Consider the following 57,671-nt stretch of genomic DNA (forward strand, 5'->3'; position numbering starts at 1 on the left):
AAACTGCAGACAATGTTTTGTCTACAGCCTGAGGGTTCACCGCGGCGAACCCTTTTACATTTGTTCATATGATTTAATCCAAGCTTCAAGCTCCTCAATCGGGAGCGGACGCGAGAAGTAGTAGCCTTGCATCTCATCACACCCGAGCGCCTTCAGCGTCTGGCGCTGGCTCTCCGTCTCGATTCCTTCGCACACCGTTCGTAACTTCAACCCTTTGGCGAGCTCGATGATGGACTGGACGATGACGTTCCCGGTCGGGTCGCTCTCTGTCGCCTGGATGAACTGCCGGTCAAGCTTAATCTCGTGAATCGGATAGTGCTTCAAGTAGACGAACGCCGAGAAGCCGGTGCCGAAGTCGTCAATCGAGATGGAGAAGCCGACGTCCCGGAAGTCGATGAAGCGTTCGATGACGTGCAACTGGTTCTCCATGCCGACGCTCTCCGTGATCTCGAACGTCAAATACGTCGGACAGACGCCGATGTCGCGGACGATGTGCGCGAACTTGTCGACGACCCCGTCTGACAAGAAGTGACGGGCCGACAAGTTGAGCGCGAGCCGGTACTTGCGCCCCGCATCGTGCCACTCCTTCAACTGCCTGCAGGCGATGGTGAACATCTGTTCTTCGAGCGTGATGATGACGCCGGTCGATTCGGCGAGCGGGATGAAGTCGAGCGGTGGGACGAGTCCTTGCTCCGGATGTAGCCATCGCATGAGCCCTTCAAACCCGTTCAACCGCCCGGTCGCCGCATCGATTTTCGGTTGATAGAAGAGAGTGAACTCGTTCAAGGCGATGCCTTTACGAAGATTCATCTCGAGCGTCAGTTCGGCCGCCGCCTTCTCCCCCATCTCCGGCTCATAAAACGCGACGACGCCGCGTTGCACGTTGCCGCTCTCCGCGAGTCGCGTTGCATGAATCAATTCAATCGTCGAATACGTCTTGTCCTCGATTGCGATGAAAGCGCTCATCGTCAAGACGACATCGAGCGCGCCTACGGCATACGCCTCTTTCGTCACCGTCTCCGCGAGCATGTCGGCGACCCCGAACGCTTTGATGCGGTCCCCGTAAGGCGTCCAAACCATGAAGCCGGACTGCGAGATGCGCGCAAGCATCGTCGGGTCGACGATGTGGCGAAGCCGGGCCGCGACGTCTTTGACGAGCGCGTCGGCCTTCTCGAGCCCGAGCGCGTCCTCGATCGCCCGGAACTTGTCGACCTTCAAATAGATGAGCGAGCCGAGACGGCCGTCCGCCTCTTCCCGGACGCGGTCGACGTGTTCGACGAACGCGTTCTCGTTCATGAGTCCCGTCAGCGCGTCCGTGTAGGCGAGACGCGTGACGTGTTCCTCAATCGATTGACGCTCGAGTCGGAGGTAGAGGATGGCGATGAAGTCCGATAACGTGCTGACGATGAGTTCCTCCATATACGTCCACGTCCGCGGGGCGAACGTCTCACAACAGATGACGCCTTTCGCGTGATTGTTCGCATAAATCGGCGCGTCGAGCATGGAGTAGATGCGCTGTCCTTCGACGAAGTATTGTTGATACAAATCCTTCACCCACGGGTGGCTACGTACATCGTCGAACGGGAGCACCCGGTTCGTGCGGAGCGCATCGAAATAGACCGGCGCGGCATCCCGATCGACGATCAAGTCCGGTTGGGTGTGCCCGACCTCTTTCGAATACGCGACTTGGCAACGGATGGACGCGTACGTGTCATCGAAGTGCCAAATCGAGACGGTGTCGACGTCGAGCATATCCGAGACGACTTGACACATATAGCTGATCGCCTGATGGACCGTCGCTTCATTCACGTCCGGCATCCGTACGAGGTCGAACAGTTTCTCTTGATGTTTTCGATACGATTGTGCGGAAAAGTTCCCCTCGGTCATAAGTCCCCTACTCTCCTCATTAATCTTATCTTCATCATAGCATGAATACTTGGGAAGAATAGTTTCCAAAATTCAACAGAAAGTCAATTTCTGATTCACCCTTTTTACCCAATTCATCCCATTTATACCTGTCAAAAAATATTGACCTCCTTTTCAACGGAATTGGCCTGTTTGAGTCCTTCCCCCCATTGCCTGCCGATTTCGAAACACCTTACAATATAACTGTATTGATTTTATCGAACCGTTACCTACGCCATCTACGAAGGAAGTGACTCCATGGATCATAAGTCCGGCCTCATGTACTCATTCGCCGCCATCGCCGCCGTATCCGTCCTCGCTCAGGCCGACGACGCCGCTGCCGCTAGCACACACACCGTCCGTGCCGGAGATACGCTCTGGTCAATCAGCCAGCAGCACAATATCCCGCTCGCGACATTGAAATCTGTGAACAACTTGACGTCCGACCGAATCGCCATCGGACAGACACTGAGACTCTCTGGCGCCGTGACGCTCGCACCTGCGAACAATAACGCGACGCAAGCGACCGCGACCCGTACGACGACCGCGAACTTGAACCTCCGGAGCGGCGCCGGGACGACGCATAGCGTCCTTCTTACGATTCCGCGCGGCCAACGACTCACCCCGCTCAAGACGAGCGGAGTCTGGACGCAAGTGACGTATAACGGCCGCACAGGTTGGGTGCACAACGACTTTTTAAGCGCCGCACCTGCACAACCGGCAACGCCTGCCCCGGCACCGACTGCACCAATCGTCACCCCGAGCGCGACTGCATCAAAGACGACGGCGAACTTGAACCTCCGCGCCTCGAAGTCGACGACCGCACGCGTGTTGACGACGATTCCGAAAGGACAGAGCGTCACCGTCTTGAAAGTCGAAGGCACATGGTCGCACGTGAAATACGGAACGCAAACGGGCTTCGTCGCGAATACATATTTGACGAAGGCGGCGTCCACGCCGACACCGGCACCGGCCCAGCCGGCTACACCAGCTCCGACGCAACCGACGCAAATCAAAGAAGAGAGCATCAACACGTCGTACGTGACGACCGCGAACTTGAACGTGCGCCAAGGCGCAGGGACCGGCTTCGCCCTCGTCACGACCATCCCGAACGGCACGACCGTGACGGCGACGAAACAGAGCGGCTCGTGGGTGTACGTGACATATAACGGCAAGTCCGGTTACGTCAGCACTGGCTTCTTGAAACAGACGACGACCGCACCGAGCGCACCGGTCGCCCCGAACCTCGGGGATGCTGGCGCCGGCAACACGGACGTCGATTACGTTGTCAACACGCCGTCATTGAACGTACGCGCCTCGGCGACGACGAGCTCGGCCATCATCGGCAGCGTTACAGCCGGCCAGACGCTCCGCGTCGTGCAGACGTCAAACGGATGGCACCAAATCTATATCGGCAACACGACGGGCTTCGTCTCGGCTTCGTTCGTGAAACAAGTGCCGAAAGGGACAGCGGCGAACCCGACGTGGGTCTCAGGCTCGTATGACGCCCACACGTTCTTCACGGCAAGCCCGGCCGCCATCCGAGCCCAAGCGAGCGACACGAGCGCGATCGTCGGTTCGACGCTTCGCGGTGGCCTGTTGAACGTCATCGGTGAGACGGCGACCCATTACCGCGTCGCCGAAGGGTTCATCGCCAAATCGTTCGTGACGCACGTGAACGGACAGTCTGCCCAGGCGACCCGCCTCGCGACGATCGCCGTCGCCCAGCGCTTCGTTGGCACACCTTACGTCTGGGCCTCGTCAAGCCCGGTCAATGGCGGTTTCGACTGCTCCGGCCTCATCTTCTATGCGTTCAACCAAGCAGGCGTCAACATCCCGCGCACGAACGTCGCCAACTATTGGAGCGGCGCCTACTTCGGCCCGCAGTTGCCGAAATCGTTCACGCCGCAAGCGGGTGACCTCGTCTTCTTCGAGAACACGTACACGGCCGGGCCGTCCCACATGGGCATCATGATCAACGCGGACACGTTCATCCACGCCGGCACGTCCGGCCTCGGCTACAACCAAATCAGCAAAGAACCGTACTGGCAATCGCGCCTCATCGGTTACAAGCGTCCGTGACTTTCGTCGCACCTTGAAAACCCGACCTTAGTCGGGTTTTCTTTTCGATATGCAGGATTCCGTACCGAAGATGCGAAATGCGAGATAAGATAAGAAGAAAACAGGAGGTGTCCGATGGGCCAAGATCGCTTCGCCAAAATCCCGTATCGGATTTATACGATGGGACTCGCCATCGCCTGCCTCATCGGCGTGCTCTCGTTCGGGCTTGGACTCAGCTATTATTGGAAAGAAAAACATACCGCCGTCGACCAAACGGTGACGAACTTGAACCACGCCGCCGACCTAGCGGGCGTCGAGGCCTATCTCGTCCTCCATCAGACGGCAAGGCTGTATGAGACGAACTCGGACCAACCGACGAACCTTCTCTCGGCCCCGTACCGGGAACGGGCGCTCCAATACAACATCCAGCTCCGTGACGACTTCGAGACGGGCGTGAACGAACGGGAACGCGAGGCGCTCCTCGCCTTCTCGGAACGCCTCGAGGAGACGCTTGACGAAGCCCGCTTCGACATCGTCCCGTTCGATGTCATCGAATCGATCGACCGGCGTTGGCTCTATCAGGGGCTCGAACGTACGGCGCAGGAGAACACCGCATACGAACTCGCGGACGCCGTCATGCGCATGCAGATGACGTTCGTCCAAAACGTGCCGAACTTGCTCGCCGAGACACCGGACGCCGAGGCGCTTGAGATCGAGGTCGCCCCGCTCGCGAACGAGGCCCGCTTGATTGAAGACATCGTCGCGACCGATCCGTCACTACGGACCCGCGCCGTCTCTGATTTGATTGAGAGCGCCCTCGCCCTCGGCCGGCTCGCGACGTCCGAGTCGACGCTCGAGGCCCGTTACGTCAACAGCACGAGTTTCTATGAAGACACGCATGACGTCCTGCGCTCGCTTCGCTCCTCGTCCGAGACGACGCTCGCCTCGGAAGGGAATCGCTACGGGGCGCTCGCCATCGCCGCGCTCCTGTTGACGATTCTCTTGTCGTTCGGCCTCCTCGCCGCCCTCTGCCTCACCCGGAAAGCGTACGCCCATGACCTCGACCATTTGAAGGCGCGGGCGCTCGCCATCGACCCGAGCACGGAGCCGGTCGAGGCGACGTTCCCGGTGAGCCATGATTTCCGCGGCATCGAGGACGAGCTCCGAGAGATTGCCGTGAGCGTCCATTCGACCGTCCACACGCTCGAGACGCAGTCGACGGACTTGTTGCGCTATCACGAGCGCTGGTCGTCGCTCTTCTCCGAGACCGGTCTGGCCATCGCCCTCGTCGATGACGCGTACGATTTCCTCGAACGAAACGATGTGTTCCGTCAGTTCTTCGGCGACCGCAACTTGTACGAAATCAACCAACTGTTCACCGAGACGGGACGTCGCTTGTTCCGCGAAGCGCTCGACGGTGTGACCGAGCACGGGACGAGCGCCCAGTTCATCCTGCATTTGAAAGGCGAGCACGTCCGCTTTTTGAACATGAAGATTATCCCGCTCAAACGCGGTGAGGCGTTGACGTATTACCTCATCCTTGAAGATGAGACCGAGCGCGTCGAACGGGAGCGGAAAGTCGACCGGCTCGTCCGGTTCGACATGGCGACGAACCTGTATAACGAGTACGGCTTCGTCCAGGCTTGGGCGAAACAAGACATCGATGGGGCGTTCGTCGTCATCAAGCTGAACGATTTCCACCATCTCGTCGACTGGTACGATGCGACGTATGCGGACCTGCTCATGACCGAGTTCGCGCGCCACGTCGAGGACCGGCTCGCGAAGTACGCCCAGCACTTGTTCGGGCGCTATCGGGACGACACGCTCATGCTGTACGTCAAAGGCTTCGCCGCGGCAGACGAGCATGAACTGATGGAGCTGTTCCCGACCGAGCTTTTAATCAACGGCAAACGCCAGACCGTCCACGTCCAAATCGGGGCGACGCACACGACGCCGAACTATACGGACTGTCTGTTCGAGGCGACGAAGGCGCTCCAACACGCCAAAGAGACGCGAACCCCGTTCGTCTGGTACGACGCGAGCATCCTCGCCCAGCTCCAATGGGCCGCATTGATTGAACAGGCGCTGCCGGATGCGATCTCAAAAGGTCAAATCACCGTCGCCTATCAGCCGCAAGTCGAGCTGAAGACGGGCAAGGTCGTCGGGGCCGAGGCGCTCGCGAGGTGGCATCACCCTGAGATTGGCCACGTCCCGCCGAACGAGTTCATCCGCATCGCCGAGCGGTCCGATCAAATCCTATGGCTGTCGCACTCGATCCTTGACCAGGTTATCGACCAGCTCGTCACGTGGCGACAGACACCGTTCGCCGAGATCTCGCTGTCGTACAACTTGTCCGCCCACTCGGTCGACCCGTCGATCGTCGCGAAACTGCGCGACCAAATCGAGGCGTACCCGTGGCTGCCGGACCGATTGAAAATCGAGTTGACCGAGTCGGCCGACATCATGTCGCACACGGGCGAACTCGACCGTCTCGAGGATATCGCCGACCTCGGCTACTGCCTGTCAATCGACGACTTCGGGACGGGATACGCCTCGTTCGAAGCGATTTGGCATTTGCCGATTCAAGAAGTGAAGATTGATCGCATGTACGTCAGCGGTAAGGCGAAAGACAGCACCTCGTTCCTCCGCGCCGTCTCGCGGTTCGCGAGCGAACAAAAACTCACCTCGCTCGCCGAGGGCATCGAGACCGAGGAGGACTTGAACCGCATCCTCGCCGAAGGCGTCGAGCTCGGACAAGGCTATTACTACGCCCCGGCGCTCCAAGCGGACGCGTTCGAGTCGTGGGTCCATGAAAAAACAGGCCACCGTGAGTGACCTGTCGCTAGACCGGCTGACGATTTGTCAGCCGGTCTTTCGTTTGATTCCATTAAGGAGTAGCTTCAACGCGATCAAGCTGAAGATGATCGGCAAGACGATCGGGAGCGACCCGCGCGGCAACAGCCCGAAGACGATGAACACCGTCATCCCGACCGTGAAGAATAGCTTGATACCCCTGTCCGTCGTGAACTTGTCCCAGCGCCAGACGAGCAAGAGCAGCGCGAGCGGCGGGAAGAAGAACGTCAGGAAAAAGAAGGGCATGTTGCGTGTGTACCATGGACTCATCGATTCACCACCTCCTCATACAACGCCCTCGTCGCCTGTTCCGTCTCGAGGTTCAAGTAAATCGGTTTACCGCTCCAATCGATGCGGATGACCGGGGCGACGTCCCGATTGATGAAGAGGAGCACGTCTTCTTTATAAATCGTGCGGAAGTTGCCGGTGAGGCGTGATGATGTCGCCGACCCGTTCTGCCGACGTTCGATGCCCGGGAACGACGTCAGCGTGATGGCCGTCATGTCGGCATACGGCACGGCCTGACCGTACGCACCTTCGATGACGAGCGCCGACTCGGTGAGCGTCACCTCGGTCGGTTGCGAGAACCAAAACATGAGCCCCGGGATGACCGTCAACAGCAACACGCTGACAATCGCGAGCGGGATGAGGCGTTTCTTCCCGCCCGGACGAAGCCGGCCCGACTCGTCGAAGATGTTCCCGTCATACTTCTGGGCGCGCCAAAGTGTGACGACGACGAACAAGAGCAGCGCGATGAAGAGCGGTTCGAGCGGGATATTCAATCGGAGCACTTCGATGGCGGCGATGAGAAGAAAGATGACCCCGATCCCGTACGCCATGATGCCGATGAGCCGGGCGACCGATTTGATGTCGACGCGGGCCTTTCGTTCCTGATTCATTGTGTTGTAGCCGGAAATGAGGAAATGCCAGCCGAGTCGATGGACGGCAAAGCCGAGGAAGAACATGAGCAGTGCCGCGAGTACTAAAATCCACATAGATGAGACCTCCTGTCTTCTCTATTCTACGTGAAAACATACGTTTCGTTCCAACAATCGTCAGATGCACGCGAAACAGCGGTTCTCCCGTATACTGGTGGTAGAAACACAGAAGGAGGAATTCGATGTATCGCACGAAACAAGATTTCATCACGGATTGGACGAAATCATCGGCCGGCACGCTCGACGTGCTCCGCACTGTCACCGACGAGACGATCACGCAATCGATCGTCCCGGGGCACAACTCGCTCGGTTGGATCGGGTGGCACGTGACGACGGCACTCGGCTACTTCACGAACTTGCTCGGCTTCCGGTTGTCGGCACTGAAGTCGTTGACCCAACCGACCACGGCGGGTGTGATCGCCGCTCAGTACGAACGCTATGCAAACGAAATCGCCGAGGCGGCCGAATCGTTCACCGAATCATATCTTCTCGAAGAAGTGAACGTGCACGGCACGATGACCCCGCGCGGCGCCGTCCTCCGGATGATGCTCGACCATCAGACGCATCACCGCGGCCAGATGACGGTGTTGCTCCGGCAAGCCGGCCTCCCGGTCCCAGGCGTCATGGGGCCGACGAAAGAACAGATGAACGCGTGACGACCCGCCCTCGGCGGGTCGTTGTCGTTTCACGAAAACAGGCTCAGCTTTTCCATCACGTTGTCGTTTTCCGTTCCCTCGAATCAGGAAAAGAAAGAAAGCGTTATGTGATTCGAAAGGAGGTCCGATATGCGCCGCTCCCCGTTCGCCGATGTCCCGTTCCGCACCGTCCTCACCGTCTTGTTTGCGCTCTCGTTCGTCGCCGTCGTGTTGCTCACGTTTTGGAGCGGCTATTATTGGAAAGAAAAAGCCGAGACGTCGCGCCAAGCGATCACGAACATGACGTACGCGAAAGACGTGTCCGGCGTCGAGAGCCATTTGATCCTTTATTATGTCGCCCGGCAGTATGAAATCGAGCGTGCCGAGACGTTCACGCTCGTCTCGGACCAATATCGGGATCAAGCCCTCGCCTTTAATCGCTCGCTCATCAACGACGTCCACGCCGGTCTCTCCGACCGGGAACGTGACGCCGTGCTCGCCTTCTCCGACAATATCGAGGCGGCGACGACGAGCATCAACACGGATTGGTTCCGGATCGTGCCGTTCGATTTATTGAAGTCGCTCGACCGCCGTTGGATTTATGACGGGCTGCGCCAGACGAATCAAGACAGCTCGCTCTACGAGGCGACCGACGCCTTGCTCCGGCTCCAGATGGCGTACACGCGAAACATCGACCGCGTCTTCGTCGCCGACCCGGACAAAGACCAACTCGCGGAGTTCGAAGCGTCACTCCTCCCGGAACAAGCCTTGTTGCAAAATCTCGTGCTCGATCGCCCGATTTTGTCAGATACGGTCGACAATCGCATCAATCAGGCGTTCACCGCACTCGACCAACTGTCGAACCCCGACGTCCCGTACGAGGCGCGCTACGTGAGCGCCATCGCCTTTTACGACCAGACCCAGCGTATGCTCGACGCCATCAGCGACAAGGCGCTCGCGGCGCTCGAGACGGAACGACGTCAAGAACAGTCATTTTATGTGTTCACCTTGATTTTTGGCATGTTGACGCTCGCCTTGCTGTCGTACGGGTTCGTCCGCTATTATTACCGCTATCGGTTCGACTTGGTCCATCTGCAGGAACGCGCCCTCGCCATCGACCCGATGCTTGAACCCCCGGCGAACTCGTTCCCGGACCGGCACGATTTCGCACCGGTCGAACAGGAGTTAAAACGCATCGCTCGCGACATGTCGCTCACCGTCCGTCATCTCGAAGCAAAATCGTTCGAGCTCGCCGAAGTGCATGAACGTTGGGCGTCTCTTTTCACGGAGACCGGGCTCGCTATCGCATTGATTGATGACAAGTTCGAGATTATCGAACGCAACGACGTGTTCGAACGACTGCTCGGCAATCGGAACTTGTACGAGTTCACCCAGCTACTGACAGCGACCGGGCGCAAAATTTGGGAAGACGGTCTCGCCCACGTCAAACGGGAGCAGCGGCCAAGCGAGTTCATCCTCTTCTTTGAAGAGACGCCGCGGCGCTACATGAGCGTCAAGCTATTGCCGCTCGAGGTCGGCAATCACCGGCATTACTACATCATCTTAGAGGATGTGACCGAACGAATCGTCCGCGAGCAAGAAGTCGACCGGCTCGTCCGTTACGATGACGCGACCGGCCTGTTGAACGCGTATGGTTTCGCCCAGACGTATCGAAAACGAGGACTCGCGGCGACACATGGCGTGTTCCTCGTCTTCAAAGTGAACGACTATCAACACTTGTCCGACTGGTACGGAACGGCTTACGCGGAAGCGGCGCTCAAACGGCTCGTCTCCCGGCTCGAGGCCCGTCTGAAGAAATATGCGACGAGCCTGCTCGGACGTTACCGTGACAACACCCTCCTCCTCTACATTCAAGACTTGGACGCCGAAGACAAAGACGAGGTCGAGGACTTGTTCCCCCGTGACTGGGATGAGCGGACGCGACGCCAAGCGCTCGACAGCCAATGCGGGATGACGGTCGTCCGGATGCAGTCGTATGACGAGGCGTTGAAACAAGCGATGAACGCGCTGCAACTCGCCATCGAGCAACGGACCCGCTTTGTCTGGTACGACGCGGACGTGCTCCGGCAAGTCGAGCGGCTCGCCTTGATTGAGCGGACTCTGCCTGACGCCATAAAGAAACGCGCGATTCACGTCGCCTACCATCCGCAAATCGAGTTGAAGACGGGCGCCATCGTCGGGGCAGAGGCACTCGCCCGCTGGGACAGCGACACGCACGGGAAAATCAGTCCCGACGAGTTCATCCGCATCGCCGAGAAGTCGGATCAGATTTTATGGCTGTCGCTCAGCGTGTTGGAACAAGTGATTGAACAGTTGCTCCGTTGGCATGACACGTCGCTGTCGGCGCTCACCGTCTCCTACAACTTGTCCCCCCGTTGTCTCGACGCAGCGATCGTCGACTTGTTGACGGAGACGGCCGAGACGCATCCGTGGATCACCGACCGGCTCGTCATCGAGTTGACCGAGTCGAGCGACTTGTTGACGTACCCGACCGATTTGAGCCAGCTCGAGACGATTGCCCGAAACGGCTATCGCCTCTCCATCGACGACTTCGGGACCGGCTACGCGTCGTTCGAGGCGATTTGGCATCTTCCGATTCATGAAGTGAAAATCGACCGTATGTACGTCAGCGGCAAGGCGAAAGACTCGTTGTCGTTCCTGCGCGCCGTCGCCCGCTTCACACGGGAACAACGGCTCGTCCTCGTCGCCGAGGGAATCGAGACGAAACTTGAGTTGAAGCGGATGATTGAGGAAGGGGTCGAGATTGGGCAAGGGTATTACTTCACCGAACCGCTCGACGCCATGACGTTCACGGCGTGGGCAGAAGCACGCATACAAAAAGACGAGACCAGTTGAGGTCTCGTCTTTGTTCATTTCGACGTCGAAGGATTCACCTTCTGTTGCATCCGACCAACGCCCTCGTATTGAACGTCACGCGGGTCGCGGGCGAACTTCCATGCGTTGCGGGCGTCAATGAAGCGCGGTTGACGCATGCCGGCGAACGCTTCCGGTTTCAAGTTGACGAGTTCTTCCCACTCGGTGACGAGGATGGCGTAGTCTGCTCCGTCGAGCGCCTCTTCCACCGTGTCGGCTTGGCGGTAGTCCCACGTCGCGAGCGGGTCGTAGCCGATGACTTCGACTTCTTGCAGGAGCAGCTGCTGGGCGAGCGCGATGGACGGGGCGTCACGCATATCGTCCGTCCCCGGTTTGAAGGCGAGCCCGAGGAAGGCGACGCGCATGCCGCGGGTCACGTCGAGCTTCGACAACAAGTAACGGATTTGGGCGTCATTCGTCTCCGCAGCCGCCCGGATGACCGGTAAGTCGAGACCGTTCTCCTGCGCGACGTGAAGCAGCGCGGCCATATCTTTCGGGAAACACGAGCCGCCATACCCGAGCCCAGCGTTCAAGAACGAACGCCCGATGCGGGGGTCGAGCCCCATGCCGTCGGCGATCGTCGTGATGTCTGCCCCGGCCTTGTCGGCGAGACGGGACAAGTCGTTGATGAAGCTGATTTTCGTCGCGAGGAACGCGTTCGAGGCGTACTTGATGAACTCGGCGTTAATCGGTGATGTGCAGACGAGCGGGACGCCGAGGCGGCCGTAAATGCCCGCGAGTTCTTCACACATCTCGAGGTCATCGCTGCCGATGACGACGCGATGTGGTTTCAATACGTCCGCCAAGGCGCGTCCTTCCTGTAAGAATTCCGGCACGATGGCGAACGTGTGCGCCGGATACATCACCTTCAAGACGTTCGTCGTCCCCGGCGGCACCGTGCTCCGGATGATGATCTTTTGCGGTGTCTTGAACGCGGCGAGCGCCGCTTCGATGTATGACAAGTCACAGCTGCCATCTTCGCGGCTCGGCGTCCCGACGGCGAGAATGACGTAGTCGGCACCTGACGCGAGCCCGACATCGTCCGTCCACGTGATCGCGTCTTGATATTCGGAGAGCACTTCGGCCATACCCGGTTCGTGGAACGGGACCGTGCCGCCTTTCAACTGCTCGAGTTTTGGTATGTGTTTCTCGACGCCGATGACCTCGTGCCCCGCTTTCGCGAGTCCGCACAACGTGGCCAATCCGACGTAGCCTAAACCAATGATTCCAAATTTCACGCTAGTTCCTCCTTCGGTATGCTCCCTTCAACAGTAGCGAAAAGCCGGGATGAAGGGAAGGCGATAACGCGCTCGAATGTTCTTTCGGGACTGACTTTTTTCATTTGGTAGGGTGACGGGTCGGCTCGGAAGTGCGCGCTGGCGCGGGGAAGTGCTATAATGGGTCAAAATGACGCTAGAAAGGACTAACCGCATGGGCTTACTCGCTTTCTTTTTGGTTACACTCTTCATCTATTATTGGTTTCCGGTCCGGGGGGGACTGAAAACCTTCCTTCTCATCTTGATTATGGTGAGCGGTTGGCTCTCCATCTTCGAAATCGTCTCCATTTTGGAAGCCCGTCCATGGGTGGCCGCCCCATTACTTCTCATCATCGGTCTCATCGTTTGGAAGTGGCGCAGAGATCGCAATCGGCAAGAGAAGAGCGTTTGACGACCGTCAAATGCTTTTTTTGATGTATTCTCTTTCTTTACCAAAATTCCCTTGCAAAAAGACGTATTCATTCTAGTATCGTGACGTCTTTCACAAGTTTTTAAAACATATGGGAATCAGTTTAAACGGTGCTATCATACAAGCATCTTTCATTTTTATTCCGTACGAAGGGGACCTTTTTATGCAATTTTATTTGCTCGACTTGGCACCATGGATTGAACCGCTCGCACAGTTCGTCTTCTGGTACCCGTTTTTCATGGCGCTGTTTTGGATTTCTGGCGCCGTCTTGTTCAGCTTGACGCGTGAACAAGAGAAACCGCTCGATTTGAACGAGCGCGAATGGCCGCTCATCAGCATCCTCGTCCCATGTTACAACGAGGAAGAGACGATTGAAGAGACGATTACATATCTCGATCGCCTGACGTATCCAAACCTTGAAATCATCGCCGTCAATGACGGCAGCTCGGACCGAACCGGCGACCTCTTGATCGGGCTCGCCGACAAGCACGATCGGCTCCGGGTCATCGACTGCCATGAGAACCGCGGCAAGGCGAACGCCCTCCACATGGCCGCCCATGCCGCCCACTCCGAATACTTGCTCTGTGTCGATTCGGACGCGTTCCTCGACGAAGAAGCCCCGTACCAGCTCGTCCGCCACTTCCTAGAAGGCGGCGAACGGGTCGGTGCCGTCACCGGCAACCCGCGCATCCGTAACCGCGACACGCTTCTCAGCCGAATGCAAATCGTCGAGTACGCCTCGATTATCGGATCGATTAAGCGCACGCAGCGCGTCATGGGGAAAATCATGACCGTCTCTGGCGTCATCGTCATGTTCCGCAAAAAAGCGCTCCTCACGGTCGGGCTGTGGGACCGGGACATGATCACCGAAGACATCGCCGTCTCGTGGAAGCTCCAAAAGAAATTTTGGGACATCCGCTACGAGCCGCGCGCCATCTGCTGGATGCTCGTCCCGGAATCACTGTCGGGCATTTGGAAGCAGCGGGTCCGTTGGTCGCAAGGCGGGCAAGAAGTCGTCTTGCGTCACTTCGACATCTTCAAAGACTGGCGCCAACGCCGCATCTGGCCCGTCTATATCGAACAAGTCATCAGCGTCCTCTGGGCGTATGCGTGGCTCGTCGTCACGATTTACTTGTTCGTGACGGCCGACACGGTACAACAGATGCTCGTCTGGTTCACGTACAACTCGTTCGCGCTCGTCTTGATTAGCCACATCCAGTTGCTCATCTCGCTTTGGAACGACGCGCGGTACGATAACGTCTTCCGCTATTACGTCTGGGCCGCCTGGTACCCGGTCATCTATTGGATGCTCAACACGTTCGTCGTCATCGCGGCGACGCCGCGGGCCATCCGCTCGACAGTGAAAGGAGGCTATGCGACATGGAACTCTCCAGATCGCGGCACGAGACGGAGCAGCTTATAGGTCAAGACGTCCTCGTCAAGACGAAGCGCTCCTTCATCCGAAAAAGTATCGAAGTTTTCTTGACGCTCGTATTTTGGGCGTATACGTTCGTCGTCAGCTGGTTCTTCCTCAGTGCGGCGCTCGGTCAAAACGACCGCTACATCGCCACGCTCAAGACCGCGTTGAACGTCACGAACGCCGACATCCGTGGGTTGCTCGCCTTCGGTGTCCTGTCACTCCTCGCCTCGGCGCTCATCTTGTTCGTCTGGCGCACGTACAATAAGAAACGCTATGGCTCACTCAGACGCCGTAAGCCCCCGACCCCGACGACGACGGAAGAATTCGTAGCGCTCGGATTGATTGATGAGTCGGAAATCGTGCGCCTACAGACCGAGAAAGTCATCGTCTTCACCGATAACCCGGTAAAGGAGTTGACGAAGTGAGCAAAGTCTTTAAACTCCTCCTCGCCCTTGTCATCATCGCCGGGGTGACGTGGAAAGTGAACGACGTCACCTCGAAGCGGCCGGATACGCCGGACCCGATGCTCGTCGCGAAAGACGGCGTCTGCCTCGGGCTCAACTATCACCGTGTCAAAAAGCCACACGCATGGAACAAGACCGTCGAGACGTTGACCGGGTCGGACGACTTGAAACGGTATAACGTTTACGCCGACGAGTTCCAAGACCAGATTCGTTGGATGAAGCAAGCCGGCGTCCATTTCGCGACGCTCGGTGAAATCGAAGGATACGTGCGCGGCGAAGCGATTCCTGAGAAGTGCGTCTGGCTCTCGTTCGATGACGTCGACCATACCGTCTACGAGAACGCCTTCCCCGTCCTCCGTGAAGAAGGCGTCCCGTTCACGTTGTTCGTCATCACCGGCCACGTCGGCGAGACGTTCCAAAACTTGAACCTCGCTCCGTGGCATGAGTTAAAAGCGATGAAAGACAGCGGACTCGCCGATTTCGGATCGCACACGAACGATATGCATTACATCGAGGACGGGATGGCCGTCTTCCTCGACCCGGCGAACCACGACGCGTTCAAACGCGACCTCGAGGCGAGCCGGGCCGCCTTGAACGAACAGCTCGGGATTGACGCGACCGCCATCGCCTATCCGTTCGGGGAGACGGACGACGCCGTCACCGCCATCGCCGAGTCGGCCGGGTTCACCGATGCGTTCATCTTGAGCCCGAACCCGATCACGAACGACAACGCCCCGTACTTCATCGACCGTTACTTACTCGACAAACACGTCTTCGACGAGTTCGTCAAACCGTACCTGTCACGCTAAACACGCCATGCCGGCGTGTTTTTTTCATGAGCTCGTTCGTTCCCTTTCATTTTGAATCGAACGTGGAAAAGACGAGTAGACTATGGAAGCGAGGGATACGGATGACCGTCATGACATGGATCATCGCCGCCTGTGTCGCGGCCACGCTGAGCGTGATCTTCATTTGGCTCGCCGAAGAGCCCGTCGAACGCATCAAACTGCAAGTGTTCGCCACCGTCCTCTGTCTCCTCCTCATCGGCTTGAGCACGTATACGTTCGAACTTGAACGGGAGTCGCGCGACGCCTCGAACGCGCGCGTGATGACGGAGACGGACTACGCGGAACGGCTGCTCGCCTTAGAGGAAGAACATGCCGACGACTTGGCGTGGCAAGCGATTCAAATCGAGCGCGACGTGACCGAGAAGCTCGAGGCCCGCTACGCCGCCCGCGAGGACACGATGAAAGACAACCTGTTCTTGAAGGTGATTGATTTAGAAGACGTCATCAAGGCGCAGCGCGGTGAGATTTATGCCCTCGAGGACCGGCTCCGTGAGGCCGAGGCGATGAACGAGGCGCTCACGCTCGCCCTCGCGGACGCCGAGCGCTTGATGGACACAACGCCCGACGAAACGGAAGACATCGTCTTTTTTGAGACGTACGGCTCGTGCGAGGACTTGAACGCGATTTATCCGGAAGGCGTCCCGCTCGAACACGACGCCTATCTCCTCACGTTCGACACCGACCTCGACGGCATCGCCTGTGGACAAAACGACACCCGCTGAGCAATCAGCGGGTGTCGTTCACTCAGCCGGCACGTCGACGACGTCACCCGCTTGGATGTCTTTGTTCAAGACGCGCTCCATCTCATCGAGGCTGAACGCATCGAGCAACTTGATGCCGTTCACGTAAACGGTCGGGACATATTCGACGCCGAGGTCACGTGTGTAGAGCCGCGCGTTTTGGATGCTTTCGTCAATCTGCGGCGCGAGGAGCAGCTCAGCGTCCACGTCGAACAAGGCAGCGAGCCGATGGACGTACGCCTCGGTCCCGAAGTCGTCCGTTCCCGAGTCCATCCCGATTTGGCGCTGAAGCGCGTAATAGCGGTCCGGCATCAACCGTTCGGCGTTCGCGTCGACGCTCGCGAGCCGTTGCGACCGTTCGTTCAACAAGGCGAGCGCCTGTCCTTTGAACGACACCTTCCCCGTCTCAATCCACCGCGCCTCGATCTCCGGCAAGACGCTCTCCATCCACTTCTTGCACCACGGGCAACTGTAGTCGAAGACGAAGACGATCTCGTCGGCCCCGTCCCCGAGCTTCACTTTCTCGTCGAGAGGGAGCGCGTACTCGACGTACGTGAACGTCTCGGTCGCATCACCCGCCTCGCTCGTCGTACAGGCGGAAAGTAGAAATATCAGTCCAATCATAAGAAATCCTAGCCGTTTCATAAAAAACCTCCTCTTGTTCAATATTTCACATAAGTAGTTATACCATGCCCCCGCCCAAACCTCGAGTGACGTTCTTGCGACAATTGTCCGGTCAGACGAAAAGAAGCGTCCCGACGCGTGTCAGGCCCGCTCCATGATGACGTCTCGATTCAGCCGTCCGATCTCGATGAATCCGTGCCGTTCATAAAATGCAATCGCCCGGGCGTTATCGGCCTCGACGTGAAGCCGGACGACATGTTTCGCGGTCCGCCTCATCTCATCAAACAAGGCGTTCAACAGCGTGTGCCCGCTCCCTCGCGGAGCCTCCGGCAACACGCAAACATGGCTGATGAACGCGACGTCCGCGTCCATGTACGCCGACAATAAGCCGACGAGCCGGCCGTCTTCCCATAGCTCGAACGACGTCGCCCGGTCGTGCAGTTTCGCGGCGTACGCCTTTAAGTCGACCCGCTCGGACAGTTTTGTCGGGAACAAGCCGTCACAAGCCTCGAGATGGGCCACGTAGTCGGCGACCGACCCGCGACCGAGCGTGATCATACGTCCTCCAATACGGCGACACCGAACCCGTCCCGGCCGAACGCGTTGCCGTTATAGAGCAGATAGTGGCGCCCCTTCATCGTGAACACGTGCGGATAGCATTCCATGTCGGCGTCCCAACCGTCTTCGCTCCGCTCGAAGCCGAGCGCCGCATCGTCCCGCGTCCAGTCGACGAGGTCGTCGGAGTAGGCATAGCCGAGCCGATAGCCGCGCGTCGGATCGGTCCGGAAACCGAACGTGTCGCGGAAACAAAACACCATATGATAGCGACCGCCCGCCTCGAACACGGTCGGGAGCGCCTGGCTCTCGTCGGAGATCGCGTCCGGCACGACCCGCCCGTGCCGCGTGAACGTCTGGCCGTCCGTGGACGTGGCGAGGGCGATTTTATACGTCCGCTCTGCCACCCCGTCCGGACCTTCTTTCCACGTCGTCCCGTAAATGTAATACATGTAGTGTCGTTCCCGGCTGAAGACGAACGGGTCGCCGACGAGGAACGGTTCATCCACGCTCGCCGACAAGATCGGTCCGTCTCCGAGCCGCTCGAACGTGACACCGTCGTCATGGCTGACCGAGAGGCCAATTCCCGTCTCGACCGACACCGACTCACGCCGGCTCCAGCCGCTCGTGTAGCCGTACAAGGCGTCCTCTGTCCGGGTGACGTGAAACGGAAAGATCCCGTCCTCGTCGAACGTGCCGAGCTTGCCGAGCGGGATGACCGGCTCCCTCGAGACGTGAATCACGTCGAAGTCGGGCGTCATGTCGACGTAGCGGACGTGGCTCTTGAATAGGTTCCCATCTCGCTCGCGGGTCGAGAAGTAGATGCGGACGAAGTCGTCAAACACGAGCGCCTGCGGCGACTGCGCGAACGCCGAATAGTCCCCGAAAAAGCCGTACGGCTCCGGGTCGAAGATGTGTCTGAGCTTCTTCCATCTCATGTCGTCCCCTCCTTCCGTTCGGCGATGCCGAAACCGGCCCGTCCGACCTCGTTGCCGAGGTAGAGCAGATAGCGTTTCCCATTCACAGTGAACGTATGCGGATAGGCGACCATCTCGTCGTCGAACCCTGCTTCGGCGCGCGTGAACTTCATGACCGCGTCATCCCGCGTCCAGTGGAGGAGGTCCGGCGACGAGGCATACCCGAGCCGATACGTCCGCTCCGGGTTCTTCCGATAGTCGGTCGCGTCCCGGTAACAGAAGAACATGTGATAGCGCCCGTCCTCAAAAAACACGTCCGGGCTCGCCTGTGCCTCGTCCGGGAGCACGCTGTCGATCAAGTCGCGGTGCTGCTTCTCCCACGTCACGCCGTCGGTCGACGTGGCGAGCCGAATCTTATACACCGGCTCCGGGCGGGCTCCATCGAGAATCCATTCGCGCCCGGCGATATAGAACAAATACCAAACGTCACCGAAGCGCCGAATCTTCGGCCCGCTCAAGATGAACGGCTCGTCGAGCGTATAGGAGAGGATCGGGCCCGGCCCGACGCGTTCGAACGTCTGACCGCCGTCCCGGCTGACGGCTTTGCCGATATTGACGTTGAACGGCACGGACACGGTACGCGTCCAACCCCCGTAATAGGCGTGCACCTCGTCCCCGACGTCAATCGCCGAGAACGGATAGACGCCGAACTCGTCGAACGTCCCACGCGCCCCGAGCTCGAGCACCGGACGCTCGCTCACCCGGAGGATGCGGAAGTCCTGCTTGTCGACGTCGACGTACCCGCTATAGCTGACGTAACGCCCGTCAACCGGCTTCGGCCGACAGCTGAAATAGATGCGCACATACGTGTCGCGCTCGAGGACGGACGGCGCCTGTGCGAACGCATCCATCCAATCGAGGGCGGCGTCACGCGCCGGGCTGAACAACAGCCGGCGCTTTTCCCATTCGAACGTCTTCACCGTCTCCATGTCGGTCACCCTTTCGCGTACATCGTCTCATAGTACGATGCGTATTCGCCCGAGACGATCCGGTCGACCCAGTCGGGATGGGTGACGTACCAGTCGATCGTCTCATGCAAGCCTTGCTCGAACGTGTAACGCGGACGCCAGCCGAGCTCGGTCGTGATTTTCGTGTTGTCGATCGCGTAGCGGCGGTCGTGCCCCGGCCGGTCAGCGACGAACGTGATTTGCGAATCGTCACGCCCGAGCTGTGCCAAGATGAGCCGGACGATCGTCAAATTCGTCATCTCGTTGTTGCCGCCGATGTTATACACCTCGCCGTCCCGCCCCTTCTCGGCGACCGTCCAGATGGCGTGGCAATGGTCGCGCACGTGGAGCCAGTCGCGAATCTGTTGCCCGTCCCCGTATACCGGGAGCGACTCGCCGCGCTCGGCGCGATGAATCATGAGCGGGATGAGCTTCTCCGGGAACTGATACGGGCCGTAGTTGTTGCTACAGCGCGTGATGTTGACCGGCAGGCCGTACGTCTCGTGATAGGCGCGCACGATCAAGTCCGAGCTCGCCTTCGACGCCGAGTATGGGCTGTTCGGGGCGAGCGGCGTCGCCTCGGTGAAATAGCCTTCCGCCCCGAGCGTGCCGTACACCTCATCCGTCGAGACGTGGATGAACTTCACCCCTTCCGAATAGTCGCGGGAATGCTTGTCGTCCGGGGCGAGGTTCCAGTACCGTTTCGCCGCCTCGAGCAACACTTGCGTCCCGAGCACGTTCGTCGTCAAGAACACGTCCGGCTCGAGGATGCTCCGGTCGACGTGCGACTCGGCCGCGAAGTGGACGACCCGGGTGACGTCATAGTCGCGGAACACCGCCTCGACCGTCGCCTTGTCCCGAATGTCACCTTTGACGAAGACGTAGCGGGGGTCGTCAATCCCGTGGAGCGTCTCGAGGTTCCCGGCGTACGTGAGGGCGTCAAGGTTGATGATGCGCCACGACGCGTCGGCCAGAAGCATCTTTATGAAGTTTGATCCGATGAACCCGGCTCCGCCAGTTACGAGTAAAGTCTTCATGTTCTTCACGCTCCTCTTCTAAAAGGGATAGGATGTACTGTCCATAGTCGGTCATCTTCAACGTCTGTCCGATATCGCGCAACTGGCCCGATGTGATGAAGCCGCGGCGCCAGGCGATCTCCTCGAGGCAGGCGATGTAGTAGCCTTGCCGCTCCTGTACCGTCTGGACGAACACGGACGCCTTGATCATCCCTTCCGGCGTCCCCGTATCGAGCCACGCCATGCCGCGTCCGAACAAGACGACGTTCAAGTCGCCCGCCTCGAGATACATCTGATTGATCGATGTGATTTCGAGCTCGCCGCGCGGCGACGGCTCGACCCGTTTCGCATATTCGACGACGCGGTTGTCGTAGAAGTAGAGGCCCGGGACGGCGTAGTTCGACTTCGGCTGGGCCGGCTTCTCCTCGATTGACAAGACGCGGCGGTTCGCGTCGAACTCGACGACACCGAACGCGCGGGGGTCTTTCACCGGGTAGCCGAACACGGTCGCCCCTTGCGTGCGCCCTTTCGCGTCCCTGAGGAAGCTCGTCAAGTCGGGCCCGTAAAAGACGTTATCGCCGAGGATGAGACAGACCGAGTCGTCGCCGATGAAGTCCTCCCCGAGCAGGAAGGCGTCGGCGAGCCCGACCGGCTTCTCTTGTACCTTGTACGTGATCGACACGCCGAGCTGGTGGCCGTCGCCGAACAAACGCTCATAGCCGGCGATGTCTTTCGGGGTCGAGATGAGCAGGATGTCTTGGATGCCGGCGAGCATCAACACCGACATCGGGTAGTAGATGAGCGGCTTGTCGTAAATCGGGAGCAGCTGTTTCGATACGGCTTTCGTCATCGGGTAGAGCCGGGTGCCGTTGCCGCCGGCCAAAATGATGCCTTTCATAATCGATTCCCTCCTTCGATGATCACGTCACAAATCCGGTCGACCATCTCGAGCGTCAAGTCCGGATAGAGCGGCAGCGTCAAGACGCGGTCCGACACGTACTTCGCGTTCGGGACGTGCGCCGTGAACGCGTAACAGGCAAAGTCGGTGACGAGCGGATAGAAGTATTTCCGGGCGAAGATGCCGTTGTCGGCGAGCCAAGCCATCATCTCGTCCCGGCGGCGCCGGTCGCCTTTGAACAGCACCGGGTAATACGCGTAGTTCGATTCCGTCTCGTCAACACGCCGGTTCAACCGGAGCGTCGGGACGTCCTTGAGCCGCTCGTCATAACGTTCGACGATGGCGCGGCGCTTGGCGATGTCGTCCTCGAGACGGGGAAGATTGCAGCGGCCCATCGCCGCCTGAAACTCGTTCATCTTGGCGTTCCCGCCGACCGCCTCGACCGACTCGGGACCGGTGATGCCGAAGTTGACGGCGAGGTCGATGTCCGCCTTGAGCGAATCGTCGCGATAGGCGAGCGCGCCGCCTTCAATCGTATGGAACACTTTCGTGGCGTGGAAACTGAACATGTTCATGTCCCCATATGTGGCGATGCCGCGGCCCTCATGGACGACGCCGAACGCATGGGCCGCGTCATAGAGCACTTTCAGCCCGTGTCGCTTGGCGATGCGGTCAATCGCCTCGACGTGGCAGACGTTGCCGTACACATGGACCGGGAGAATCGCGGTCGTCTTGTCGGTGATGAGCGCCTCGAGCTTCGTGACGTCAATCGTATAGTCAATCGGGTTGATGTCACAGAACACCGGCGTGATGCCTTTTCGGACGAGCGCGTGCGTCGTCGAGGCGAACGTGAACGGGGTCGTGATGACCTCGCCTGAGAGGCCGAGCACGTCAATCGCCGTCTCGAGCGCCAAGTGCCCGTTCGTGAGCAACGAGACGTGCGGGACGTCGAGGACGTCCGTCAGCTCCGACTCAAGCGCTCGCACGTGCTCGCCGTTGTTGCTGAGCCAGCGCGACTCCCAGAGCGGCCGAATCATGTCGACGTACGCCTCGAACTCGGGCATCGACGGCCGCGTCACTTGAATCGGTGGGGCCAGGTCATGTTTAGGTAGATTCATCTCATTTCCCTCCTTTGTCAGACGAGCGTATAAGCGTCGAGCAACTGACGGACGTCCTGTTTCGCGTTGTACATGAGAACGTCGATGATTGATAAGTTCGGGACGAACGGATGGCCTGCTTGTCGGTACGTCACGGGCTGCATCTCGATAAAGTCGAACTGGACACCTTCCGAAGCGAAGCGTTCCTTGTTGTAGAGGCCACGCCCACCAATCGCGTTGATGTAATGGTTGGCTCCGAGGTGATGGCACAGGTCGAGGACGAGGTCGCCGCATCGTTTCGACTTGTCGTTTTCGAGCGACGAGGCGTAAAGGAGTGGCGTGTCGAGCCCGAGGAAGTTGCGCATCTCGGTCAGCTGTTTGCCGAGGTAGACGGCGACGTTTCGTTCGTCGTCGCGGATGAGGCGGCTCACGAGCGGCATGACGTCGGCGTACGACGGGGCTTTCTTGTACGCATGTTCGAGCAGCCGGAGCTGATAACGCTCATTTTGCACGTCGATCCGTCGCTCGTGCGCCCGAATCGTGCGGTGTTGCGACATGTGATCAATCGTCATATGAATCGGCTTCGCCTTCCCGTCGAGGAGAATCTGATTCTTGTGAATCCAGCCGTGCTTGATGAACTGGACGTCGTCGAGGATGACGAACGCGTCGACGGCCGCCATGAGCTGAAAGTAGCCGAGGTATGGAAAGTAGTACGGTTGCATGATGGCCAATCTCATCCGTCTCACCCCTTACGCGAATTGACGTTCCCGGAGGCGGATGAGCCATTCGGTCACGAGCGGTTGCTTGACCATGAGATAGGGACGGATGCGGTCCTTCCCGACGAAGCGGTCGAGGTAGCGGTCATAGCGTGGCGACTTCAACGCGGCATGGTCGCGTCTCAGGCGGTGCAGCCCGACCTCGAACGAGATGCGCGACAGCTCGAGCTCCTCGTGGAATTTCCCTTCCGTATAGGTGTCGAACGTGTCGAGGAAACGGATGAACGCCTCGTGGCGCTTGATGTCACGCTCGCGGTTCCCTTCGTTCCAAATCGTCGTCGCCGATCCGGCGACCCCGTAGCGATAGACGCTCATCGCTTCCGGCATATAGTAGGCGTATCCTTTGCTCGCCACGTACAGCTTCATCGAGCCGTCACTCGCCGGCGTGTCTTTCAACCAGTCCGGTGCGTTCGCGATTAAGCCGTTCGGATACAGCATCGACATCGTCGGGATGAAGCCGAGCAGCTGCAACTCGCCGGCCGTATAAGTCCGCGCCTTTGTCGAGGCGAGCAACTTATTCTCAGGGAGCCACGGGATGACGCGCCAGTCGGCGTGCACGTGGCCGTCCATCTCGACGTACGCGTCGTGGAAGCAGAGCGTGCAGTCCGGGTGCGCCTCCATGTAGTCGACTTGTTTTTGCAGCTTGTGCGGGTCGGTCCAATAGTCGTCCCCGTCACAGAGGGCGACGTATTTGCCGCGGGCACGCTCCTCGTTCAACCGGTTGATGAACACGCCTTTCGAATATTGGTTCTCCGTCTGATAGATGACGCGGATTTTGTCCGGATGCTTCGCCTCGTACGACCGGACGATGTCGGCCGTCCGGTCCGTCGACGCGTCCTCGTGGATGAGAATCTCGAAGTCGAAGTTCGTCCGTTGCGCGAGGAAGCTCTCGATCGTCTTACCGATATACGCCTCGTGGTTGTACGTGATGCAGTTGATGCTCACCATCATCATCGTGTTTCCCCTCCTTCCATTACCTCTCGCATGTCTACCGTCTCTGCGTACGTGTCGGGATGAACCGGGTCGAACGGTTCGTTCACCCACATGACCGTGACGAGGTCGGTCGTCCCGACGTTCTCGATGTTGTGGACGTAACCGGCCGGGATGGCGACGACCTCGAGCGTCTCCCCGCTCACATGAAACGTCATGACCTCGCCCCCGCCGACCGGGCGGAGCCGGATGACACCCTCGCCGCTGACGACGAGGAACTGTTCATGTTTCGTGTCGTGCCAATGCTCGCCTTTCGTGATGCCGGGACGGGCGACGTTGATTGATACTTGGCCCCGGTCCGGCGTCTTCAAGAACTCGGTGAACGAGCCGCGGGCGTCGCGGTGCATGACGAGCGGTGTCAAGATGCGTTCACGCGGCAAGTAGCTCGTGTACGTGCTATACAGCTGTTTCGTGAACGGGTCCGATAAGTCCGGCACCCCGCGCGACGTGCGCATCGCCTCGAACGCCTCGAGCGTCCGGACGACGTCCAATAGCCCGATCGTGTGGGTCGGGACGCTTGGATAGAGCCCGACGTCGGTCGAGAGCGCGTCGAGGAACGACGCGACGACGTCATCGACGTGGGCGAGCGTGAGGACGCGCTCCGGGTCGTGGACGGTGACCGTCTCGCCCCGTGCGATTTGATGACAGAACGTGGCGACGGCGCTGTTATAAAATGGACGACCCCACTTCCCGAACAGGTTCGGCAACCGGTACAAGTGGACGCGGGACTCGGCCCGCTCCCCGTAGACGGCGAGCACGTCTTCAGCGGCCCGTTTGCTCATACCGTACGGATTCGCCTCGACGGCCTGAGTTGAGGAGGCGAAGACGACCGGCACCGGGTTGTATGACAACAGCTCGGTCGCGATCAGCTCCGTTAAGTCGACGTTTCCTACCGTGAACTCGGCCGGGTCGTCGGGCCGGTTCACACCGGCGAGATGGAAGACGAAATCGGCCCGGCGAAGCCGAACACTCCGTTCGGCAGGGCTCGTCTCTCTCGTGACGGATAAAACGGCATGCCCTGCCGTCTCGAGCGCGTGCGTCACATGTCTCCCTAGAAAGCCTGTGGCGCCGGTGACGACGATATCCATAGTTTCTCCTCCTTTTTTCGGATCGGCTGGACGTGCACGTTCACCCAACTGTCCGGCGCGTCGAGCAGGCGCAGCATCGTCTCCGTGTCCGTGAAGCGGAGGACGAGACTGCCGAGCGACTTGTTCGCCCCTTCGAACCGCGGCACGTGCGTCCCGACCACGTAACATAAGTTCGACTTGATGATTTCATAGTCGTCCGGTGTGAAACTGAGCCCGACGAAACGTCCGGCGATTTGGCTGCCGAGGATGAAGTACGACGACGGCACTGTCACCGGCTTCATCTCGAGCGTGACCGGACGGCCGAGCGCGAGGTCGATCGTCGCGCTGACCATGTCGACGCCTGTCGCCTGTTCAATCACTTGCGGGATGTAGTTGCCGCCGTTGCGCGGCCCGATGTCCATCAAGTAGATGTCGTCCCCACTGACGAAAATATCGAAATTGAGCGGTCCGTTCTTCAGCCCGACGAGCGTAATCATACGCTGGAGCGTCGCATGGACGTCCGTCAAGACGTCCGGCGGCTGGACGCTCGGGAAGCTGGCGGCGACGGGCGCAAACGGGTTGACGCCGCGCGTATTGAAGTGGCTGTTGCCGAAGCAGCGGAAGACGAGCTCCCCGTCGAGGACGAACCCGTCCCCGGCGACTTGATAGCCGTCCCGTTTGACGAACTGCTCGACGACGATTTCACCGCCCGGGGAGACGGCGAAGGCGGCCGCGAGTTTCTCACGGATTTTCCTGGGCGGATCGCTCGCGAGCAACTTGCTGATGCCCTTGCTCCCGGACGAGTCCGCTGGTTTGACGACGTGATTGCCCCGCATCGTCGCCAGCGCCGAGACGGCCGTCTCGAGCTCCGTGAACGCGTACGCCTCGGGCGTCGGGAAACCGTTCGCCTTCAAAAAGGCCCGGAACTTCGCTTTGTTCGTCAACGTCTCGACCGTCTGGAACGGATTCGTGATGAGGCCGAGCGCCTCACCGACGTAGGCGGCTGTTCGGGCCGCGGGGTCCGACGCGTAGGCGAGGATGCCGTCAATTTTTTCCTCGCGCGCCACCTCAAGGACGGCGTCACGGTCGAGCGAGCTCACACAGTAGTACCGATCGGCGACGTGACGACCCGGATTGTCGGGTAGGTAGTCGCAAAGAATCGTGAAAATCCCTTTCTCCTTCGCCTTCAAGATGACGGGTACTTGATGCATCGCTCCTCCGAGCAGCATGAGCTTGACCATGATCGTGTTCTCCTTTTGTGTCAGATGGTAGAATCGTTTGAATCAAAGCACGGTACGTCGTCGCCGTCACGCGGTTTTGGCGGTGGGCGACGTGTTGCTTGGACATAGCCCCGTGAATCCAGAGGAGTTGCGGGTCGTCTAAGTATCGTTTCAGAGCCGATGCGAGCGACGCGGCGGTCGGTTCGCACTTAAAGCAGTTCTCGCCTTCGTGCAGATGTCTCGTCACGTTGTCGACGTGATGGCTGACGATGACGCCCATGCCGGAGGCGCACGCCTCGACGATCGTCAAGTTTCCGTTTGAATACGTCGCCGGCAAGACGAGGATGTCGGACGATTGATAGACGAGATGCAACGCGTCCCAAGACTCGATTTGGTCGAGGAACGTCACGTCCTCGAGTCCGTGCGTCGCGATGAACGTGCGACACGCCTCGTACAAATGACCGTCCCGGTTCAGGGCGAGCGACACGTGCGGGTAATCCACTTTCAACTGTCGATACGCCTCGAGGGCGACGAGCGGCTGATAGCGGTCGACCAACCGGTTCGCGAACAAGATGCGGATTGGGTCGCACGGTCGTTTCAAACGGAGTGGATGGTCGAAGTGCGCGTCAATGTCGATTGGGTACGGGGCGTTCACGACTTGGTCGGCCCGGAAGCCGAACTCGTCGACGAACTGGTCGCGGGCGACCTGCCCCATCGCAAACAACAAATCGGTATCTTGAAACAACGTGTGGAACAGCTCCGTCTTCCTCGGCGCGCTCGCCCGGGTGAGCAGTTTGTCCGATCCCGCGTCCTCGTCGTCGACGTCGCGGATTGGTTCGCTCAAGACGATGACCTTGATGCCGAGCCACCGGGCGTAACGGAGCAGGAGCGCATGGAACGGGGTGAAGCCGCCGAGGAGCAAGACGTCCGGTTTGAAACGATGGATTTGCTTGAACACGTCGAGCGAGACGTAATTAAGCCGGCGCGTATAGACCGAACCGCCGAGCACTTTACAGCGTTCGCCGAGCGGGACGCGCCACCAGGCGGGCCGCCGGTCGGTCAGCTGCTCATAAAACCAAAACTCCGTCTCGAAATGCGTCTGAAGCGCGTCACAAAATTTGACTTGATACGGGGCGGCGATGTTTGAGAGAAAGACGAGACGCTGTCTCACGGCGTTCACCCGATCCGTTTCACGGAAGCAGGGACTTCCCAAGCGGCGAGCTCGGCTTGGATATAAGGGAGTGTCAACAAGAGCTGTTTCACTTCCTCGACGTCGAGCTGTTCAGTATTGTTCGAGTTGTACTCGCCTTGGACGGTCAGCTCTTTGCTGCCCTCGCTGAAATACTTGTCGTAGTTCAGGTCCCGGTTGTCGGCCGGGACGCGGAAGAAGCCACCCATGTCTTCGGCGACGACGTGCTCTTCGCGGGTCATGAGCGTCTCGAACGCCTTCTCCCCGTGCCGGGTGCCGATGACTTTGATCGGGTTGTCCGCGTGGAACAGCTCTTTGAGCGCCTGGGCGAGCACGCCGATTGTCGAGGCCGGTGATTTTTGGACCATGATGTCGCCGGCGTGGGCGTGGTTGAACGCGAACACGACGAGCTCGACCGCGTCACTGAGACTCATAAGGAAGCGGGTCATGAGCGGGTCGGTGACGGTGAGCGGCTCTCCGCTCTTGATCTGTTCGACGAAGAGCGGGATGACCGAACCGCGCGACGCCATGACGTTGCCGTAGCGCGTGCCGCAGATGAGCGTCTGCTCGGGACCGACGGCTCGGGCCTTGGCGACGAACACTTTCTCCATCATCGCCTTCGAGATGCCCATCGCGTTGATCGGGTACGCCGCCTTGTCGGTCGACAGGCAGATTACTTTCGCCACACCCGCCTCGACGGCCGCGTTCAACACGTTCTCGGTGCCGAGGATGTTCGTCTTCACCGCCTCGACGGGAAAGAACTCGCACGACGGCACTTGTTTGAGCGCCGCGGCGTGGAACACGTAGTCGACGCCGTACATGGCGTTCTTCACGCTGTTCGGGTCGCGGACGTCACCGATATAAAACTTGAGCTTGTCGTCGTTGTAGCGCTTGCGGATGTCTTCTTGTTTTTTCTCGTCACGCGAGAAGATGCGGATTTCTTTGATGTCGGTATGGAGGAAACGCTCCATGACGGCGTTGCCGAAAGAGCCGGTCCCGCCCGTGATGAGGAGTGTTTTGTTCGAGAACATGAGGAGTCTCCTTTCTAGGTGTGTGATCAAGGATGTCAGGAGTTGGTGTATGGAGTCTTTTACCCGTCAAATTTGAAATGAATTGGTAATAGGAGGGAAGCCGTTATCATTTTTTCGCAACATGTGTCATCTCTTTTTCTTTCAACGGGACGACCGGCGGTTCGACGCGTCCTTCGATAATCCCTTCCCGCAACAAGACGTTGCGGACGGTGAGGACGAGGCAGAGAAGGTCCATTCGGTGACTCATGTGCCGGACGTAATCCCCGTCGAGCTTCGCCTTCACGTCAATCGGTAGTTCGTCGCGCCCTTTCACTTGCGCCCAGCCGGTCAAACCCGGCAACACGTGCGCAGCGCCCGCGTGCCGTCTCGCCTCGATCAAGTCGTCCTGATTCCAAAGCGCCGGGCGCGGCCCGACGAGCGACATGTCGCCTTGCAGGATGTTAATCAACTGCGGCAACTCGTCAAGGCTCGTCTTCCGGAGAAAACCGCCGATCGGCGTGATGTGTTTTGTCGATTCGTTGAACAGGTGCGTCGGCACGTCGTTTGGCGTGTCGTCGCGCATCGTCCGGAACTTGTAAATCCAAAACAGCGTCTCGTCCCGCCCGACCCGTTGCTGTTTGAAGAAAACCGGTCCGCGCGAGTCGAGCTTGATGAGGACGGCGAGCATCAAAAACAAAGGGGCGAGCACGACGAGGGCGGTCGCGCTCACGAGTACGTCAAAGCGGCGCTTCTGGTTCAAGTAGCGCATGGCTCACACCTCCTCGGTCATCGAACGGACCGGCTCTTGCTTCCACACTTCGCGCATGACGTAGTCGGTGTATGACAGCAAGATGCGGAGCACCTTGTCTGACACGTTCGGCATCGCGTAATCGGAGACGAGGCGCATCGGTGTCGCCGTCTCTTCGAGCACGCGGAGCGCCTGGAGCACCCGGTCGCGCTTCAACCCGACCATCATCGCCGCCCCTTCCTCCATCGCCTCCGGACGCTCGTGCGCTTGACGGATATTCAGCCCTTTCAGCCCGAGGATTGAACTCTCTTCGCTGATCGTGCCGCTGTCGCTCAGCACCGCCTTCGCATGGAGTTGCAGTTTGACGTAGTCGCTGAAGCCGAGCGGTTTGAGCGTCCGGATGTGCGGATGGAGCGGCACGCCCGTCTCCTTGAACCGTTTTGCCGTGCGCGGGTGCGTGCTGACGATGAGCGGGACGTCGTAGCGTGTCGCGACGGCGTTCAGCGTCTCGACGAGGTCGAAGAAGTTTTCGTCCGACGAGATGTTCTCGTCCCGGTGCGCCGAGACGACAAAGTAGCGGCCTTCATCTAAGTCGAGCCGGTCGAGCACGTCCGAGCGGTCAATCTTGTCACGGTGCCGCGTCAGCACCTCGTACATCGGGCTGCCCGTCTTGATGACGCGGTCGGCCGGGAGCCCTTCTTTCAACAAGTACTCGCGGGCGATGTCGCTATACGTCAAGTTGATGTCGGCGATATGGTCGACGATGCGGCGGTTCGTCTCTTCCGGCACGCGCTCGTCGAAGCAGCGGTTGCCCGCCTCCATGTGGAAAATTGGAATCTTGTGACGCTTCGCGGCGATGGCGGCGAGACAGCTGTTCGTGTCCCCGAGGAGGAGGACGGCGTCGGGCTTCTCGGTGGCGAGCACCGGGTCGACGGCGATCAAGATGTTGCCAATCGTCGCCATCGGACCGTCGGCCGAGGCGTCAAGGATATAGTCCGGCGTCCGTAGCCCGAAGTCCTCGAAGAAAATCTCGTTCAGCTCATAGTCGTAATTTTGCCCCGTGTGGACGAGGACGTGCTCAATCGCCTCGGACGTCTCGAGCTTATCCATCACGGCGGACAAACGGATAATCTCGGGCCGTGTCCCGACGATGGTCATCACTTTCAGTCGCTTCATGGTATTCCCTCCTAAGATGTGTGATGGGTGGACAGGATGCGAATCTTCACTTGGGCGAACACTTGCCGGATGAGCCCTTTCTCACTGTCGTCGAACGCGAGCAGCCACATGATGGCGGTATAAAGGAGAACGAAGCCAATCCCTTTGACGGCGAGCCCGAACAAGTTCGTCGCCGGGAACAGCTGTTGGATGCCCCAGCCGAGCGCGGTGTAGAGGACGAGCCCAGGCAGTAGCTTCAAGTGGCACGCCCGGAAGAAACCGAAGACGTCGAGCCGGAGCACACGATGGTAGATGACGTTCATATAGAGGACGAGTCCGACGGTGTTGCCGATACAGATGGCGACGGCCGCCCCGATCGGTCCATACATCGGGATGAGGAGCGGCGACAGCGTCATGCTAATCGTCGCGACGATCATCGAGGCGTACGCCCGATACTTCACTTTGTTCTCGGCGATGAGCGTCGTGTTGCCGATGTCTTGCGTCAGCGTCACGAGACTCGGGACGACGAGGAGGAGCGCGATATAGTAGGAGTCGTTGAACGCCTCCCCGACCCACAGGTGCATGAACTCACGGCCGAGGATGAAGAACGACGTGACGATGAGACCGACGATATAGAGCTGGATGCGGCCGATCCGGACGAACAAATCGGCGATGGCGCCGCGGTCGTCGCGCGAGATCATCCGGCTCACTTTCGGGAGGAACAAGAAGCCGAGCGCCGAGGCAATCGTCCAGACGTACCCTTCGATGACCATCCCGACCGAGAACAAGGCGATTGAGGCGCTGCCGGCGAGCATCCCGAGCAGGCTCGGGGTGATGTTCAGGACGAAGCGTTGGGCGACGAGCGTCACCGTGCTCCACGACGTGAAGCTGAAGATGTCTTTGTAGATGCCTGAATCCCGTTCGGTGAAGTTGGCCCGGACGCTCGTCTTCCGGCGGATGAAGACGTACTCGATCACGAGGACGAGCGTCCCGACGAGCGCGTTGACGAGGACGAGGGCGTACAGCCCGTAGCCGAGGAGGAGCGCCGTGACCATGAGGGCGACGGTCGCGACCTTTTCGCCGAGGTGGAGCGCGCTCGCAAACAGAAATTGCTCATGCGAGACGAGGATGCCCGAGAACGGCTTCGTCGGGAACGAGATGACGATGAACAGGCCAGCGACGAGATAGAGTACTTTGAGCGACTCGAGCTCGCCCGGCGTCAGGCCGGCATAAATCGAGTCGAGGAAGAAGTAGACGATCGCCAAGATGACGAACAAGAGGGCGGCGAGCCCGATGAACAGCTTGTAGGCGACGCCGAGGAACCGGGCCGCCTTGTCCTGCGCCCCTTCGGCGAGATACTTGCTCATAAAGCGTGACACGGCGGCGTCGAGCCCGAAGTCCATCGCGAACATGCTGATGAGCGAGATGGTGAGCATGTACAGTCCATAGCTCGCCTGACCGATTTCTTGAATCATCCACGGGGTGTAGATGAGCCCGGACAGGATACCGAAGAAGATTTGTGTGTACGACATGGCGGCCCCGTATTTGATTTTTCGCGTGCTTGCGGCCTCATCGGGCTCGACGCGTGTCGACATGTAGGTTCACCTCTCTTTCTATTGCCAGAAGAACGTGTACACCGGCGCGTCCTGTAGGAACAGGAGCAACAGGAGCGTCACGGCCGCGTAATAGACGACGACACGTTCGCGTCGTTCGAACGTCTTGATAATCTCCGGGATCATGAGGAGCAAGAACAGTGTGAAGTATTGGACGAGTCGCATCATCGACGGGTTGATGAACGTGAGGGGCAAGAAGCACGCGGCGAGGAACAAGGCGTTGAAGTAATGGATCGCCTGCGGGTTGTTCTGTAAAATCTCATCCCGGCGCCAAAGCGCGACGAGCAGCACCGTCATGAGCATGACGCTAAAGTTGATCGCCCCCGCCCCGTCGAGCGCCGAGTACGTGTCGTAACCCGACAGCGAGACGAGCAAATTGAAGAACGGACCACGGAAGGCGAACAAGGCAGCGATGACGCCGAGCATCCCGAGGATGTAGGGCTTCGTCAGCCGCTTGTCGGCGAGGAAATAAAACGGCAAGAAGATGAGCGCCGACTTATGGATCGTCAAGGCGACGAACAAGATGGCGAGGAAGGCGACGATCCGCTTCGCCCGGATGAAGTGATAGCCAATCAAGACGACGAGCGCCGTCGCCACCGTCTGCCTTAGCCCCGTGACGGCGAAGAACTCGTAGAACAGCACCGAGAACAACAGGAAGCTGATGAGCGGCTCGGTCGAGTACTTGTAGATGAAGTAGCCGAGCGGGATCATGAAGATGAGCGCGATTAAGACCAAGTACACTTGATAGTCGGTGATGACGAACTGGACGAGCCGTTGGAACAAGTAATAGCCCGGGTCCTCGCTCTCGGTGAAGACGATCTTGAAGAAGTCGTTCGTGAGCGCCGACACCGGCAACCCTTCCGTCCCGAGGAAGAGCGCCTTGTACTGCGCCGTGTCGTCCCCGACCGTGATATGTCGGAAGCCGGACAGCACGATCCATTGAATCGTCGCGAACGTGACGAACCAGCCGCGTTTGTAGGAGGCGTCGCTTCGCATGAGGAGCATCGCCCACATGACGAGGAGCGCGAGATTGACGAGATAGATGGTCATGGGTTCTCCCCTTTTCTACCGATAGATGAGGTTCGTGACGCCCCGGTACAGCGTCAACAGGTTCGACACGGCCCAGCCTTTCATCCGGTGCGTGCCATACTCGAGCGGGCTGAAGTAGTCGCGCACATTCCGAGTCGCTAAATATTCATCGCGCACGTCGGTCGCGTCTTCTTTGAACGTGTGGCGCAAAATAATCGGGACGAGCTCTCTCGAATCCCCTCTTCGTTCGACGCGCAAGAGGAGCGTCCGCAAGTAGCGGTTCGACTCGAGCTCGGCGCGATGCGCGATCTTTTTCGTCTGTTGCGCCCCGTGGAGGCGCGAGTAGACGAGCGGCTCGTCCGTCAAGTAGTAGTCGAAGCCGTCGAGCGCGAACTCGACCCAGCACATCCAGTCTTGGATGAACTTGTCCTCGAGCGAGAAGCGGTGCGCGCGGAACGCATCACGCGGGATGAGGAGCGCACAACCGTTCAGCGACGCCGTCAGCATCAAGTGCCGGAACATGTCGTTCGAGGCGTAAAACCCGTTGAACTTGCGTCGGTAGCGATGAATCGGGGCCCCTTGTTCGTCGATGAACGCCGTCCCCGTGACGAGGATCGTCCGTCTCGCGTCGAGCCGTTCCCGTTCGAGCGTCTCGATTTGGGACTCGATTTTACGCGGGGCGTACAAGTCGTCGTGGCTGAGCCAAGAGAAGAAGTCGCCTTCCATCTCATCGATGCCGCGGTTGAGCGCGCTCGAGACGCCGCCGTTCTCTTTCTCGATATAGCGGATCTTGTCGCCGTAGCGCCGCGCGACGTCGGCCGTCTTGCCGCCGTCGGTCGACCCGTCGTTGACGACGATGACCTCGACGTGTTCATACGTCTGGGCGAGCGCGCTGTCGATGCACGCCGCCAAATAGTTGCTCCCGTTATACACCGGGATGATGATGGAGACGAGTGGTCTCATAGCGCATTCCTCACTTTCTCGTAACGGAGCGTCTCATAGACGTCCAAGTAGTCGCGCGCCCGCTCGTGCAGGGCGAAGTTCGTCCGGGCGTGGGTGACGCATGCGTCACGGTAGGCCGCCTTGCCACGGGTGAGGAGGCGGTCAATCCCGTAGGCGAGGTCCTCGAGGCGTCGCGTCGAGACGATGACGCCGGTATCGTCGGTGACGAGTTCCGGGCTAGCCGTCGCGTCGATGACGAGAACCGGGGTACCGCACGCCATCGCCTCGACGGTGACGTTGCCGAACGACTCTTCTTCCGATAAGTTGAGGAACACATCGGCGAGCGCGTAGTAACGGGCGAGCTCGCGGGCGTCGTTCGTCTCCGGAATGTGGAGGACGTTATCTGGGAGTTGCATATCATCAAGCTGGCCGATCAAGAGGAACGTGTCATCGGGCCGGGATCTGGCCAAATCGAGGAAGGCCGTAAGCCCCTTCGCCTCGCCCCACGTGCTCGCCACGCCGAGGAGCACGGTCTTGTCGGTGAGTCCGAGACGTTCCCGGAGCGTTGCCGTCTCGGTCGGACGGAACACGTCGAGGTCGACCCAGTTATGGATGCGCCGGATGACGTTCGCCTGTCCGAGAAACGAGAAGCGCGCCTCGGTCGTGATCCAATCGGAGACGCCGACGACACCGAGACGCGGGATCGCCGTCAACCATCGTCGTTTGTCCGCGAGCATCTCGCTCGTCCGGTCGAACAGCCAGCTCGGGATGTCGGACTTTAACAGCGGACAGCCGCCGCAGCCGTGCTGCCACTTGTCGCATCCGACGGCCGCGTAGTGCGTGCACTTCCCGGTGAAGAACCAGCAGTCGTGGAGCGTCAACACGGTCGGGATGTCGCGGACGGCGAGGAAATCGAATAGCGTCTTCAGATGGAGATAGTTCGCGTGCAAGTTATGGAGATGGACGACGTCCGGGCCGTAGCGCTCGATCTCGCGCACCAAGTTCTCGGTCGCGAGGCGTGAGGCGTACCCTTGTCGCCCGGTGATACGGGCGTGGAGCGCGTGCAGTTTCACATCGACCGCATCCCCGATGACGTAGCTGCCTTCGGTGACCGGGCCCGTCGAATGGGCGACGCGCGTCTCGTGCCCGTATTCGCGATGGACGGCCGCGAGTTCCTTACAGATCCGTCCGGTGCTCTTCACGTCATTGATCGCGTTGATGTGGAGGATCTTCATCGCCGTCACCTCACTCGTACGCGTAATACGTACGGCGTCCGCTCGATGGCCGCTTGTTGAGGACGAGGCCGAGCATGTGCGTCCCGGTCCGCTCGAGCTGTTCTTTCGCCTTCAACACGAGCTGACGGTCCGAGTTCTCACAACCGATGACGAGGATCGTCCCGTCCGACACGTTCGCGAGCAACCGCGCGTCGGCCACTTGCATCATCGGCGGGGCGTCTAAGATGACGATGTCATAGTCGCGACGCACGTCTTCGAGTAGCTCCGTCATCCGTTCGGAGGCGACGAGCTCGGTCGGGTTCGGCGGGACGGGGCCGGCCGCGAGAATCGACAGCCGCGCGACGTCCGTCTTTTGGATGGCCCGGTCGAGCGGGATGCGGCCAACGAGGATCGTCGACAGGCCGGCGTGTGCCGACGTCTTGAACGTGAAGTGTGCCGTCGGTTTGCGGAGGTCGCAGTCAATCAACAGCACGCGCTTGCCGAGCTGGGCGTAGACGACGGCGAGGTTCGCCGCGGTCGTCGACTTGCCCTCGCCGTTTGAGGCCGAGGTGACGGTGATCATCTGCAGCTTCTGACCGATCGATGTGAACTCGAGGTTCGTCCGGATGGTCCGGTACTGCTCCGAGATCGGCGACTTCGGATTGACGAGCGTGATCAACTCACGCTGTGAATAATCAGGAAGATTGGCGTTCTTTTTTCGAAGGAACATGAGGAATGTCTCCTTTCACGTTAGGCAGTTTCGGCTTCTTCACTTTCATATCGCGACGCTCGATGACCGGCACCGAGCCGATGACCGGCAAGTCGAGGAGGCGTTCGGCTTCTTGCTCGGTCTGGATGCGTTTGTCGAACAAGTAGCGCATTAAACCGATGAACGCACCGAAGAACAAGCCGACAAAGATGCCGATTGCCGTGTTCATGAGCAAGTTCGGTGAGACCGGGTCCGTCGGCACTTCGGCCGGCGACAAGATGCGGACGTTATCGATGTTCATGAGGTCCGGAATCTCGGCGGCGAACACTTCGCTGATGACGTTCGCCGTCTCCGCTGCGCCCGCTGCGTCCGTATGGGTCACGACGACGTTGATGACTTGCGAGTCCTCCTCGCTCTCGACGGTGATGGCGTCGGCGATTGGGTCCGGCGCGTTCGGGACGCGCTCTCTCACTTCGCTCAAGATGGCCGGGCTCTTCATGATGACCCGGTACGTGTTGACGAGCGAGAGCGACGACAACACTTCCGAGCTGTCGACACGGTCGTCTTCTTGTTTCGTGACGAGGAGCACTTGGGTCGACGCCTCGTACGTCGGCTCGATGAAGTTCGCGCTCAAGTAATAGGCGGCGAATCCGCCGATGAGCATGAAGGGCACGAGCAGCCACTTGCTTTTCTTCAGCACCTCGACGAGATCGCCGACGATCGTCGTTTGATCGTTCATGGATTTTTCCTCCCTACAGACAGAATGGACGACAGAAATAAGGCACAAGTCTACCGTAGTACGTTCTTACCCCGTTCATCTTGACAATCCGAGAGATAGATTTATCATTTTTTCGCAACATCATGTCATGTTGCCGTTCCGTTTCGTTCTTCGTCTTTTTAGGAAGTTGGACCTAAAAAAAGACCGCCTCATGAGGAGACGGTCGTTCACTTCAGTTCGCGATGCAATTCGCGGTCGGTGATGTAGTCGGGTTCGAGTTTCAAGATGACCCGGTCGAACGCGTATTGAAGACCGAGCACGGTGAGGACGAGAACGGCGATTGGGATGAGGAACGTGATGCCCGGTGTGGCCGTATCAAACCACCAGAGCAAGCCGAGAAATCCGATGAACCCGACGGTCGTAAGCCAAAACGGGAGACGGACGAGCCGTCGATACGTTTTGTCGTCGTTAAACGAACGGCGGATTGTGCCGAGCTTCCACTCACGGACGAGCAGCGGTACGACGCCTAGAAAGCCAATCGAGGCGAGGAGAGGCTGCGACAGCTCGACCGTTCGAATCAACGTTCCGGTGATGATGAGCGAGGCCATCCCGAGGATGAACGTCTTCGCCTTGCCTTTTCGCGCGTACTCGACGAGTTGGCGGATGTGTTGTTCGCGTCTCATGAGAGTCCCTCCTTTGGATTACATGTTCATGTACGTAAAAAGCTCGGCACAAGTTTCGAAATAAGAAACTCGCCCCAGCTTTTCTTAAAAATCTTCCAGTTCAAACAAATAAGGTTTTTGAACCGAGAATTGATGGGAAGATTTTAAAATCAATGCGTCTTGATTTACATTGAGTTTAATTTGTTTGCCATCCTCCGTTTCGATGACTAATACCCCATCCGCGTAAGACGCATTCTTCACTTCAGAGTTAAGCTGAAACTTAACTACTGACGTCTGTTCTGCATTCACTGAAAAAGAAAGCATGAGCTCATTCACCTCTATTCTAAGCTTTAAAATTGTGTTGTTTAATGCAAGCTTCGGTGAGACATTTTTAGTCTATCATAGAAAAAAATTGCTTCGATTCGGCTCCTTTGATGGAGTGTAAGTTAGTGTAGGTCGATAATGCATTTTTGGTTTGGAAGAAGAGTATATTAAATCACCACATGGTGAAATGAAATAGTGGAGCGTGAAAAATATTACAAGTTTGTTACAAATAAGTTTCTGGTTTTGCTAGAATTTAAAATTTCAAATCTTAATTCATTCAAATGTATTCGTTCCGATGAATCCATTCTCATGAGGCAACTGACTATTGTATAAAGACGGTCTGCGTCTGTTTCACATACCCTGTCTTTTGTTGCGTCACGAGCAATCTCTTCCCTTTTGGTTGCGTCGGGATGCTCACCCGGTACGTCCCTTTGGCGTCCACTTTGACGGTCTTCCCAATCATCTTGTTATTGGAGAACACACGGACGAGCGATCCCGGTTCACCTTTTCCTGTGACGACGCGTGAAGATGCCGTAGCGGTGAGTGGCGCCTGCACCCCGAGGACGGTGCGCTGTAGGATGGGTGACGTATTCCCTGCCTCATCCATCGCCTGCACCGTGACGACCTCACCAATTCGTAACTTTGGCAGATTGAGCGAATAGACGCCGGCTGTCGTGGTCTTCGTCGTCAATCGCTTCTTGTCGTGGCGAACGACGATGGTCGAACCGGCTTCCGCACGTCCGAACACACGGGTCAATCGGTCGGTGAGCGTTGACATCGTCGCGAGTGTCGGTGGTGTCGTATCGAGCGGTTGAATCGTTTGCGTCGTCTCACTTCCGTCCGCGTGGATCAAAACAATCGTGAGCGGTTTAGTTTGCGGCTTAAAATCGAGCCGGAAGAAGAACGTCGTCTCGTCTTTCGCAAGCACGGTCTTTCCTTGACGAAGTTCTACCCGCACCGGTGTGAACGCCATCCGTTCGAGGTGTCCGGTCAGACGGGTCGATGCATCGGTCAACGTGTCCATCAGCCTCAATGAGACGCTCTCGCCTTCCTGCACATACGTCTGTGCCCCGTCGCTCATCGTCCCGCCTTGTAGTTGGACGACACGGACGCCAATCCCTTGAGGCAGCTTCCGTTCAAGCGGGATGCGGAACGAACCATCTGTATTGACCGTCGCCTCGCCGAGACGGAACCCGAACTCGTTCCACGCCTTCACGACGAGCCCGGGTGTCCCAGAACCGGTGAGACCGAGCGCGTCACTCGTCACCGGCTGAAGGATCGGGGCGCCTGGTTTCACTTCAGAAGGAGGCACGATCACGATGGGCGGGGTTGGTTCGTTAAACGTTTGAGAGACCGTCGCGACAGTCGGGTCGCTTGGATAATAACCGTCTGCCGACTGTATGATGTAGACGGTAGTACCTGCCAGGAGCAATTCTTTCAGTTGGCAACTGAACGTGCGGTCAAAATTGACGTGGGTTTCGCATAATTTGTTTTGACGGTTGTCGTAAACGTACACGGTTTGGTCGTCAATTTGATCTGCCGCAACGTTGATTTTTCTTTCAACTGTCCATCATGAGCATGACGGCCATTGGGATGAATGCGTCATCCCGGTGTCGGAGACGAACCCGGACGTCTGTGCCCCGATGGAATGTGGATGCAACCACGATGAGGACTGTGGCCACGAGCTCGTGCCGCACGGTGATCACATGGATTACCTCGTCAACGGTCGCCTGCACCACGTCCATAACGGGCATTGCGACGACCAGGGTCCGGTCGAACTTGTGAAGGCAGAGTGAGGAAACAAAGAAAAGCAGCTTCGGCCGAAATTCGGCCGAGGCTGCTTTTTCTCATCGGACGACTTTACTCGTCTTCTTCATTCCTTCGTATCCCGTTTGGGTCATGTTCACCGTGAGGACGGTCCCCGTCTTTTGTTTCGGGATCGTCAATCGGTAATTCCCTTTCGCATCGACTTTCACCGGTTTGCTGATCGCTTTCGTCCCGACAAACGCCTGAACGGTCGCGTTCCGGTTCCCTTTCCCGGTCACGACCGTTTGCGTCGATTTGACCGCATTGATCGTGAACGATGGGAACGTGTTGAGCACTTTCACCGAGGTCAAACTCGATGCGTTCCCGGCCGCATCGCGCGCGCGGACAGAGACGATCGCGCCTGGTTTCGTCGTCTTCACGTTATAGGCATAGACCCCGGTCGAACTCGCCTTCGTCGTGTACGTCCGTCCGTCATACGTGATCAGTACGGTCGCCCCCGCTTCCGTCTTCCCGGTCACCCGTGTCGACTTGTTCGTCAGCTTGAGAATGGTCGGCTTCGTCGGTCCGACCTTGTCAATCGTGAAGGAAATCGAACTATAGTTGCCGGCTGCATCCGTCACGCGAAGCGCGTATTTACCGGATGCGCTCACTTGTGTGTTCGTACGGAACGCCTTGCCGTTCAACGTCGCCGTTCCTTCGTTGAAACGGATTGTGACGCTTTGATTCGTCAACTGGTTCGCAGTGACACCTGTCACGACAGGTCGCGTCCGGTCAATCGTGAACGTCTCGACCGTCTCGTTTCCAATCGTGTCGACGAGACGGAGCGTGTACACTCCTTCCCGGGAAATACGTGTCCCCGAGACAAATGGTTGCCCGTTCAGTGTCGCCACCCCTTCCGTGAAGAGAGGCGCGACTTCCCGGTAATGCGTATTCCCTTTCGTCAAACCGCTCAAGACAGGAGGTGTCGCATCAATCGTGAAACGGACGACCGTCTCGTTCCCAGCTTCATCGATGACGCGCAACGTATAGCTCCCGTCTTTTGTGACCGCTTGGCCAGACGCGAACGGGACTCCGTTCAACGTGGCTTTTCCTTCGCTGAATCGTGGTGTGGCACGAACGAATGTCTTCCCGTCTTCGACGCCGCTCACTTCGACCTTCGTGCGGTCGATCGTGAAACGAATCTCCGTCACGTTCCCGGCCTGATCGGTCACGACGAGCACATACGTCCCTTCCTCCGTGATGATCGTGCCACTTGTGAAGGCTTGTCCGTTCAGCGTCGCCGTTTCTTCAAACACGGGTGTGACGTCTTGATTGAACGTCCCGTTCGTCACACCTGTGACGAGCGGTGCCGTCCGGTCAATCGTGAACGTATGCGTCGTCGTGTTTCCAGCCTGATCCGTCACGACGAGCGTGTAGGCGCCGTCTGTTGTAATCGGTGTCCCGGACGTGTACGGCTTCCCGTTCAGCGTCGCCGTTCCTTCGATGAATATTGGAGTCACGACGTCTTTCGTCAATCCGTCTGCCACCCCGTTCACCGTCACCGGTGTCCGGTCGATATTGAACTCACGTGTCGTCTCATTTCCGGCCGCATCCCTCAAACGAAGCGTGTACGCCCCTTCTGCCGTGATCCGTGTCCCGGAAGTGAACGGTTGCCCGTTCAACTTCGCGACGCCTTCAGTGAACACCGGCGTCACGCCGTCTTGATAGAACGTCTGGTCAATCCCTTCGATACCAGGTGCGGTCAAATCGATCGTGAATGTGACAAGCGTGGCGTTGCCGACGAGGTCGACGACACGGATGACGTGCGTCCCTTCCGCATTGACAGACCCGCCCGCGAACGGCTTCCCGTTTAACGTGGCCGTCCCTTCATTGAATGTCACTGTGACCGCTTGATTGAGCAATGCTCGGTCGGTCACCCCGGTAATGATCGGAGCCGTTTGATCGATTGTGAACTGACGAGTCGTCTCATTACCACTCGTATCTCGAACGACAAGTATATACGTTCCATCTTGATCAATCGTCTCGCCTGAGCCAAACGGCTTCCCGTTCAATGTCGCCGTTCCTTCGTTGAATGAGAGCGTCACAGGCGTCGCGACGGATGACCCATCGGTGATGCCTGATACGACCGGCGGCAAGACGTCACGAATCGGCTTCGTATATTCGCCACTTGTGAACAGCCCGCGCTTCGCCTGAATCGTGAACGTGCCGTCGCTCAGCTCGAGCCCGTCAAACACGAACGTGCCGTCTGGTTTCGCCGTCGTTTGAACCGGCAACGACCCGAGCGTTAAAGTCAACTCGGTTCCAGGTTCTGCCTTCCCTTGAATCGACGTGTCGCGGTTCGTCACATCCTCGACGTGGAACACCTCATACCGCCGGGTCACGTTTTCCGATGTGAGCTCGGCCTCATCGATCGAATAAGCCGTGAGCGTCACACTGTCGTTAAGTGGCATGGCCTCAGTGTAAGGTTGTGGCGACGCATCGTTCTTCGAAACATAGATGGTGGCTTGTTTCGTCGTCGTCAGTTCGACCGTCTCGCCTTGCAAGTAGATGCCACTGTTTTTATTCGTCGTGACGACCGGCAAATCAGGTGAGTAGACTTTGTACGTCCAACGATGGATCTTGCCGAACTGGTCGGTCATCGTGAACCGAAGCATGTTGTCGCTCGGTGTCGGGACGGTGAGTCGGAACGTGCCGTTCGCTTTTGCTTGAATCACCTCCCCGTTCACAAAAAGTGTCCCGAGCGGTACGTATGAACCGGAGACGTTCACTTTTCCATTCGTTTCAAACACCGGCGTCTCGCTCAAACGGAACGGGAGCGTGCCGTAAAGATTGTTCGTCGCGATCATCGAAGAAATCGAGTTCGAGCCTGACATCGTCACCATCCCGTCTTGATATGGATAGTAGTAGCCAAAAGTGAAATTACTCGCCCGGATCTCACGCTTCGCTTGGACACCACCCGTCAGACGAAGCCGTCCGCCGACATAGACGTTTCCGTTCAAGATGGTGTTCTGCCCGAGTGTGAGCGTGGCCCCCGGCATGATATAGACGTCTTGATCGACGGTCATGTAGCTCCACCAGTCATCCGAGCTGACGATGATGGCGTTGACCGGTTCGATTTTCGGGAGCGTCGTCACCGTGAAGGCAAACCCATCGGACACGGTCGTCGTGTTTTGATTCAAGTCGGTCAGCGTAAGCGTATGTAACGCCCATTTCCCTGCGCCTTCCGGGAAGTCGCTGCGGTTCAAGTCGAAGTGAAAACCTTCAGGCGTCACGTGCGAACTTGAGAGCGTGACGCGTTCCTCTCCGTTCACGAACACCGCCTCTGCCGACTTCAGCTTCAAGTCATCTGTAGCGTGGACGGTGAAGGACGCCGTGTCATGTTCGTCGAGTTCGACATCATTCGCTTCAAGACGATCGAAAGTCGGTACTACGGTGTCTGTTGAGGGGTAACGGATATTGAACCATTGATTGTCACTGGTGTCTAGATACCTAAACATCCTGTTTCCAAAACCATCCTCGGCATAGATAAAGTCAATCACATATTTACCTGACTCCATTCCTTCTTGGACAGTAATATATCCTTTGTATAGTCCATCACCATATGATGAGAGACTAACGTATTGTGAAGCCATCGTTCGAGGCTTTTTCAAGTGCAACTGGGCATACTTGATATAGGAGCTGTTATCTACAAGATAAATCTGTACCTCGATTGTATCGCCAATCGTGTATTCCTTGTTCGTCAAGGAGTAGCTAATCATTTTCGGAGCTTCCGTGTCCGACTGAGTACCCTGGATTTCAAACCATTGATTGTCCTCCGCATCTAAATACCTGAACGTTTTATTTCCATAACCATCCTCGGCGTAGATGAAGTCAATCACATATTTACCCGACTCCATTCCTTCTTGGACAGTGACATAGCCTTTATATAATCCATTGTTCTGAGCTGACAATGGGACATAGTAGGATGCTCCTGTCTGAGGTTTTTTCAAGTGAAGTTGTGCATACTTGATATATGAACTGTCATCCTCTAAATGAATCTCCACTTCGATTGTATCGCCAATCGTGTACTCCTTGTTCGTCAAGGAGTAACTGAGCACTTGCGGTGCTTCCGTGTCGGGAGTCGTCCCATAGATTTCAAACCATTGATTGTCCTCTGCATCTAAATACCTGAACGTTTTATTTCCATAACCATCCTCGGCGTAGATAAAGTCAATCACATACTTACCCGACTCCATTCCTTCTTGGACAGTGACATAGCCTTTATATAAACCATTGTTCTGAGCTGACAATGGGACATAGTAGGATGCTCCTGTCTGAGGTTTTTTCAAGTGAAGTTGTGCATACTTGATATATGAACTGTCGTCCTCTAAATGAATCGCCACTTCGATTGTATCGCCAATTGTGTACTCTTGGTTCGTCAATGAGTAACTGATCAGTTTCGGTGCCTCCGTATCCTCCATCGCACTTCCTGTCAGCTGAAACGAACTCATCACAAACATCACAATAATAAGTTGAGCCATCCACTTCTTCATCAATTTTCCTCTTTCCCATCTATATATGTAGACTTTTGAATGTTAATCCTATAAATCCCAACTAAGAATATAGCACGTTTCTCAAAAACAGGATGACCTATTTTTAAAAACGAGTGTATGATTGCACCAAAAAAGAGTGAAGCCACATCGCTTCACCCCTGCCTCACTCATAGTTCGCCATCGCCGTCACTGGATACTTCCCTTCCTCCCACGAATGGTCCGCTCGCAATGTCGCATCGGACACTAAGAAGTAGTCGTACCGGACTTTCCCCGGCTGGTTCGGCACCGGATCGTTCCACGTCGTGTCCAAGTGATACCATTCCCCGTCAAGCTTGACGAGGTTCCACGCGTGAAGACCGGTCTCGACTTCTCCTGAGATATATCGCGTCTCGACACCGGCCGCTTCTAATAGAAGCAACGTCGTCAGCGCATACCCCTCACAGACGCCTTCCCCATTGAACAATATCGAGTACGGCGTGTACGGGCTCGCCGCGCTCTCCAAGTTATACGCCGTGTTCAACACGACGAAATCGTTCACGTATTTCACTTTCTCAAAGTCGTTCAGCCCGATCGGCATCTCTTGCACGATGCGCTCGACGCGGGCCGCGATCTGATGGGCCTCATCTGTCGTCATGTCGTACGCCAACTTCATGTCGAGGTCGACATAGCCCCCGTGATCCCGATATTGACTCTCCCCGCCCCGAGACAAACGGAAGACGTAGATGTGATTCGCCTCGAGCCAGTCCCACGCGGCTTCCATCGTCTCCTCAAAGTCTCTCGTTTTCCCGATGTAACGGATGCTGAACGCCTCATCGAATCGGCTCATGTGATAGGCGAGTGCCATCCCGAGTTCCTCAGGTGAAGCGATTTGGCTCGGCAATTCGAACGTTTCATCAAGTATCGTGGCCGACGAACTTACCACATGTCGCGAACCCGGCCACTCGATGATCTTTGCCTCTTGGTACGTCGCATATCCGCCGACCGCACTCACACCCAACATGATCAACGCCAACACGTTGCGTCCTGTCATCGCAATCGAAGACCAGACCGCCGAGCGTCGACTTTTGATTAACCGATTCAACTCATCGCTCACAAGTTGCTCCAATTCGGCTCGTTTCATCTTCACGTTCGAGTGGACTTGGAACACGACTTTTCGATAGATTGGATCGAGCAAGTCAAACTGTCGGGCCGGGTTATGTTCCGCCCGTTTCAATTCGTCGTCGATCGTTCGCAGTTCTCGTCGCAACGCCTGCTGAACGAGTCTTGTCGCACGCCCAGTTCGGAACAATAGTACACCCACTCCTCCGCTCAATCCCATAATCAACATATACATAATGATTTCCACGATAGCCGCTCCTCGCATTCTTCTTTACCAGTTAGAATATTTTCCCTACCCAGCACCCTCTATAAGTATATAATAACTTTATAAACAATATATGGAAGGTGTTGCATGATGAACATTAATACATATTTGAAAGAATACGCCCACACACTACTCGGCGACGGCACACATATCGCCCCGAACGTTCCCGACAAAAAATTGAACGGAGCCATTAAGAATTATGCGGAGGACGCGCTTCCTGAACACGTTGTCGTCTTATACGATTCAACGCTCTTTAAGAGCGGTAAAGAAGGCATGCTGTTTTTAGGTGACCGCTTCTATTTCAAACCGTTGCTCGAGAAGCCGATTTGCGTCTACTACAAGGATTTGCAACGCGTCGATTTGGACCGTGAAGTCACATACAAGAACGATAAGCGAAAAGAAAAACTTCATATCGTCATGCACACAGAGAAATACGATTACAGTCTGTCTGACAAGCTTGCGACGTATAACGTCGAAGGCGTCGTCGAGCTATTGAACGGGATTTCCGCTTTGAAAGACAAGGAAGACGAGCTCATCAACGTCTCACAGGTCACCCCGCTCGCCGACTTGCCCGAGGCGTATAAGCTCACCTACTTAAAAGTCTTGGCAAACTTCACGTTCTTCGATGATCAACAGATTGATGCCGAAGAGTATAGCGAACTGATGTCGCTCGTTACCCGTATCCATCTCAGTTCGGACTATCGCTTGCAACTTCGGGGCTATTTGAGCAATCCGAATGAACATGCACCGACGATCGCGTTGATTGATGAATTACGCGACTTGTCGACGACCATCGACTTCTCGATCGTCGAGAAATCGTTGTTCAAAGACTTACTCTATCTGTTCAAACTGAAGCGCCCGCTCTCGGCTTGGTTCGAGAACAAGTTTCTTGAAGAGTTGAAAGAAGTTCTGTCGATTTCGCGAGAAGAAATCGAACTGATCTCAAGCGCCATCCAAAGCGACGAAGATATTTTGACGTTTCGGAAAAACGACTCGGAAATCGCCAAGTCGATGAAAGACTTGGCGGCGAAAGCAGCCGCGGTCGGTGTCCCGCTCACCGCTATCTACTTGTCCGGTTCGGTCGTCGGATTGAGTGCGGCCGGGTTGACGTCTGGTCTCGCCTCTCTCGGCATGGGTGGTCTGCTCGGCTTCTCGAGCATGTTCACGGGTATCGGGGTGCTCGTCGTCATCGGGGTCGGGACGTATCAAGGATTGAAGAAAATCACGGGCATGAAAGACGTCGAGAATAACAAGCAACGTGAATACATGCTCCAGGCCATCATCCGAAACACACAACAAACCCTCAACTACCTGCTCGAAGACATCAATGAAATCTCGAATCGACTCGTCGCTGCCGTGCAGCATGGTAACGCCAACTCGGAGAAAATCAACCAGTTATCGAACATGCTACAAATGCTCAATGCGAGTGCCCAGTTCAGTGCCGGCAAACAAGTCCATTCTCAAAAAGAACAGGTCATCACGCAACTCCCTTCGAAACTGAGTACGATTCGGTTAGACGAGTTGACGTCAAAACCGACACATCAAAAACTTCGTGATTACGTGTACACGTGTTACGCCCCGAAACTTGTCCAACTCGATGATGTGACGTTCGATTCCGAGGAAGCGCTCGTCTTGAAGGATACGCTCACGCTCGAAGAATTGGAGCAGTTGAACGAATCACTCCAAGCAATCGGCTACTTCGACGTATCGGGAGGCGGGCTCGCCGAAGTCACGGGTGGGGCGAAGCGCCTCGTCAAGAACGTATTCGGTGACAAATGAAACGGACCGAACAACAGCTGACCGACAAGGCGAAGGCGTTGCTCACCCAACAACACCAAGCCACGAAAGCCGAACAACGTCTAGGTGATGTCCAGACGCATTTGAGCCAACTTGAAGAAGCGCAAGACGCGCAATCGGAAGTGCTCGACCAGTTGTTCGAAGACATGATGCGGCTCATGGACGGACAGGCGACGCAAACGGTGGTCACCCCGCTCGCGCCACTCGCCGTCCCAACGTTTGAGGAAATCCAGCCGATTCAAGTCGCGGACGTCTCGTGGGAAAGCTATTTGGACAACCTCGACACGTATGCGGCACGCCATGACGTGACCGGACGAGACGACCCGTTCGCCCACTTGTTGACGGCACGACAACGGCACGACTTGGCGACCGCGTTCAAAGCGGACTTCTTGCTGAAGGAGGCGGAATGTGACTGCTACGATTACATGATTGCGTCCTTCAGCGGCCTTGTCGCTGGTCTCATCGACAGTTTCTTTGTCGGTTCACCGAAGGACAGCAAACTCCGGCGTTGGTCAGATGAGAAAGTCGACAACGTCGTCATCCAGTTCGCGAACCTCGTCTGGAAACAAGACAAACAGAACGGTGGCCGCCTCCGCAAACAACCGGATTCGATTGCGAGTGCCATCGGTTATTTAGAGCGTCGCTTTAAAGTGAACTATGACGCGCGGTATGCGAAAGATTTGAACATGGGGGACGCGACACTCAACATGCGTCCGGCGGACCACCATTTGAAATCGCTCGCCCACGCACCGGACATCGTCGGTCTGTTCTTTTCCATCTTGGATCAGTTCACGGGCAAGGCAAGCTTCGTCTCGGACGGTCGGCTGCTTCGTCTCGAACCGAAACAGGACGGTACGCCACGGCTCCAAGGTGAGAATCTACTGGCCAAACTATTCGCCGGTTTCGCGAACTGGCTCGGGCATCTCTTGTCCGACGTATCGGGGTCGAGCGGTGTGCGCGGGCACGACGACGGGCGGCGCGGCGCCGGTATCCCGCTCCCGTTCTTTGAGTTGTTTCAATTCGCTGACTTCGGGCACATCTCCCACGACGGGGGGACGCTCTCGTTCGCCGACTTCTCGACGAAAGTGTTCGAGAGCAGCTATGATGCGCGTCACGGTGTGGCGATGGCGGTGCCGGTCGTCTTCAACGAACTCGTCATCCGTCTGCTCTGGGGATTGAAGAGCCTGCTTTATCATAAGAACGGCTGGCTTCACTCGATACCGGTCGGCAACAAGCCGACACTCCGGAAGATGTTACTCGTCGGCCACGGTGCCCTCTGTCTGACCGACGGGATCGATGCCTACATCCGGAGCGGAAACGTCCCGATTTTGTTTGCGACGCGCGTGAACTACGTCGCCTGGAGTCGCTTCGCATACGCCGCGACGCAAGAGCTGAAGCATGTGCTCGGGAAAGACGTGTACGATTGGGGAGCGGTCGACGCCCATCTCGAGCAAGAATGGAAGAAACTTAGCCGTACAGATTAATGAAGGAGTCCGCCATGACCTACTCACTAGAGAACATCTTACAACTTGAAAACACACCTGAATTCAATAAACTCGACCAACAGTTCAATGCGTTCAACCCGTTCAAAGTGCTTCGCGTCGCCAATTATGAGATTCGTCATTCGAACGTGCTCGCCTGGTTGTTCGACCCGAACGAGAACCATCGCCTCAATAGCGTGTTTCTACGGAAGGTGCTCATGCATCTCATCATGAAAGCAGACAATGAAAACAAAATCGATGCGTTCGATTATTTAGCGTTCGCCCATACCCCTTTGTCTGACGTTGTCGTCCATCGAGAGTGGTCGAAGCGAGGCGTAGGTGCAATCGATTTGCTCATCGAGATCCCGACGTTGAACGTAATCGTATTCATCGAAAACAAGGTGCACGCCATTGAGTCGTCAGGCCAACTCGATCGGTATGTAACAAGCGTGACCGAACACTATCCGCATCGAGACATTCTTCCCGTCTTTTTGACTTTATCCGGGGACGCACCTTCCCATGACGCGTATTGGATGTTGACGTATGACGAAATCTTACGCATCATCAAGCACGAGCTTGAACTGAACCATACAACGATGGCCGACACGATTCACGACTTCCTGTCCTACTATGTCGCGCTCCTCGAAGAACGACTCGTCGATGACGAAGCGACGACGGAGACGGCGTTGCAACTTTATCAAGACTATACGTTGGCCATCCATCTTTTGTACGCGAACGCCAACCCGGCGAAACAAAAGCAAGTGGAATTGCGTCAAGCGGTCAAGCTACTCGCCACGTTCGACGAAACGACGAAACAGCATCTAAGGCTCATCTACCATCGGAAGCGCCAAACGATTGACTATCTCTTCAAGATTGGGTGCAACATCCTCCGTCAAGCGTTTCGCGAGTTCGTGAGCGAACAGAACATCACGACCTATTCCGCCCATACACGCGTCCCGCACTTCGTGATGGATGACTGGTTGCCGTCGTTACAGAAGATGCATCGTTTGAAACGCTACTGGCTCAACTACGGCCTCATCGTCTGGTTCGAGCGCAAAGGCAGTAAACGACTCAAGCTTTACGTCGAGGTCGGGCCAATCAATTATAAGGAGCGACTCGAACTTTTGGAGGCACTCGAAGTAAAAGGCATCTCGTTCTTAAAATCAGGGAAACAAGAAGAGAAAAAGTTTACCCGCATCTACACCGAGACAATCGACGTGTCAGATTGGACGAACGCCACCGTCGTCAAAGACGCGATGATGACACTCATCGAAGACCCTACTTTCCGCTCGTTCAGCGCAACCGTGACCGACATGTTGGATGAACTGTATGCTATCAACGCCTAAAAAAGACCATCGCACTTGTCTCAGACAAGTGCGATGGTTTTCTGTTTATTCTGCACGAAACGTATAAACCGTCCTCGAGTGATACAACTCTCCCGGGTTCAGTTCAATCGATGTCGTCACGTCAAGATGGTCCCGTGCCTGCTCTTCGAGGACGATGGCGTTATGCTTTTGCCAGCTGCTCTAATCATTCGACAAAAAAAGCCAGCTTTCCCTTAAGTGGAAAGCTGGCTTCCTCAGACAATTCAGCTTAAGAGTTTCTCCGCAGCATGACGCAACGGGTTCGTATCACTCAGCCGTTGAAGACGGGTTGGCGCACCACCGCTGGTGACAAATAGACTTGGTGACGCAATGGTCCAATTTACCCGTCGGCAGTGTTGAATATCCCAGCTATGAGTAGTAACTTGACTAAAAATAGCTTCATAGCGATATGGTCCCGTGACCTCCCCCCACCGCTTTGATCTCCCATTGTTGTGTATGTAGATTAACAAGGCGTTTCAAAACAAGAACATCACCTATTTGAACTTCAGATGCAAACTTTTTAATGAGGTGTCCGTCAAGCAACTGGTCGTATTCTCAAAATATTCACCCAAACGGGCAGGACCAATCAGCGCAACATTTAACTTTAAAAATAACTCTTCTAAATTGACCTCTCCATTCCCTGCTGCGATTTGCCAATATGTTTTCATCGGGTCCTCCTTAGTTGTTTTTACTCCAGTCAAGCTTTCCGATTTTGCTGTAAGGATTGCCACGATTTATCAAATTCATATAGCTCTTCCGTCTTAAATTCTTTTCGCAGTTGGCGAATCCGATGTCTCTCTGCGTGAACTTGGCTAACCTCTACTCCTTTCTTCGCTCCTTCGATAAGAGCCACGAGCACAAATAGTGGCACTAGCACATACAAGGCCTTGAAATAAAAATATCCTACGATTCCAAGGATGATTGCGGATCCAAATGCCATTTTAAAAAATTCTAAGAAGAACCCAATGAAAAATCCAAACATTCTACTCAATTGTTCAACCTCCTAACGCTACATATAAATCATTTTCTTCAATTGCAATCATTCGTTTTATTTCATATGGATACTTTTCTTGGATATAGACCTTTACCAGACCCTTTTCTTCGAGACTAACATCTTTGCCATGAAACAATCGGTTCAAAATATTGTACATTAGCTCTTGTGGTGAATTTGTTTTAATCATTCCGTCAACGTGTAATCGGACGAGTTGTAAATACTCCTTCAAAGCGTACTGAAAAATAATAATACCTCGCGTTCGTTTCGATAACGCGGCACGTTTCATAAAAAAGATTGCATTTAAACTTTGATTTTCAACTTTTAATTCTTTGATGACGTTGTTCTGACGAGCAATCATTTCTTGATGTATCTTAAGTTCCTTCTCCAATTTCATGATTATTTGCTTTAATTCATCAACTTCCCCTTGTCTAGAAAATCGTCCTATTCCAAAAGACGCACCAGCCAACAATGCTCCAGCACCTAATAAGAAAAATGGCATTTCGACTCACTCCTCAAAAAAATCTATTGTACTTTCAATTGCTAGATTCGTCCGAGTCATTCTACTTAAAATATCATCTGTTTGACTTACTGATAAATCCATTGCGATCGAATCGAATTCAGTCTGAAGCCGCATCCGATTATGAATTAATTCAGCAGAATTGGCCATCAATTCCGAAGTAGAAGGGAGCATAGACCATACCTGATCAATCATATACATAATGGTGGCTAATGCAATCCCTGTCAAAACTCCTACCATTGTGGACGAAATTAATGGTAGAAATGGTAGAGCAAGTCCCCTCAACATATTTTCAAAAACTTCTTCAAACGCTATTCCACCTGCTACAACAAGCCCCGTAATCAATAATTTTGTCACTTCACGATAAAGCATCGATTGGGATAAGTTCTGTGGATTCGTGAATAGTACTCGAAACGCCCGGACGATTGACAAGAATCCTTCACGAATGATGCGTACAACTCGTTTTTTCGTTGTAATAAATGTATTGATGACTGTTGTCAATATGGAACTCATGAAGCCACTCAAGATACCTTCCCCAAAAATCTTTGTAGCCGCTCTTAATAGACCACTTAGTTGTTTTTGTGTATTCTTAATCACACGTTCAGCCATTTTGTTCAGTTCAGTCAGCATTATTCCATCAGAACGATACGTTTTCAACTGTTTAGCATACTGCTTCATCTCTTTAAACAGTTCACTTATGAGCGTGTGGAGAACCATACCAATCGCTTCTCGAGCTCCGAGCCGGAGTCCGTCTTCAACGCCCGCTTGCAAACTTCGAGAGGTATATCCTTTCATCGTTTCAATTCTAGAGATTTGATGATCGTCGTAAGCTACGTTTGCTTGGTCAGCGATTTGTCGCGCTCGTTTCTCATCAATGGCGAACCGGACATCGTTTGTATCTTCTTGTCCACCGACTCGATGATTTCTGAAATCATCGAGTCGCAAATCTCCTTTCGACTTATTTAATGTTTCATCTGTTACCACTAAATTTCTAGTATCACTTGAAAAAGCTTTTTTACGATTGTCATCCAATAGAAATCCACCATTTTTATGGAACGAATTTAATGGAACAACATGATCCACGTTGGCGCGGTCTATTGATTTACCCGTGTACGAATCGACTTGCTTTCCTTTTCTTTTTTCATTTTGGTGAAGGACAATTTTTTTTGAGGAATCGTAACCATATTTTGATCTTTCAAATTTATCTTCCTCTCGCGCGTAAATACCTTGTCTTGCGTTATGTTTTGTTGTCACATCACCACCATCTTGGTTTTGATGAAAGAACGGAGCCAAGCCAAATGTTTGAATAATGGTACGTGAGACAACTTGTCCATACTCTCCAATTAAATCGTCAAACATACTATTCTTTTCTTGCTCTGATTTTGCATGCAAATCGAAAATCGTCTTTTCGTATTCTTTGATATCTAATTCATGCTGTTCATAGCAAATGTCAAATCGCTCTCTAAAGTATTGGAATAGCATTTCTTCATCTGTGCGGAACGAGTGACTCAAGATGACCCCTCCTTAAAAACTTACGGAACTGTGCCCGATTTATTGATTAAATCTATGATTTTAGTGTATCAATCCCATTTCAAATAGCGGATGATTCTTTCGTAATGAAGGGAATACATTTTTTAGAATCACCGATTACCGTTCGACAATATATGACATGTTATTGAATTTTATGAACATTTTCTACGCCCTCCAACCTCCGCTTCTATCGATTATGTCCTTCTATACCTTCTCAATACACGTAGCATCTGAAACCACAATATTCAATGGGCTAACGCTTATAAGAGAATAAATCGCCAGCCCCATTCATAATGAATCCGTCCTAGCAAGAGCAACTTTCTTCTCACCCACTTTCCATGGTCACGTTGTCGTTTCTCAAAAGTTTCACGACTAAGTGCATAGGAAAAAGACCATCGAACTTGTCCATGACAAGTCCGATGGTCTTTTGTTTCATTCCACCCCAAACCGATAAACCGTCCTCGAGTAATACAACTCCCCCGGATTCAGCTCAATCGACGTCGCCACATCCGGATGGTTCGGCGCGTCCGGGAACGCTTGGGCCTCCAGGCAAATCGCGCTATGCTTTTGCCGTCCTTCGAGCGTCACCGGCGTCTCTTCACTTAAGAAGTTCGCCGTATAGACGACCATGACCGGCTGGTTCGTCTCGACGTCCATGATGCGTCCACTCACCGGGTCGTGCAAACGGGTCGTCCCTTCCTTCAAGAGAAACGGATGATCCAGTCCACCCGCCTTCACGATCGCCTCGTCCTCGGACGTAATCGCCGCACCGACCGGTCTCCCGTCACGGAAGTCGAACGGCGTATCCGACACGTCAAGCAACTCCCCCGTCGGTAGCGACTCGTCATCGAGCCGTGCCACGTGATCGGACGGCAGCGTCAGCACGTGGTCGTGCACCGTCGGCCGTCCGCCGAGGTTGAAATAGTTGTGGTGGTTCAAGTTGACCCACGTCCGTTCGTCCGTGTCGGCCGTCATCGTGACGACGAGCGCATCGTCGTCCGTCAGTTCATACATGACTTTGAAGCGAACATTTCCAGGGTACCCTTCCTCCCCGTCCGGACTGAGGTACGTGAAGACGATCGCTTGTCCGTCGACGTCCATGTCCCAGTGCCGGGCCGTGATGCCTTCCTCGCCGCCGTGGATGTGGTGCGGGGCCTCGCTCGGGGTCAAGGCCACCCCATCGATCTCGGCGTTGCGGATCCGGCCGGCGATGCGCCCGACGACCGCCCCGACGTAAATCGGGTTCTCTAAGTATTGTTCCGGGTCACCGTACTTCAAGATGACGGACTCATAGTTCCCGTCCCGGTCCGGCGCCGTCAACTCGGTCATGGCGCAGCCATAATCGATGGCCGACAGGCGCATGCCGTTTGCGTTTTCAATCGTTGCTTGTTTCACTCGCTCACCTACTTCGACTAGTTTATCTGTTCATTCCCGTTGAAGTAGTGTCTTACTCTTATTCTTGTCGTTCCGTCGCAACGACACTATCAAAAAAGTCCCTCACATGATAATCATGCGGATACATCGACAACTCCTTCGCATAAGCGAAGTCGCCGAACAGCTTGTTCATCGTCACGTTCTTGTCAACGAGCGTGCCGATGACCCCGTTGAAGAGCCCCGTCGTCCGGACGTGGTTGCCGTGGACCGCGCCGATCGTCTTGACGAGCTCGGACGTACAGACGTAGTCGGCGTTTTGCGGATGGAACGTGCCGTGGTCTTCATGGAGGATGAGGAGCGCCAAGAACTCCGACAGGTTGTCGACGTGGATCATGCTGCGGCGGTTCGGATAGTCCGGGAAGATTGGCACCTTTCGCGCGAGCCCGGCGAGTTTGATGTAGTTCCCTTTCGAGCCGTTCCCGTAAATCATCGGCGGACGGACGTTCGCGACGCGGAACGATTCGTCCGCGAGCGCCTCGAGCTTCTTCTCGGCCTGGAGCTTACTGTTGCCGTAGAAGTTCGTCGGCTTCGGTTCCGTGTCTGTCGTGATCATCTGCGCGTTCGAGGCGTCCCCGTAGACGATCATGCTGCTGAGGAATAGAAATTGGCTTACCCCGTCCTGCTTCGCCTTCACCGCAACCTCGGCCGTCAAATCGGTGTTCACTTCGTAATACAGGTCCTCCATACTCTTGTCTGTCGAGACGTGGGCAATCCCGGCCGCATGGAGGATCGCGTCATACCCCTCGAACGACTTCTCTTTCCATTCCCCTTTCTTCATCCCGACCGTATTGACTTGAATGTCGTCCGCATATTTTGCCTCAATCCACTGTTTGAACGCATTGCCGACGTAACTGCTCGCGCCGGTGATCAACACTCGTTTCATCTGTCGCCCTCCTCATAAAAAAGAACAACCGTCCCAGCCGAAGCGTGAAGCAGTTGTCTCTCGATGTGTTTATTTTACCATATGCCGACATTCGATATCATACCGATCGCAAGTAGAGCCACATCTCGCCACTCCCCCATGGTCACATCCCCTTGCCTCTTCGAATATTCATCGATATCCGAGATGGGACAGCGCCCTTATCGCACATAAGCCCGGGGCTTGTTTGAGATATCGGCTTACAATTGATAGATGGAGCCGAGAGGCGTACGTACAGCAACACCCAATCCACGAATATCGATGACTATACTCGAATTAACCTAGGAAAATCAACAGAGCGCTCGGAAAAGAATCCATCCATGAACCAGCTTGATGACCAAATCGTAGAATGGGAGCCGATGATCCATTACGTCATCCGGCATCTCCACATCCATCCGAACGAACAAGAGGACTGCGCCCAAATCGCGCGCATCGCGCTATGGGAGGCATTGAACCGGGGCTGTACGTTATCGAAGACGTATTGCTTCCAACGGATACGGGGCGCCATCCTCAACCACCAACAGAAGAACGCCCGACACTTGAAGCACGAAGTCGCGGCCGAGCGTATCCCGGAACAGTGCATGACGTCCGAGCGCCATCTGTTCGACTGGCTCGACGAACAACGGGTGTTGCTGTCACCACGCCATTTCGAGCTCCTCTGCCACTTGATTGACGGGACCGAACAGACGCTGCCATATTCCGCGAGCCGGTTGCGGGCATATAAGGCCGACGTCCAACGGGAACTGCGAGCGGCAATAACCTTGAAGGAGTGATTGTGATGAAACGTGTGTTACTGAACGATGCGATCGACCTGTACTTAGAAGACTTGAAAGAACGGAAGGAGTCCCCGGAGACGACGCTGAAAAGCAAACGCAACACGCTACGGAGCTTCGCCGAGTATGCGACCGAACGGGGCGCCGTCTACATCCAGGACATCACCGAGATGGGCTACGCGGTCCCGTACAAGAAGCACTTGAGCGGGAAAGCCGACAACACAGTCCGGTCGTATATCATGCGTGTCCGTGGGCTGTTCACGTTCGCCGTCGAGCAGCGCTGGATGGAGCAGAACCCGTTCAGCCGAATCATCACGCGGGAAGGCGTCACCGAACCGCCGACGATCATCAGCCGCGACCAATTGGATGTCGTATTGTATCACGCCAAAAACTATACGCTCTATACGATCTACCTCGTCGGGGGCGATGCCGGGCTACGCATCAGCGAGATCTTGGACTTGGAGCTCAATCACATCAACTTCGAAGAGCGCTTACTCAGCGTCATAAAAGGCAAAGGCGGCAAGACGCGCGTCGTGCCGATGACGCAGCGGCTCACGAAAGAGTTGAAGCGCTACATCGACGTCCGGCGTCCGAAGGCCGGGAACTCGAACAAAATCTTCTTGATGCCGACAGGACGCGTCGTCCAGCCGGGCTTCGTGAACAAAGACCTGAAAGAAATCGCAGCCGAACAGTTCGGCCTGCATCTGACGAGCCACATGTTGCGTCATAGCTTCGCGACGACGTTGTACGAACAGAAAAAAGACATCGTCGGCGTCGCCGAGCTCCTCGGACACAAGTCGATTAGCACGACCGAGCGGTATCTTCATGTGTCACGTGAGCGGACACGGCAGCTGATTGAAGGGCTGAATAAGAAATAGAAGCTTATTAGACATGTATACTCACTTCTTCATAACTGTTTTTTAATCTATTATCAAAAAGTTAAAAATGCAAAAGGTAGTTAGTCATAATTTCAAAAGGCATCCCAGGGGATAATTAATTATTCCCTGGGATGCCTTTTATCTTGCTGAAATCAATCCAGAGCACATTGAATATAGATTACCAAAATTCACAACCGCAAGGTCGCTGTCATCGGCCTTCACGATGTTACGTGTGTCAAAGATCATCGGACGGTTCATCGCCGCGTTCAACTCGCTGAAGTCGAGCGCTTTGAACTCGTTGTGGTCAACGAGGACGAGGACGAGGTCCGCATCTTTGATCGCTTCTTCTTTCGACACGAGGTCGAAGTGTTTCGATGACGAGACTTCGACGTGTGGG

The 57,671-nt window shown here is 56.2% G+C and carries 52 protein-coding genes (1 of these 52 running past the window's edge); 15 read left to right on the forward strand and 37 right to left on the reverse strand.

Features of this window, described 5'->3' with window-relative positions; all coding sequences use genetic code 11:
• Positions 1 to 54: 54 nt before the first annotated feature.
• Positions 55 to 1,887, reverse strand: a complete 1,833-nt coding sequence (locus RT52_RS10945; RefSeq protein ID WP_034817305.1) for a bifunctional diguanylate cyclase/phosphodiesterase — start codon at positions 1,885 to 1,887, stop codon at positions 55 to 57.
• Positions 1,888 to 2,163: 276 nt separating this feature from the next.
• Between RT52_RS10945 and RT52_RS10950 the strand changes: the two genes are divergently transcribed.
• Together RT52_RS10950 and RT52_RS10955 are read left to right on the forward strand one after the other, a co-directional pair.
• Positions 2,164 to 3,987, forward strand: a complete 1,824-nt coding sequence (locus tag RT52_RS10950) for a C40 family peptidase (protein WP_245175522.1) — start codon at positions 2,164 to 2,166, stop codon at positions 3,985 to 3,987.
• Positions 3,988 to 4,101: 114 nt separating this feature from the next.
• Positions 4,102 to 6,801, forward strand: a complete 2,700-nt coding sequence (locus RT52_RS10955; RefSeq protein WP_034817308.1) for an EAL domain-containing protein — start codon at positions 4,102 to 4,104, stop codon at positions 6,799 to 6,801.
• 27 nt (positions 6,802 to 6,828) lie between these two features.
• Here the strand turns inward: RT52_RS10955 and RT52_RS10960 are convergent, their stop codons facing one another.
• Together RT52_RS10960 and RT52_RS10965 are read right to left on the reverse strand one after the other, a co-directional pair.
• Entirely contained in the window at positions 6,829 to 7,089 is a 261-nt protein-coding gene (locus RT52_RS10960; protein ID WP_034817310.1) for a hypothetical protein, read from the reverse strand.
• The gene (locus RT52_RS10965) at positions 7,086 to 7,814 is read right to left on the reverse strand and encodes a DUF3784 domain-containing protein (protein WP_034817312.1); all 729 of its coding nucleotides are present in this window, start codon (positions 7,812 to 7,814) and stop codon (positions 7,086 to 7,088) included. The genes RT52_RS10960 and RT52_RS10965 overlap by 4 nt, the downstream gene beginning before the upstream one ends.
• Before the next feature lie 125 nt (positions 7,815 to 7,939).
• Between RT52_RS10965 and RT52_RS10970 the strand changes: the two genes are divergently transcribed.
• Positions 7,940 to 8,413 carry a DinB family protein gene (locus RT52_RS10970; RefSeq protein WP_034817313.1) on the forward strand — a complete coding sequence of 158 codons (474 nt, stop codon included), beginning with the start codon at positions 7,940 to 7,942 and terminating at the stop codon, positions 8,411 to 8,413.
• 129 nt (positions 8,414 to 8,542) lie between these two features.
• Positions 8,543 to 11,269 (forward strand): EAL domain-containing protein, encoded by a 2,727-nt coding sequence (locus tag RT52_RS10975; protein WP_051690346.1) that lies wholly within the window; start codon positions 8,543 to 8,545, stop codon positions 11,267 to 11,269.
• Between the two features lie 14 nt (positions 11,270 to 11,283).
• Here the strand turns inward: RT52_RS10975 and RT52_RS10980 are convergent, their stop codons facing one another.
• Complete coding sequence (locus RT52_RS10980; RefSeq protein WP_034817315.1) at positions 11,284 to 12,525, reverse strand: UDP-glucose dehydrogenase family protein; 1,242 nt, start codon at positions 12,523 to 12,525, stop codon at positions 11,284 to 11,286.
• A 193-nt stretch (positions 12,526 to 12,718) separates the two neighbouring features.
• On the opposite strand from RT52_RS10980, the gene RT52_RS10985 reads away from it, so the two are divergent.
• The 5 genes from RT52_RS10985 to RT52_RS11005 all read left to right on the forward strand — a co-directional run bounded on the left by RT52_RS10985 (position 12,719) and on the right by RT52_RS11005 (position 16,427).
• On the forward strand, positions 12,719 to 12,955 hold the full coding sequence (locus RT52_RS10985) for a hypothetical protein (protein ID WP_034817380.1): 237 nt from the start codon (positions 12,719 to 12,721) through the stop codon (positions 12,953 to 12,955).
• 181 nt (positions 12,956 to 13,136) lie between these two features.
• Positions 13,137 to 14,396 carry a poly-beta-1,6-N-acetyl-D-glucosamine synthase gene (gene pgaC / locus RT52_RS10990; RefSeq protein ID WP_034817317.1) on the forward strand — a complete coding sequence of 420 codons (1,260 nt, stop codon included), beginning with the start codon at positions 13,137 to 13,139 and terminating at the stop codon, positions 14,394 to 14,396.
• Positions 14,354 to 14,818 (forward strand): poly-beta-1,6-N-acetyl-D-glucosamine biosynthesis protein PgaD, encoded by a 465-nt coding sequence (gene pgaD, locus RT52_RS10995; RefSeq protein ID WP_034817320.1) that lies wholly within the window; start codon positions 14,354 to 14,356, stop codon positions 14,816 to 14,818. The genes pgaC and pgaD overlap by 43 nt, the downstream gene beginning before the upstream one ends.
• Complete coding sequence (locus tag RT52_RS11000) at positions 14,815 to 15,666, forward strand: polysaccharide deacetylase family protein (protein ID WP_034817322.1); 852 nt, start codon at positions 14,815 to 14,817, stop codon at positions 15,664 to 15,666. The genes pgaD and RT52_RS11000 overlap by 4 nt, the downstream gene beginning before the upstream one ends.
• A gap of 101 nt (positions 15,667 to 15,767) precedes the next feature.
• Entirely contained in the window at positions 15,768 to 16,427 is a 660-nt protein-coding gene (locus tag RT52_RS11005) for a hypothetical protein (RefSeq protein ID WP_034817324.1), read from the forward strand.
• An 18-nt stretch (positions 16,428 to 16,445) separates the two neighbouring features.
• On the opposite strand, the gene RT52_RS11010 is transcribed toward RT52_RS11005, so the two are convergent.
• From RT52_RS11010 to RT52_RS11125, 24 genes are all read right to left on the reverse strand, one after another.
• On the reverse strand, positions 16,446 to 17,090 hold the full coding sequence (locus tag RT52_RS11010) for a DsbA family protein (protein ID WP_034817326.1): 645 nt from the start codon (positions 17,088 to 17,090) through the stop codon (positions 16,446 to 16,448).
• Positions 17,091 to 17,210: 120 nt separating this feature from the next.
• Positions 17,211 to 17,627 (reverse strand): GNAT family N-acetyltransferase, encoded by a 417-nt coding sequence (locus RT52_RS11015; protein WP_034817327.1) that lies wholly within the window; start codon positions 17,625 to 17,627, stop codon positions 17,211 to 17,213.
• A complete protein-coding gene (locus RT52_RS11020) occupies positions 17,624 to 18,562 on the reverse strand; it encodes a glycoside hydrolase family protein (protein ID WP_034817330.1) in 939 nt (312 codons plus the stop codon). The genes RT52_RS11015 and RT52_RS11020 overlap by 4 nt, the downstream gene beginning before the upstream one ends.
• Positions 18,559 to 19,530: a glycoside hydrolase family protein gene (locus RT52_RS11025; protein WP_034817332.1), complete on the reverse strand. Its 972-nt coding sequence runs from the start codon at positions 19,528 to 19,530 to the stop codon at positions 18,559 to 18,561. Before RT52_RS11025 ends, RT52_RS11020 begins: the two co-directional genes overlap by 4 nt.
• A 5-nt stretch (positions 19,531 to 19,535) precedes the next feature.
• A complete protein-coding gene (rfbB, locus tag RT52_RS11030) occupies positions 19,536 to 20,585 on the reverse strand; it encodes a dTDP-glucose 4,6-dehydratase (RefSeq protein WP_034817333.1) in 1,050 nt (349 codons plus the stop codon).
• Positions 20,488 to 21,462, reverse strand: a complete 975-nt coding sequence (gene rfbA / locus RT52_RS11035) for a glucose-1-phosphate thymidylyltransferase RfbA (RefSeq protein ID WP_034817335.1) — start codon at positions 21,460 to 21,462, stop codon at positions 20,488 to 20,490. The genes rfbB and rfbA overlap by 98 nt, the downstream gene beginning before the upstream one ends.
• Positions 21,459 to 22,580, reverse strand: a complete 1,122-nt coding sequence (locus RT52_RS11040) for a DegT/DnrJ/EryC1/StrS family aminotransferase (protein WP_034817336.1) — start codon at positions 22,578 to 22,580, stop codon at positions 21,459 to 21,461. Before RT52_RS11040 ends, rfbA begins: the two co-directional genes overlap by 4 nt.
• Positions 22,581 to 22,597: 17 nt before the next feature.
• Positions 22,598 to 23,296, reverse strand: a complete 699-nt coding sequence (locus tag RT52_RS11045; protein WP_034817338.1) for a WbqC family protein — start codon at positions 23,294 to 23,296, stop codon at positions 22,598 to 22,600.
• Positions 23,297 to 23,308: 12 nt separating this feature from the next.
• Positions 23,309 to 24,289, reverse strand: coding sequence for a glycosyltransferase family 2 protein (locus tag RT52_RS11050; protein WP_034817339.1), 981 nt, complete (start codon positions 24,287 to 24,289; stop codon positions 23,309 to 23,311).
• Positions 24,286 to 25,413: a polysaccharide biosynthesis C-terminal domain-containing protein gene (locus RT52_RS11055; RefSeq protein WP_051690348.1), complete on the reverse strand. Its 1,128-nt coding sequence runs from the start codon at positions 25,411 to 25,413 to the stop codon at positions 24,286 to 24,288. The genes RT52_RS11050 and RT52_RS11055 overlap by 4 nt, the downstream gene beginning before the upstream one ends.
• Positions 25,377 to 26,582, reverse strand: coding sequence for an ATP-grasp domain-containing protein (locus RT52_RS16820; RefSeq protein WP_245175527.1), 1,206 nt, complete (start codon positions 26,580 to 26,582; stop codon positions 25,377 to 25,379). The genes RT52_RS11055 and RT52_RS16820 overlap by 37 nt, the downstream gene beginning before the upstream one ends.
• On the reverse strand, positions 26,473 to 27,792 hold the full coding sequence (locus RT52_RS11065) for a glycosyltransferase family 4 protein (protein WP_245175523.1): 1,320 nt from the start codon (positions 27,790 to 27,792) through the stop codon (positions 26,473 to 26,475). The genes RT52_RS16820 and RT52_RS11065 overlap by 110 nt, the downstream gene beginning before the upstream one ends.
• Complete coding sequence (locus RT52_RS11070; protein WP_034817343.1) at positions 27,789 to 28,832, reverse strand: polysaccharide biosynthesis protein; 1,044 nt, start codon at positions 28,830 to 28,832, stop codon at positions 27,789 to 27,791. The genes RT52_RS11065 and RT52_RS11070 overlap by 4 nt, the downstream gene beginning before the upstream one ends.
• 106 nt (positions 28,833 to 28,938) lie before the next feature.
• Positions 28,939 to 29,580, reverse strand: a complete 642-nt coding sequence (locus tag RT52_RS11075) for a sugar transferase (RefSeq protein ID WP_034817345.1) — start codon at positions 29,578 to 29,580, stop codon at positions 28,939 to 28,941.
• Between the two features lie 3 nt (positions 29,581 to 29,583).
• On the reverse strand, positions 29,584 to 30,735 hold the full coding sequence (wecB, locus tag RT52_RS11080) for a non-hydrolyzing UDP-N-acetylglucosamine 2-epimerase (RefSeq protein WP_034817347.1): 1,152 nt from the start codon (positions 30,733 to 30,735) through the stop codon (positions 29,584 to 29,586).
• Positions 30,736 to 30,746: 11 nt separating this feature from the next.
• Positions 30,747 to 32,309 carry an oligosaccharide flippase family protein gene (locus RT52_RS11085; protein ID WP_034817349.1) on the reverse strand — a complete coding sequence of 521 codons (1,563 nt, stop codon included), beginning with the start codon at positions 32,307 to 32,309 and terminating at the stop codon, positions 30,747 to 30,749.
• A gap of 18 nt (positions 32,310 to 32,327) precedes the next feature.
• Positions 32,328 to 33,377 carry an EpsG family protein gene (locus RT52_RS11090; protein ID WP_034817352.1) on the reverse strand — a complete coding sequence of 350 codons (1,050 nt, stop codon included), beginning with the start codon at positions 33,375 to 33,377 and terminating at the stop codon, positions 32,328 to 32,330.
• Positions 33,378 to 33,392: 15 nt separating this feature from the next.
• Positions 33,393 to 34,319, reverse strand: coding sequence for a glycosyltransferase family 2 protein (locus RT52_RS11095; protein ID WP_034817355.1), 927 nt, complete (start codon positions 34,317 to 34,319; stop codon positions 33,393 to 33,395).
• Complete coding sequence (locus RT52_RS11100) at positions 34,316 to 35,533, reverse strand: glycosyltransferase (RefSeq protein WP_034817358.1); 1,218 nt, start codon at positions 35,531 to 35,533, stop codon at positions 34,316 to 34,318. The genes RT52_RS11095 and RT52_RS11100 overlap by 4 nt, the downstream gene beginning before the upstream one ends.
• 10 nt (positions 35,534 to 35,543) lie before the next feature.
• Positions 35,544 to 36,242 carry a CpsD/CapB family tyrosine-protein kinase gene (locus tag RT52_RS11105; RefSeq protein ID WP_034817361.1) on the reverse strand — a complete coding sequence of 233 codons (699 nt, stop codon included), beginning with the start codon at positions 36,240 to 36,242 and terminating at the stop codon, positions 35,544 to 35,546.
• Complete coding sequence (locus tag RT52_RS11110) at positions 36,208 to 36,960, reverse strand: YveK family protein (RefSeq protein WP_051690349.1); 753 nt, start codon at positions 36,958 to 36,960, stop codon at positions 36,208 to 36,210. The genes RT52_RS11105 and RT52_RS11110 overlap by 35 nt, the downstream gene beginning before the upstream one ends.
• A gap of 206 nt (positions 36,961 to 37,166) precedes the next feature.
• Complete coding sequence (locus RT52_RS11115) at positions 37,167 to 37,622, reverse strand: hypothetical protein (RefSeq protein WP_034817365.1); 456 nt, start codon at positions 37,620 to 37,622, stop codon at positions 37,167 to 37,169.
• 84 nt (positions 37,623 to 37,706) lie between these two features.
• A complete protein-coding gene (locus tag RT52_RS11120) occupies positions 37,707 to 37,925 on the reverse strand; it encodes a hypothetical protein (RefSeq protein ID WP_034817367.1) in 219 nt (72 codons plus the stop codon).
• A gap of 322 nt (positions 37,926 to 38,247) precedes the next feature.
• Positions 38,248 to 39,441, reverse strand: coding sequence for an Ig-like domain-containing protein (locus RT52_RS11125; RefSeq protein WP_034817370.1), 1,194 nt, complete (start codon positions 39,439 to 39,441; stop codon positions 38,248 to 38,250).
• Between the two features lie 31 nt (positions 39,442 to 39,472).
• On the opposite strand from RT52_RS11125, the gene RT52_RS16220 reads away from it, so the two are divergent.
• Positions 39,473 to 39,721 carry a hypothetical protein gene (locus tag RT52_RS16220; protein ID WP_245175525.1) on the forward strand — a complete coding sequence of 83 codons (249 nt, stop codon included), beginning with the start codon at positions 39,473 to 39,475 and terminating at the stop codon, positions 39,719 to 39,721.
• 51 nt (positions 39,722 to 39,772) lie between these two features.
• Here RT52_RS16220 and RT52_RS11130 read toward each other — a convergent pair whose 3' ends face one another.
• Both RT52_RS11130 and RT52_RS11135 read right to left on the reverse strand, forming a co-directional pair.
• Positions 39,773 to 44,224, reverse strand: coding sequence for an Ig-like domain-containing protein (locus RT52_RS11130; protein WP_034817372.1), 4,452 nt, complete (start codon positions 44,222 to 44,224; stop codon positions 39,773 to 39,775).
• A 163-nt stretch (positions 44,225 to 44,387) separates the two neighbouring features.
• A complete protein-coding gene (locus RT52_RS11135; protein ID WP_162174537.1) occupies positions 44,388 to 45,569 on the reverse strand; it encodes a transglutaminase domain-containing protein in 1,182 nt (393 codons plus the stop codon).
• 105 nt (positions 45,570 to 45,674) lie between these two features.
• Here RT52_RS11135 and RT52_RS11140 point away from each other — a divergent pair, with 105 nt between their 5' ends.
• The 3 genes from RT52_RS11140 to RT52_RS11150 are packed head-to-tail and all read left to right on the forward strand — an operon-like array spanning position 45,675 to position 50,211.
• Positions 45,675 to 47,366: a hypothetical protein gene (locus RT52_RS11140; protein ID WP_034814447.1), complete on the forward strand. Its 1,692-nt coding sequence runs from the start codon at positions 45,675 to 45,677 to the stop codon at positions 47,364 to 47,366.
• A complete protein-coding gene (locus tag RT52_RS11145; protein ID WP_034814448.1) occupies positions 47,363 to 48,868 on the forward strand; it encodes a hypothetical protein in 1,506 nt (501 codons plus the stop codon). Before RT52_RS11140 ends, RT52_RS11145 begins: the two co-directional genes overlap by 4 nt.
• A 14-nt stretch (positions 48,869 to 48,882) precedes the next feature.
• A complete protein-coding gene (locus RT52_RS11150; protein ID WP_051690227.1) occupies positions 48,883 to 50,211 on the forward strand; it encodes a PDDEXK-like family protein in 1,329 nt (442 codons plus the stop codon).
• A 512-nt stretch (positions 50,212 to 50,723) separates the two neighbouring features.
• Here RT52_RS11150 and RT52_RS16390 read toward each other — a convergent pair.
• The 6 genes from RT52_RS16390 to RT52_RS11180 form a co-directional block, all read right to left on the reverse strand.
• On the reverse strand, positions 50,724 to 50,897 hold the full coding sequence (locus RT52_RS16390; RefSeq protein ID WP_156028752.1) for a hypothetical protein: 174 nt from the start codon (positions 50,895 to 50,897) through the stop codon (positions 50,724 to 50,726).
• A 29-nt stretch (positions 50,898 to 50,926) separates the two neighbouring features.
• Positions 50,927 to 51,220 (reverse strand): hypothetical protein, encoded by a 294-nt coding sequence (locus tag RT52_RS11160; RefSeq protein WP_034814449.1) that lies wholly within the window; start codon positions 51,218 to 51,220, stop codon positions 50,927 to 50,929.
• Between the two features lie 4 nt (positions 51,221 to 51,224).
• Positions 51,225 to 51,722, reverse strand: a complete 498-nt coding sequence (locus tag RT52_RS11165) for a hypothetical protein (protein ID WP_034814450.1) — start codon at positions 51,720 to 51,722, stop codon at positions 51,225 to 51,227.
• A gap of 6 nt (positions 51,723 to 51,728) precedes the next feature.
• Positions 51,729 to 53,252 (reverse strand): hypothetical protein, encoded by a 1,524-nt coding sequence (locus RT52_RS11170; protein ID WP_034814451.1) that lies wholly within the window; start codon positions 53,250 to 53,252, stop codon positions 51,729 to 51,731.
• A 450-nt stretch (positions 53,253 to 53,702) separates the two neighbouring features.
• A complete protein-coding gene (locus tag RT52_RS11175; RefSeq protein WP_034814452.1) occupies positions 53,703 to 54,665 on the reverse strand; it encodes an aldose epimerase family protein in 963 nt (320 codons plus the stop codon).
• A gap of 58 nt (positions 54,666 to 54,723) precedes the next feature.
• Complete coding sequence (locus RT52_RS11180) at positions 54,724 to 55,587, reverse strand: NAD-dependent epimerase/dehydratase family protein (RefSeq protein WP_034814453.1); 864 nt, start codon at positions 55,585 to 55,587, stop codon at positions 54,724 to 54,726.
• A gap of 356 nt (positions 55,588 to 55,943) precedes the next feature.
• Between RT52_RS11180 and RT52_RS11185 the strand changes: the two genes are divergently transcribed.
• A complete protein-coding gene (locus RT52_RS11185; RefSeq protein ID WP_034814454.1) occupies positions 55,944 to 56,396 on the forward strand; it encodes a sigma factor in 453 nt (150 codons plus the stop codon).
• Between the two features lie 5 nt (positions 56,397 to 56,401).
• Entirely contained in the window at positions 56,402 to 57,274 is an 873-nt protein-coding gene (locus RT52_RS11190; protein WP_034814455.1) for a tyrosine-type recombinase/integrase, read from the forward strand.
• Positions 57,275 to 57,412: 138 nt separating this feature from the next.
• On the opposite strand, the gene RT52_RS11195 is transcribed toward RT52_RS11190, so the two are convergent.
• A protein-coding gene (locus RT52_RS11195; RefSeq protein WP_034814466.1) for a nucleotide sugar dehydrogenase crosses the window boundary here: on the reverse strand, positions 57,413 to 57,671 show its 3' end. Its footprint extends 1,031 nt past the window's final position; only the last 259 of its 1,290 coding nucleotides appear in the window; its start codon lies beyond the right edge, outside the window; the stop codon is at positions 57,413 to 57,415.

The organism is Exiguobacterium alkaliphilum 12/1 (genome assembly GCF_000714435.1).
GTDB classification, from domain to species: domain Bacteria; phylum Bacillota; class Bacilli; order Exiguobacteriales; family Exiguobacteriaceae; genus Exiguobacterium; species Exiguobacterium alkaliphilum.

Excerpts from the sequence above, each read along its gene's own strand:
- RT52_RS11050 (WP_034817339.1), bottom strand. The coding sequence starts at position 24,289 with ATGATGATGGTGAGCATCAACTGCATCACGTACAACCACGAGGCGTAT.
- RT52_RS11115 (WP_034817365.1), bottom strand. The coding sequence starts at position 37,622 with ATGAGACGCGAACAACACATCCGCCAACTCGTCGAGTACGCGCGAAAA.
- RT52_RS10955 (WP_034817308.1), top strand. The coding sequence starts at position 4,102 with ATGGGCCAAGATCGCTTCGCCAAAATCCCGTATCGGATTTATACGATG.
- RT52_RS10985 (WP_034817380.1), top strand. The coding sequence starts at position 12,719 with ATGGGCTTACTCGCTTTCTTTTTGGTTACACTCTTCATCTATTATTGG.
- RT52_RS11015 (WP_034817327.1), bottom strand. The coding sequence starts at position 17,627 with ATGATCACGCTCGGTCGCGGGTCGGTCGCCGACTACGTGGCCCATCTC.
- RT52_RS11095 (WP_034817355.1), bottom strand. The coding sequence starts at position 34,319 with ATGAGACCACTCGTCTCCATCATCATCCCGGTGTATAACGGGAGCAAC.
- RT52_RS11085 (WP_034817349.1), bottom strand. The coding sequence starts at position 32,309 with ATGTCGACACGCGTCGAGCCCGATGAGGCCGCAAGCACGCGAAAAATC.
- RT52_RS11005 (WP_034817324.1), top strand. The coding sequence starts at position 15,768 with ATGACCGTCATGACATGGATCATCGCCGCCTGTGTCGCGGCCACGCTG.
- RT52_RS11055 (WP_051690348.1), bottom strand. The coding sequence starts at position 25,413 with ATGGATATCGTCGTCACCGGCGCCACAGGCTTTCTAGGGAGACATGTG.
- RT52_RS11130 (WP_034817372.1), bottom strand. The coding sequence starts at position 44,224 with ATGAAGAAGTGGATGGCTCAACTTATTATTGTGATGTTTGTGATGAGT.
- pgaC (WP_034817317.1), top strand. The coding sequence starts at position 13,137 with ATGCAATTTTATTTGCTCGACTTGGCACCATGGATTGAACCGCTCGCA.
- RT52_RS11090 (WP_034817352.1), bottom strand. The coding sequence starts at position 33,377 with ATGACCATCTATCTCGTCAATCTCGCGCTCCTCGTCATGTGGGCGATG.
- RT52_RS11145 (WP_034814448.1), top strand. The coding sequence starts at position 47,363 with ATGAAACGGACCGAACAACAGCTGACCGACAAGGCGAAGGCGTTGCTC.
- RT52_RS11140 (WP_034814447.1), top strand. The coding sequence starts at position 45,675 with ATGATGAACATTAATACATATTTGAAAGAATACGCCCACACACTACTC.
- RT52_RS11185 (WP_034814454.1), top strand. The coding sequence starts at position 55,944 with ATGAACCAGCTTGATGACCAAATCGTAGAATGGGAGCCGATGATCCAT.
- RT52_RS10975 (WP_051690346.1), top strand. The coding sequence starts at position 8,543 with ATGCGCCGCTCCCCGTTCGCCGATGTCCCGTTCCGCACCGTCCTCACC.
- rfbB (WP_034817333.1), bottom strand. The coding sequence starts at position 20,585 with ATGAAGACTTTACTCGTAACTGGCGGAGCCGGGTTCATCGGATCAAAC.
- RT52_RS11105 (WP_034817361.1), bottom strand. The coding sequence starts at position 36,242 with ATGTTCCTTCGAAAAAAGAACGCCAATCTTCCTGATTATTCACAGCGT.
- RT52_RS10970 (WP_034817313.1), top strand. The coding sequence starts at position 7,940 with ATGTATCGCACGAAACAAGATTTCATCACGGATTGGACGAAATCATCG.
- RT52_RS10945 (WP_034817305.1), bottom strand. The coding sequence starts at position 1,887 with ATGACCGAGGGGAACTTTTCCGCACAATCGTATCGAAAACATCAAGAG.
- RT52_RS10950 (WP_245175522.1), top strand. The coding sequence starts at position 2,164 with ATGGATCATAAGTCCGGCCTCATGTACTCATTCGCCGCCATCGCCGCC.
- RT52_RS11120 (WP_034817367.1), bottom strand. The coding sequence starts at position 37,925 with ATGCTTTCTTTTTCAGTGAATGCAGAACAGACGTCAGTAGTTAAGTTT.
- RT52_RS10960 (WP_034817310.1), bottom strand. The coding sequence starts at position 7,089 with ATGAGTCCATGGTACACACGCAACATGCCCTTCTTTTTCCTGACGTTC.
- RT52_RS11075 (WP_034817345.1), bottom strand. The coding sequence starts at position 29,580 with ATGCGCTACTTGAACCAGAAGCGCCGCTTTGACGTACTCGTGAGCGCG.
- RT52_RS11040 (WP_034817336.1), bottom strand. The coding sequence starts at position 22,580 with ATGAATCTACCTAAACATGACCTGGCCCCACCGATTCAAGTGACGCGG.
- rfbA (WP_034817335.1), bottom strand. The coding sequence starts at position 21,462 with ATGAAAGGCATCATTTTGGCCGGCGGCAACGGCACCCGGCTCTACCCG.
- RT52_RS11070 (WP_034817343.1), bottom strand. The coding sequence starts at position 28,832 with ATGTTCTCGAACAAAACACTCCTCATCACGGGCGGGACCGGCTCTTTC.
- RT52_RS11190 (WP_034814455.1), top strand. The coding sequence starts at position 56,402 with ATGAAACGTGTGTTACTGAACGATGCGATCGACCTGTACTTAGAAGAC.
- RT52_RS11025 (WP_034817332.1), bottom strand. The coding sequence starts at position 19,530 with ATGGAGACGGTGAAGACGTTCGAATGGGAAAAGCGCCGGCTGTTGTTC.
- RT52_RS11020 (WP_034817330.1), bottom strand. The coding sequence starts at position 18,562 with ATGAGATGGAAGAAGCTCAGACACATCTTCGACCCGGAGCCGTACGGC.
- pgaD (WP_034817320.1), top strand. The coding sequence starts at position 14,354 with ATGGAACTCTCCAGATCGCGGCACGAGACGGAGCAGCTTATAGGTCAA.
- wecB (WP_034817347.1), bottom strand. The coding sequence starts at position 30,735 with ATGAAGCGACTGAAAGTGATGACCATCGTCGGGACACGGCCCGAGATT.
- RT52_RS11150 (WP_051690227.1), top strand. The coding sequence starts at position 48,883 with ATGACCTACTCACTAGAGAACATCTTACAACTTGAAAACACACCTGAA.
- RT52_RS11100 (WP_034817358.1), bottom strand. The coding sequence starts at position 35,533 with ATGAAGATCCTCCACATCAACGCGATCAATGACGTGAAGAGCACCGGA.
- RT52_RS16390 (WP_156028752.1), bottom strand. The coding sequence starts at position 50,897 with ATGAAAACATATTGGCAAATCGCAGCAGGGAATGGAGAGGTCAATTTA.
- RT52_RS11045 (WP_034817338.1), bottom strand. The coding sequence starts at position 23,296 with ATGAGATTGGCCATCATGCAACCGTACTACTTTCCATACCTCGGCTAC.
- RT52_RS11180 (WP_034814453.1), bottom strand. The coding sequence starts at position 55,587 with ATGAAACGAGTGTTGATCACCGGCGCGAGCAGTTACGTCGGCAATGCG.
- RT52_RS11110 (WP_051690349.1), bottom strand. The coding sequence starts at position 36,960 with ATGAACGATCAAACGACGATCGTCGGCGATCTCGTCGAGGTGCTGAAG.
- RT52_RS10965 (WP_034817312.1), bottom strand. The coding sequence starts at position 7,814 with ATGTGGATTTTAGTACTCGCGGCACTGCTCATGTTCTTCCTCGGCTTT.
- RT52_RS11010 (WP_034817326.1), bottom strand. The coding sequence starts at position 17,090 with ATGAAACGGCTAGGATTTCTTATGATTGGACTGATATTTCTACTTTCC.
- RT52_RS11165 (WP_034814450.1), bottom strand. The coding sequence starts at position 51,722 with ATGCCATTTTTCTTATTAGGTGCTGGAGCATTGTTGGCTGGTGCGTCT.